Source organism: Serratia odorifera (assembly GCF_041448735.1).
Classification (GTDB): Bacteria; Pseudomonadota; Gammaproteobacteria; order Enterobacterales; family Enterobacteriaceae; genus Serratia_F; species Serratia_F odorifera.
Window position 1 is genome coordinate 113,373 of sequence record NZ_JBGMUT010000005.1, and the last position, 57,671, is coordinate 171,043.

54 protein-coding genes, 1 other RNA gene and 1 other annotated feature (2 of these 56 cut by a window edge) are annotated in these 57,671 nt (G+C 56.1%); of the genes, 40 read left to right on the top strand and 15 right to left on the bottom strand.

Translation table 11 applies throughout. The annotated features are described in order from the left end of the window. From bolA to ACCC84_RS14740, 9 genes are all read left to right on the top strand, one after another. On the top strand, positions 1-15 hold the final stretch of the coding sequence (bolA, locus tag ACCC84_RS14700; protein WP_004954613.1) for a transcriptional regulator BolA. The gene continues 300 nt to the left of window position 1, outside the view; 15 of the gene's 315 nt are visible here — the last part of the coding sequence; its start codon lies beyond the left edge, outside the window; its stop codon occupies positions 13-15. 363 nt (positions 16-378) lie between these two features. After that, positions 379-1,683 (top strand): trigger factor, encoded by a 1,305-nt coding sequence (tig, locus tag ACCC84_RS14705; protein ID WP_004954610.1) that lies wholly within the window; start codon positions 379-381, stop codon positions 1,681-1,683. Positions 1,684-2,084: 401 nt separating this feature from the next. Then, complete coding sequence (gene clpP, locus ACCC84_RS14710) at positions 2,085-2,708, top strand: ATP-dependent Clp endopeptidase proteolytic subunit ClpP (protein ID WP_004954607.1); 624 nt, start codon at positions 2,085-2,087, stop codon at positions 2,706-2,708. Between the two features lie 161 nt (positions 2,709-2,869). Continuing rightward, positions 2,870-4,141, top strand: coding sequence for an ATP-dependent protease ATP-binding subunit ClpX (gene clpX / locus ACCC84_RS14715; protein ID WP_039991048.1), 1,272 nt, complete (start codon positions 2,870-2,872; stop codon positions 4,139-4,141). A 193-nt stretch (positions 4,142-4,334) separates the two neighbouring features. Further along, a complete protein-coding gene (gene lon / locus ACCC84_RS14720) occupies positions 4,335-6,689 on the top strand; it encodes an endopeptidase La (protein ID WP_004954602.1) in 2,355 nt (784 codons plus the stop codon). Between the two features lie 214 nt (positions 6,690-6,903). Next, positions 6,904-7,176, top strand: coding sequence for a nucleoid-associated protein HU-beta (gene hupB / locus ACCC84_RS14725; RefSeq protein WP_004954599.1), 273 nt, complete (start codon positions 6,904-6,906; stop codon positions 7,174-7,176). Between the two features lie 296 nt (positions 7,177-7,472). Beyond that, a complete protein-coding gene (gene ppiD / locus ACCC84_RS14730; protein ID WP_004954596.1) occupies positions 7,473-9,356 on the top strand; it encodes a peptidylprolyl isomerase in 1,884 nt (627 codons plus the stop codon). Positions 9,357-9,495: 139 nt separating this feature from the next. Next, positions 9,496-9,873, top strand: coding sequence for a ComEA family DNA-binding protein (locus ACCC84_RS14735; RefSeq protein WP_004954594.1), 378 nt, complete (start codon positions 9,496-9,498; stop codon positions 9,871-9,873). 157 nt (positions 9,874-10,030) lie between these two features. Then, positions 10,031-10,462, top strand: a complete 432-nt coding sequence (locus tag ACCC84_RS14740) for a YbgC/FadM family acyl-CoA thioesterase (RefSeq protein WP_004954593.1) — start codon at positions 10,031-10,033, stop codon at positions 10,460-10,462. A gap of 18 nt (positions 10,463-10,480) precedes the next feature. Here the strand turns inward: ACCC84_RS14740 and queC are convergent, their stop codons facing one another. Further along, positions 10,481-11,179, bottom strand: coding sequence for a 7-cyano-7-deazaguanine synthase QueC (gene queC, locus ACCC84_RS14745; RefSeq protein WP_004954590.1), 699 nt, complete (start codon positions 11,177-11,179; stop codon positions 10,481-10,483). Between the two features lie 108 nt (positions 11,180-11,287). Next, a complete protein-coding gene (locus tag ACCC84_RS14750; RefSeq protein ID WP_371902025.1) occupies positions 11,288-12,988 on the bottom strand; it encodes an SgrR family transcriptional regulator in 1,701 nt (566 codons plus the stop codon). 160 nt (positions 12,989-13,148) lie between these two features. On the opposite strand from ACCC84_RS14750, the gene cof reads away from it, so the two are divergent. After that, positions 13,149-13,967, top strand: coding sequence for an HMP-PP phosphatase (gene cof, locus ACCC84_RS14755; protein ID WP_371902026.1), 819 nt, complete (start codon positions 13,149-13,151; stop codon positions 13,965-13,967). Positions 13,968-14,045: 78 nt separating this feature from the next. Here cof and ACCC84_RS14760 read toward each other — a convergent pair whose 3' ends face one another. Then, a complete protein-coding gene (locus ACCC84_RS14760) occupies positions 14,046-15,086 on the bottom strand; it encodes a PLP-dependent cysteine synthase family protein (RefSeq protein ID WP_273868931.1) in 1,041 nt (346 codons plus the stop codon). A 121-nt stretch (positions 15,087-15,207) separates the two neighbouring features. On the opposite strand from ACCC84_RS14760, the gene ACCC84_RS14765 reads away from it, so the two are divergent. From ACCC84_RS14765 to amtB, 5 genes are all read left to right on the top strand, one after another. Then, positions 15,208-15,669, top strand: coding sequence for an Lrp/AsnC family transcriptional regulator (locus tag ACCC84_RS14765; protein ID WP_004954581.1), 462 nt, complete (start codon positions 15,208-15,210; stop codon positions 15,667-15,669). A 90-nt stretch (positions 15,670-15,759) separates the two neighbouring features. Beyond that, on the top strand, positions 15,760-17,535 hold the full coding sequence (locus ACCC84_RS14770) for a SmdA family multidrug ABC transporter permease/ATP-binding protein (protein ID WP_371902027.1): 1,776 nt from the start codon (positions 15,760-15,762) through the stop codon (positions 17,533-17,535). Further along, positions 17,528-19,306: a SmdB family multidrug efflux ABC transporter permease/ATP-binding protein gene (locus ACCC84_RS14775; protein ID WP_004954574.1), complete on the top strand. Its 1,779-nt coding sequence runs from the start codon at positions 17,528-17,530 to the stop codon at positions 19,304-19,306. The genes ACCC84_RS14770 and ACCC84_RS14775 overlap by 8 nt, the downstream gene beginning before the upstream one ends. Positions 19,307-19,600: 294 nt before the next feature. Next, a complete protein-coding gene (gene glnK / locus ACCC84_RS14780; RefSeq protein ID WP_004949337.1) occupies positions 19,601-19,939 on the top strand; it encodes a P-II family nitrogen regulator in 339 nt (112 codons plus the stop codon). Between the two features lie 36 nt (positions 19,940-19,975). Then, on the top strand, positions 19,976-21,262 hold the full coding sequence (gene amtB, locus ACCC84_RS14785; RefSeq protein ID WP_004954573.1) for an ammonium transporter AmtB: 1,287 nt from the start codon (positions 19,976-19,978) through the stop codon (positions 21,260-21,262). Positions 21,263-21,363: 101 nt separating this feature from the next. On the opposite strand, the gene tesB is transcribed toward amtB, so the two are convergent. Then, on the bottom strand, positions 21,364-22,227 hold the full coding sequence (gene tesB / locus ACCC84_RS14790; RefSeq protein WP_004954570.1) for an acyl-CoA thioesterase II: 864 nt from the start codon (positions 22,225-22,227) through the stop codon (positions 21,364-21,366). Positions 22,228-22,456: 229 nt separating this feature from the next. Between tesB and ACCC84_RS14795 the strand changes: the two genes are divergently transcribed. Continuing rightward, the gene (locus ACCC84_RS14795; protein ID WP_004954567.1) at positions 22,457-22,951 is read left to right on the top strand and encodes a YbaY family lipoprotein; all 495 of its coding nucleotides are present in this window, start codon (positions 22,457-22,459) and stop codon (positions 22,949-22,951) included. 63 nt (positions 22,952-23,014) lie between these two features. Here the strand turns inward: ACCC84_RS14795 and ACCC84_RS14800 are convergent, their stop codons facing one another. After that, positions 23,015-23,332 (bottom strand): MGMT family protein, encoded by a 318-nt coding sequence (locus tag ACCC84_RS14800; protein ID WP_039991041.1) that lies wholly within the window; start codon positions 23,330-23,332, stop codon positions 23,015-23,017. Between the two features lie 155 nt (positions 23,333-23,487). On the opposite strand from ACCC84_RS14800, the gene ffs reads away from it, so the two are divergent. Beyond that, positions 23,488-23,584: signal recognition particle sRNA small type (gene ffs, locus ACCC84_RS14805), an RNA gene on the top strand. A gap of 489 nt (positions 23,585-24,073) precedes the next feature. Here ffs and ACCC84_RS14810 read toward each other — a convergent pair. The 3 genes from ACCC84_RS14810 to ACCC84_RS14820 form a co-directional block, all read right to left on the bottom strand. Beyond that, complete coding sequence (locus ACCC84_RS14810; protein WP_088499884.1) at positions 24,074-24,277, bottom strand: HHA domain-containing protein; 204 nt, start codon at positions 24,275-24,277, stop codon at positions 24,074-24,076. A gap of 51 nt (positions 24,278-24,328) precedes the next feature. Next, a complete protein-coding gene (gene tomB / locus ACCC84_RS14815; protein ID WP_004954559.1) occupies positions 24,329-24,697 on the bottom strand; it encodes an Hha toxicity modulator TomB in 369 nt (122 codons plus the stop codon). A gap of 158 nt (positions 24,698-24,855) precedes the next feature. Next, positions 24,856-25,209, bottom strand: a complete 354-nt coding sequence (locus ACCC84_RS14820) for a hypothetical protein (RefSeq protein WP_273868968.1) — start codon at positions 25,207-25,209, stop codon at positions 24,856-24,858. Between the two features lie 298 nt (positions 25,210-25,507). Between ACCC84_RS14820 and ACCC84_RS14825 the strand changes: the two genes are divergently transcribed. From ACCC84_RS14825 to ACCC84_RS14840, 4 genes are read left to right on the top strand one after another with little or no spacing between them, the layout of a single operon-like run. Continuing rightward, a complete protein-coding gene (locus ACCC84_RS14825) occupies positions 25,508-25,654 on the top strand; it encodes a hypothetical protein (protein WP_004954554.1) in 147 nt (48 codons plus the stop codon). After that, on the top strand, positions 25,651-26,364 hold the full coding sequence (locus tag ACCC84_RS14830) for a metal ABC transporter ATP-binding protein (protein WP_004954551.1): 714 nt from the start codon (positions 25,651-25,653) through the stop codon (positions 26,362-26,364). The genes ACCC84_RS14825 and ACCC84_RS14830 overlap by 4 nt, the downstream gene beginning before the upstream one ends. Continuing rightward, positions 26,361-27,218 (top strand): metal ABC transporter permease, encoded by an 858-nt coding sequence (locus ACCC84_RS14835; protein ID WP_198773344.1) that lies wholly within the window; start codon positions 26,361-26,363, stop codon positions 27,216-27,218. The genes ACCC84_RS14830 and ACCC84_RS14835 overlap by 4 nt, the downstream gene beginning before the upstream one ends. Positions 27,219-27,244: 26 nt before the next feature. Further along, on the top strand, positions 27,245-28,123 hold the full coding sequence (locus tag ACCC84_RS14840) for a metal ABC transporter substrate-binding protein (protein WP_039991040.1): 879 nt from the start codon (positions 27,245-27,247) through the stop codon (positions 28,121-28,123). A 118-nt stretch (positions 28,124-28,241) separates the two neighbouring features. Here ACCC84_RS14840 and ykgO read toward each other — a convergent pair whose 3' ends face one another. The 4 genes from ykgO to sdeX all read right to left on the bottom strand — a co-directional run bounded on the left by ykgO (position 28,242) and on the right by sdeX (position 33,163). Then, on the bottom strand, positions 28,242-28,382 hold the full coding sequence (gene ykgO, locus ACCC84_RS14845) for a type B 50S ribosomal protein L36 (protein WP_004954542.1): 141 nt from the start codon (positions 28,380-28,382) through the stop codon (positions 28,242-28,244). Positions 28,383-28,393: 11 nt separating this feature from the next. Further along, positions 28,394-28,648, bottom strand: coding sequence for a type B 50S ribosomal protein L31 (locus ACCC84_RS14850; protein WP_004954539.1), 255 nt, complete (start codon positions 28,646-28,648; stop codon positions 28,394-28,396). 163 nt (positions 28,649-28,811) lie between these two features. Then, positions 28,812-31,958 (bottom strand): multidrug efflux RND transporter permease subunit SdeY, encoded by a 3,147-nt coding sequence (gene sdeY, locus ACCC84_RS14855; protein WP_004954537.1) that lies wholly within the window; start codon positions 31,956-31,958, stop codon positions 28,812-28,814. A gap of 17 nt (positions 31,959-31,975) precedes the next feature. Beyond that, positions 31,976-33,163: a multidrug efflux RND transporter periplasmic adaptor subunit SdeX gene (sdeX, locus tag ACCC84_RS14860; protein ID WP_004954534.1), complete on the bottom strand. Its 1,188-nt coding sequence runs from the start codon at positions 33,161-33,163 to the stop codon at positions 31,976-31,978. A gap of 142 nt (positions 33,164-33,305) precedes the next feature. Between sdeX and acrR the strand changes: the two genes are divergently transcribed. From acrR to mscK, 3 genes are all read left to right on the top strand, one after another. Next, positions 33,306-33,986 (top strand): multidrug efflux transporter transcriptional repressor AcrR, encoded by a 681-nt coding sequence (gene acrR, locus ACCC84_RS14865; RefSeq protein ID WP_004954531.1) that lies wholly within the window; start codon positions 33,306-33,308, stop codon positions 33,984-33,986. Positions 33,987-34,005: 19 nt separating this feature from the next. Further along, entirely contained in the window at positions 34,006-34,359 is a 354-nt protein-coding gene (locus tag ACCC84_RS14870) for a DsrE/DsrF/TusD sulfur relay family protein (RefSeq protein ID WP_039992404.1), read from the top strand. A gap of 106 nt (positions 34,360-34,465) precedes the next feature. Beyond that, positions 34,466-37,849: a mechanosensitive channel MscK gene (gene mscK / locus ACCC84_RS14875; RefSeq protein ID WP_371902028.1), complete on the top strand. Its 3,384-nt coding sequence runs from the start codon at positions 34,466-34,468 to the stop codon at positions 37,847-37,849. 20 nt (positions 37,850-37,869) lie between these two features. On the opposite strand, the gene rsmS is transcribed toward mscK, so the two are convergent. Together rsmS and priC are read right to left on the bottom strand one after the other, a co-directional pair. Further along, positions 37,870-38,049 carry a pleiotropic regulatory protein RsmS gene (rsmS, locus tag ACCC84_RS14880; protein ID WP_004954523.1) on the bottom strand — a complete coding sequence of 60 codons (180 nt, stop codon included), beginning with the start codon at positions 38,047-38,049 and terminating at the stop codon, positions 37,870-37,872. Between the two features lie 109 nt (positions 38,050-38,158). Beyond that, complete coding sequence (gene priC / locus ACCC84_RS14885) at positions 38,159-38,695, bottom strand: primosomal replication protein PriC (protein WP_039992402.1); 537 nt, start codon at positions 38,693-38,695, stop codon at positions 38,159-38,161. A 354-nt stretch (positions 38,696-39,049) separates the two neighbouring features. On the opposite strand from priC, the gene ACCC84_RS14890 reads away from it, so the two are divergent. From ACCC84_RS14890 to ACCC84_RS14965, 16 genes are all read left to right on the top strand, one after another. Continuing rightward, the gene (locus tag ACCC84_RS14890; protein WP_371902029.1) at positions 39,050-40,381 is read left to right on the top strand and encodes an MFS transporter; all 1,332 of its coding nucleotides are present in this window, start codon (positions 39,050-39,052) and stop codon (positions 40,379-40,381) included. A gap of 1 nt (position 40,382) precedes the next feature. After that, positions 40,383-41,321 (top strand): PfkB family carbohydrate kinase, encoded by a 939-nt coding sequence (locus ACCC84_RS14895; RefSeq protein ID WP_004954513.1) that lies wholly within the window; start codon positions 40,383-40,385, stop codon positions 41,319-41,321. 17 nt (positions 41,322-41,338) lie between these two features. Then, positions 41,339-42,379 carry an ADP-ribosylglycohydrolase family protein gene (locus ACCC84_RS14900; RefSeq protein ID WP_273868983.1) on the top strand — a complete coding sequence of 347 codons (1,041 nt, stop codon included), beginning with the start codon at positions 41,339-41,341 and terminating at the stop codon, positions 42,377-42,379. Positions 42,380-42,440: 61 nt separating this feature from the next. Then, positions 42,441-43,175: a GntR family transcriptional regulator gene (locus tag ACCC84_RS14905; protein WP_039991036.1), complete on the top strand. Its 735-nt coding sequence runs from the start codon at positions 42,441-42,443 to the stop codon at positions 43,173-43,175. 47 nt (positions 43,176-43,222) lie between these two features. Further along, positions 43,223-43,603 (top strand): DUF454 family protein, encoded by a 381-nt coding sequence (locus ACCC84_RS14910; protein ID WP_004954505.1) that lies wholly within the window; start codon positions 43,223-43,225, stop codon positions 43,601-43,603. Positions 43,604-43,871: 268 nt separating this feature from the next. Continuing rightward, positions 43,872-44,423 (top strand): adenine phosphoribosyltransferase, encoded by a 552-nt coding sequence (apt, locus tag ACCC84_RS14915; RefSeq protein WP_039992400.1) that lies wholly within the window; start codon positions 43,872-43,874, stop codon positions 44,421-44,423. A gap of 148 nt (positions 44,424-44,571) precedes the next feature. Further along, positions 44,572-46,533 (top strand): DNA polymerase III subunit gamma/tau, encoded by a 1,962-nt coding sequence (gene dnaX / locus ACCC84_RS14920; protein WP_004954501.1) that lies wholly within the window; start codon positions 44,572-44,574, stop codon positions 46,531-46,533. Beyond that, positions 45,866-45,930 (top strand) — a sequence feature (DnaX frameshifting element). It overlaps the preceding gene by 65 nt. Before the next feature lie 42 nt (positions 46,534-46,575). Continuing rightward, the gene (locus ACCC84_RS14925) at positions 46,576-46,905 is read left to right on the top strand and encodes a YbaB/EbfC family nucleoid-associated protein (protein WP_004954498.1); all 330 of its coding nucleotides are present in this window, start codon (positions 46,576-46,578) and stop codon (positions 46,903-46,905) included. Continuing rightward, positions 46,905-47,510, top strand: coding sequence for a recombination mediator RecR (gene recR / locus ACCC84_RS14930; RefSeq protein ID WP_004954497.1), 606 nt, complete (start codon positions 46,905-46,907; stop codon positions 47,508-47,510). Before ACCC84_RS14925 ends, recR begins: the two co-directional genes overlap by 1 nt. A gap of 144 nt (positions 47,511-47,654) precedes the next feature. Continuing rightward, positions 47,655-49,526, top strand: coding sequence for a molecular chaperone HtpG (gene htpG, locus ACCC84_RS14935; RefSeq protein ID WP_039991035.1), 1,872 nt, complete (start codon positions 47,655-47,657; stop codon positions 49,524-49,526). A 196-nt stretch (positions 49,527-49,722) separates the two neighbouring features. Beyond that, complete coding sequence (gene adk / locus ACCC84_RS14940) at positions 49,723-50,367, top strand: adenylate kinase (RefSeq protein WP_004954490.1); 645 nt, start codon at positions 49,723-49,725, stop codon at positions 50,365-50,367. Positions 50,368-50,529: 162 nt separating this feature from the next. Then, positions 50,530-51,663 (top strand): sugar diacid recognition domain-containing protein, encoded by a 1,134-nt coding sequence (locus ACCC84_RS14945; protein ID WP_004954487.1) that lies wholly within the window; start codon positions 50,530-50,532, stop codon positions 51,661-51,663. A gap of 120 nt (positions 51,664-51,783) precedes the next feature. Continuing rightward, the gene (locus ACCC84_RS14950; RefSeq protein ID WP_198773339.1) at positions 51,784-53,049 is read left to right on the top strand and encodes a GntP family permease; all 1,266 of its coding nucleotides are present in this window, start codon (positions 51,784-51,786) and stop codon (positions 53,047-53,049) included. Positions 53,050-53,059: 10 nt separating this feature from the next. Continuing rightward, positions 53,060-54,208: a glycerate kinase gene (locus ACCC84_RS14955; RefSeq protein WP_039991033.1), complete on the top strand. Its 1,149-nt coding sequence runs from the start codon at positions 53,060-53,062 to the stop codon at positions 54,206-54,208. A gap of 108 nt (positions 54,209-54,316) precedes the next feature. Further along, positions 54,317-55,279 (top strand): ferrochelatase, encoded by a 963-nt coding sequence (hemH, locus tag ACCC84_RS14960; RefSeq protein ID WP_004954482.1) that lies wholly within the window; start codon positions 54,317-54,319, stop codon positions 55,277-55,279. A gap of 78 nt (positions 55,280-55,357) precedes the next feature. After that, on the top strand, positions 55,358-56,662 hold the full coding sequence (locus ACCC84_RS14965; RefSeq protein WP_004954479.1) for an inosine/guanosine kinase: 1,305 nt from the start codon (positions 55,358-55,360) through the stop codon (positions 56,660-56,662). Between the two features lie 65 nt (positions 56,663-56,727). Here the strand turns inward: ACCC84_RS14965 and ybaL are convergent, their stop codons facing one another. Further along, a protein-coding gene (gene ybaL / locus ACCC84_RS14970; protein ID WP_004954475.1) for a YbaL family putative K(+) efflux transporter crosses the window boundary here: on the bottom strand, positions 56,728-57,671 show its 3' portion. 751 nt of this gene lie beyond the right edge of the window; the window shows 944 of its 1,695 coding nt (coding positions 752-1,695); its start codon lies off the right edge, out of view; its stop codon occupies positions 56,728-56,730.

Genomic DNA, 57,671 nt, shown 5'->3' on the forward strand with positions numbered 1-57,671 from the left:
GGGACCTTGGCCTGAAGCGTAAAAACTCAGGTATCAGTGGAACTTTAGCCTCGATCTAGGGTATTACTACTGATGAATTTTGAAACGGCCTACGGGCCGTTTCTGTTTTTGACGACGACGCGGCCCATACGAGATGCAACGCAGAAAGGTCGGCAACGGCGATTTTTTAGCGGAAATCGGTAAAAGTGTGAGTTTTAACGCGCATGCACCGTCTTGCTTTCCTCGACTCGCTCCGCATGCGCCGCTATAATGTCGCGTCTTATTTTTCGGAATGGTTTCGGGACGCTCTCGGCATCAGGGAACTCGGTTCTGTAATGCAGCCGTCCTGGTTCTTGGAACGGGGTTGACCGAGCACTGTGATATTTTTGAGGTAACAAGATGCAAGTTTCAGTAGAAACCACTCAAGGCCTTGGGCGCCGTCTCTCTATTACTGTACCCGCCGATACTATCAAGCAGGCAGTAAAAAAAGAGCTGATCAATGCAGCGAAAAGCGTGCGTATTGACGGTTTCCGTAAAGGCAAAGTGCCAATGAACATCGTTGAGCAGCGTTATGGCGCCTCTGTTCGTCAAGACGTGCTGGGCGACCTGATGCAGCGCAACTTCGTTGACGCGATCATCAAGGAAAAAATCAACCCGGCCGGCGCACCAAACTACGTGCCGGGCGAGTATAAAGAAGGCGAAGACTTCAATTTCTCCGTCGAGTTCGAAGTGTATCCAGAAGTCGAGCTGAAAGGCCTGGAAAGCATCGAAGTTGAAAAACCGGTAGTAGAAGTTAACGATGCCGATGTCGACACCATGCTGGACACCCTGCGCAAGCAGCAGGCGAGCTGGAAAGACACCGACCGCGCGGTAGCAGCTGAAGACCGCGTGACCGTTGACTTCAGCGGCTCTATCGACGGTGAAGAATTTGAAGGCGGCAAAGCGTCCGACTTCGTGCTGGCCATGGGCCAGGGCCGCATGATCCCAGGCTTCGAAGAAGGTCTGGTAGGTCATAAAGCCGGTGAAGAATTCACCATCGACGTCAACTTCCCGGAAGATTACCACGCTGAAAACCTGAAAGGGAAAGCAGCCAAGTTCGCCATCGTGCTGAAGAAAGTCGAAGAGCGCGAACTGCCTGAACTGACCGAAGAATTCATCAAGCGTTTCGGCGTGGCTGATGGTTCTGTTGCAGGTCTGCGCGCCGAAGTGCGTAAAAACATGGAGCGCGAGCTGAAAGGCGCGGTGCGTAACCGCATCAAGACTCAGGCGATCGACGGTCTGGTGAGCGCCAATGAAATCGACGTGCCGGCTGCGCTGATCGACGGCGAAATCGACGTGCTGCGTCGTCAGGCTGCACAGCGTTTCGGCGGTAACGAGAAGCAGGCGCTGGAACTGCCACGTGAACTGTTCGAAGAGCAGGCGAAGCGTCGCGTTGTCGTTGGTCTGCTGCTGGGCGAAGTGATCAGCACGCACGAACTGAAGGCTGACGAAGATCGCGTGAAAGCGCTGATCGAAGAAATGGCTTCCGCGTACGAAGATCCAAGCGAAGTGGTTGAGTTCTACAGCAAAAACAAAGAGCTGATGAACAACATGCGCAACGTTGCCCTGGAAGAGCAGGCGGTTGAAACGCTGCTGGCCAAAGCGAAGGTGACCGAGAAAGCCACTACCTTCAGCGAGCTGATGAACCAGACTCAACAGGCGTAATGCCTGAACCTCGGGGGCGGCGTGCCGAACCCCGGGTGTAATCTGAAAAAGCCCGTAACTTCGGTTACGGGCTTTTCTTTTTGCCACGTGGCTGATTAATCTCAGGTTAAGCGAGGCAATTTGCACTATATTTACCCTGTTGCCGGCGCTGATTGCTGGCATGATGGTGCCTGTGCGCGCGAAAGCTGCAGCTGGCGATCGCGGAAAGTTGCGCACCGGGCTTGAAATTTCGCCCGCTGCCCCCCAACTGGTATAAACCAGGGCTGTTTGCCGAGCACGGGATGATAACGACCGTCAGGGTCATGTGGCGCGAGTCGGATGCTTGAACGTAGTCAGCGTGGCTGTTCTCAAGTAGAATCGACAAACAATGGCGCCAAGGCAATTTCTATTAGGAGACGGTAATGTCATACAGTGGCGAACAAGATCAATTTGCACCTCACATGGCACTGGTGCCGATGGTGGTTGAGCAGACCTCACGCGGGGAGCGTTCTTACGACATCTATTCCCGCCTGCTGAAAGAGCGCATCATTTTCCTGACCGGCCAGGTTGAAGACCACATGGCCAACCTGATCGTGGCACAGATGCTGTTCCTTGAAGCGGAAAGCCCGGAAAAAGACATTTTCCTGTACATTAACTCGCCGGGCGGGGTGATCACTGCCGGTATGTCAATTTACGACACCATGCAATTTATCAAGCCTGATGTCAGCACTATCTGTATGGGCCAGGCGTGCTCCATGGGGTCATTCCTGCTTACCGCCGGCACCAAGGGCAAACGTTTCTGCCTGCCAAATTCGCGGGTGATGATTCACCAGCCGCTGGGCGGCTATCAGGGGCAAGCGACGGATATCGAAATCCACGCGCGGGAAATTCTGAAGGTGAAAGCGCGCATGAACGAGCTGATGGCGCAGCACACCGGACAGTCGCTGGAGCAGATCGACCGCGATACCGAGCGCGATCGCTTTATGACTGCGGAAGAATCGGTAGAATACGGTCTGGTCGACGGCATTCTGACGCACCGCAGCTAGTAGCACGCGGCCGGCGAGCGTTAAGTGCGAGCCGATAGACTATAGTAAACAGAGCGGGGATAGCCCGTTCTGTACAGCATTATCGGCGTTCCCGGTATCAGTTTGGGCGCACTGCCGCCATGATTTTCCTGCGGGACAAAGACAAAAGAAGAGGTTTACTGATGACAGATAAGCGCAAAGACGGTTCAGGAAAGCTGCTGTACTGCTCTTTCTGCGGCAAAAGCCAGCATGAAGTGCGTAAGCTGATTGCCGGTCCGTCAGTGTATATCTGCGATGAATGTGTTGACCTGTGTAACGACATTATTCGCGAAGAGATTAAAGAAGTTGCCCCGCATCGTGAGCGCAGTGCGCTGCCGACGCCGCACGAAATCCGCCACCACCTGGATGATTATGTTATCGGCCAGGAGCAGGCGAAGAAAGTGCTGGCGGTTGCGGTGTACAACCACTACAAACGTCTGCGCAACGGCGATACCAGCAACGGCATCGAGTTGGGCAAGAGCAACATCCTGCTGATTGGCCCGACCGGTAGCGGTAAAACGCTGCTGGCTGAAACGCTGGCGCGTTTCCTGGATGTGCCATTTACCATGGCCGATGCCACCACGTTGACCGAAGCCGGTTACGTAGGTGAGGACGTGGAAAATATTATCCAGAAACTGTTGCAGAAATGTGATTATGACGTGCAGAAAGCGCAGCGCGGCATCGTTTACATTGATGAAATCGATAAGATTTCGCGCAAGTCCGATAATCCGTCGATTACCCGCGACGTGTCGGGTGAAGGCGTACAGCAGGCGTTGCTGAAGCTGATCGAAGGTACCATTGCCGCGGTTCCGCCGCAGGGTGGCCGCAAGCATCCGCAACAGGAATTCCTGCAGGTTGATACCTCCAAGATTCTGTTTATCTGCGGCGGTGCATTCGCCGGGTTGGACAAGGTGATTGGCCAGCGCGTGAATACCGGTTCCGGCATTGGCTTTGGCGCGACCGTGAAGGGCGAGGCAGAAAAAGCCACCGAAGGCGAACTGCTGTTGCAGGCAGAGCCGGAAGATCTGATCAAGTTTGGTTTGATCCCGGAATTCATCGGCCGTTTGCCGGTGGTAGCCACCCTGAGCGAACTGAGCGAAGACGCGCTGATTCAGATCCTGAAAGAGCCGAAGAACGCCCTGACCAAGCAGTATCAGGCGCTGTTCAATCTGGAAGGTGTCGAACTGGAGTTCCGTGACGAAGCGTTGAACGCCATTGCCAAGAAAGCCATGGCGCGTAAAACCGGCGCCCGTGGTCTGCGTTCGATTGTTGAAGGCGCGCTGCTGGACACCATGTACGATCTGCCGTCGATGGACAGCGTAGATAAAGTGGTGATCGACGAATCGGTGATTGCCGGCCAATCCAAACCGCTGTTGATTTACGGCAAGCCGGAAGCTCAGGCATCCGGTGAATAATTCGCCAGTCAAACCAGAAAGTTAATACAAAATGGGGGATTTTATCCCCCATTTCTTTTTCCTGCATTCTTGCCGTTGAATGTAAGAGATTCATCCCCATATACTCAATAACCAGATTTTATGAAACGTTTGATGCTTGCGTCTCATGAGAATCCCCTAAATCCTGGCGGAAATTAAACTAAGAGAGAGCTCTATGAACCCTGAGCGTTCCGAACGCATTGAAATCCCCGTCTTGCCGTTGCGCGACGTGGTGGTTTATCCGCATATGGTGATCCCGTTATTTGTTGGCCGGGAAAAATCGATTCGGTGCCTCGAAGCCGCAATGGATCACGATAAGAAGATCATGCTGGTGGCACAGAAAGAGGCCTCAACGGATGAACCTGGCATTAACGATCTGTTCTCGGTCGGCACCGTAGCGTCGATCCTGCAAATGCTGAAACTGCCCGACGGCACGGTAAAAGTGCTGGTGGAAGGCTTGCAGCGCGCGCGTATCACCACCCTGTCCGACAGCGGCGAGCATTTTGCCGCTCAGGCCGAATACCTTGAGTCGCCGGCGATCGACGAGCGTGAACAGGAAGTGCTGGTACGCACGGCAATCAATCAGTTTGAAGGCTACATCAAACTGAACAAGAAAATTCCCCCGGAGGTGCTGACGTCACTGAACAGCATCGACGACGCTGCGCGCCTGGCGGACACCATTGCCGCGCATATGCCGCTGAAGCTCAGCGACAAGCAATCGGTGCTGGAAATGTTTGACATCACCGAGCGCCTCGAATACCTGATGGCGATGATGGAGTCGGAAATCGATCTGTTGCAGGTCGAAAAACGCATCCGTAATCGCGTCAAGAAGCAAATGGAAAAGAGCCAGCGCGAGTACTATCTGAATGAGCAGATGAAGGCCATTCAGAAAGAACTGGGTGAGATGGACGACGCGCCGGACGAGCACGAAGCGCTGAAGCGCAAGATCGACGCGGCAAAAATGCCGAAAGAAGCGCGTGAGAAAACCGAAGCCGAACTGCAAAAGCTGAAAATGATGTCGCCGATGTCGGCGGAAGCGACCGTGGTACGCGGTTATATCGACTGGATGTTGCAGGTACCGTGGAACGCGCGCAGCAAGGTGAAGAAAGATCTGGTCAAGGCGCAAGAAGTGCTGGATACCGATCACTACGGCCTGGAGCGGGTCAAGGATCGCATCCTTGAGTATCTTGCAGTGCAAAGTCGCGTCAGCAAAATCAAGGGGCCGATCCTGTGCCTGGTGGGGCCACCAGGGGTGGGTAAAACCTCGTTGGGGCAATCCATCGCTCGCGCTACCGGTCGTCAGTACGTGCGTATGGCGCTGGGTGGCGTGCGTGACGAAGCGGAAATCCGCGGTCACCGTCGTACCTACATCGGTTCGATGCCGGGCAAGCTGATCCAGAAGATGGCCAAGGTCGGGGTGAGAAACCCGTTGTTCCTGCTGGACGAGATCGACAAGATGTCTTCCGACATGCGCGGCGATCCGGCTTCGGCGCTGCTTGAGGTGCTGGATCCGGAACAGAACGTGGCGTTCAACGACCACTATCTGGAAGTCGATTACGATCTGTCCGACGTGATGTTTGTCGCCACCTCGAACTCGATGAATATCCCGGCGCCATTGCTGGACCGTATGGAAGTGATCCGTCTGTCCGGTTATACCGAAGACGAGAAGCTGAACATCGCCAAACAGCACCTGCTGCCGAAGCAGATCGAACGTAACGCGTTGAAGAAAAACGAGCTGACGGTTGATGACAGCGCCATTATCGGCATTATCCGCTATTACACCCGCGAAGCCGGGGTGCGTAGCCTGGAGCGTGAAATCTCCAAGCTGTGCCGTAAAGCGGTGAAGACGCTGTTGATGGACAAGAAGATCAAGCACATCGAGATCAACGGTGACAACCTGAAAGACTATCTGGGCGTTCAGCGTGTGGATTATGGCCGTGCGGATACCGAAAACCGCATCGGTCAGGTCACCGGTCTGGCGTGGACGGAAGTCGGCGGCGATTTGCTGACGATTGAAACCGCCTGCGTACCGGGCAAGGGCAAGCTGACCTATACCGGCTCGCTGGGTGAAGTCATGCAAGAGTCGATTCAGGCTGCGTTGACGGTGGTGCGCGCGCGCGCCGACAAGCTGGGCATCAATGCGGATTTCTATGAAAAACGCGATATCCACGTGCATGTGCCGGAAGGTGCGACGCCGAAGGATGGTCCAAGCGCCGGTATTGCGATGTGTACCGCGCTGGTCTCTTGCCTGACCGGTAACCCGGTGCGTGCCGATGTGGCAATGACCGGCGAGATCACCTTGCGTGGTCAGGTGCTGCCAATCGGTGGCCTAAAGGAAAAACTGCTGGCAGCCCACCGCGGCGGTATCAAGACCGTATTGATTCCGTATGAGAACAAACGCGATCTTGAAGAGATCCCTGACAATGTTATTGCCGATCTTGAGATTCATCCGGTACAGAAAATCGATGAAGTTTTGAACATTGCGTTGCAGAACCCGGCCTTCGGTGCACAGCCGATCGCGGTAAAATAGTGACGTATAGCAAAATCCATTGATAAAACTTATGCTGGCAAGCCATTTCTGACTTGCCAGTATTTTTTTGTGCCGCTAAGTTAGACTACTGTTGGCCTGCGTTCTGTCCTATTGTGGGCACTTGCACAGGTTCGACGGGCTTGATATAACAGCTGCGCTGTCGCGCCGTAGGGATTTTTCGGCGCGACGATAGAATTCTAGAGGGGATGATAGAGTGAATAAGTCACAACTGATCGACAAAATTGCCGCAGGTGCTGATATTTCCAAAGCGGCAGCTGGACGTGCTTTAGATGCAATCATTGCATCCGTAACTGACTCCCTGAAGGAAGGGGATGATGTAGCTCTGGTTGGTTTCGGTTCTTTCACCGTGCGTGAGCGTTCTGCCCGCACCGGCCGTAATCCGCAGACCGGTAAAGAAATCAAAATCGCTGCTGCCAAAGTACCGGCTTTCCGTGCAGGTAAAGCGCTGAAAGACGCGGTAAACTGATTGCAGCGTCTAACCGGTTAGCGTCAATGGGTTTTGTGTCAAACAATCACCTGACGCAACGGAGTTGGTAAGGTAAGATACAAGGCGCATCGTTTGATGCGCTTTTTTTATTTTTGTCGCAGGGAACGCGCCTGCACAAGGGTTTTTAATCTATGCCCGGCAGCATCGGGTTGCAGCAAGACGGCAACGCTCCTTCGGCAGGTACGCGCAGTACCCGGTCGGGATAGGTGCAGGAGTCGGCGCGCCAGCAGTCTGACGCATAAAGGGAATACATCACAGCGGAGCGTTGTCACACTATGATGGACAATTTACGCGCGGCAGCTAACAACGTCGTGCTCAAAATAATCCTGGCCCTGATCATCTTGTCATTTGTATTGACCGGGGTGGGTAACTACCTGATCGGCGGTTCCGGCGATTATGCAGCGAAAGTAAATGGCCAGGTGATCGAACGCGCTCAGCTGGAGCAGGCCTTCCAGAGCGAACGTAGCCGTATGCAGCAGCAGTTGGGCGAACAGTTCTCTGCGCTGGCCGGTAATGAAGGTTACATGCAGCAGCTGCGCCAACAGGCGCTGTCACAGCTGATCGACAACATGCTGCTTGATCAGTACGCCAAGAAACTGGGTCTGAGCATCAGCGACGATCAGGTCAAGGATGCGATTCGCAAAGCGCCTTATTTCCAGACTAACGGCCAGTTCGATAACGCCAAGTATCTCGATCTGATCACCCGCATGGGGTACAGCGCCGACAACTATGCGCAGTCAATGCGCCAGCAACTGCTTAACCAGCAGGTGATCCAGGCGTTCGGCAACTCCGGCTTCGTCCTGCCGAGCGAGTCTGACGCGATGGCCGCGCTGGTATTGCAAGAGCGTGATGTGCGCCTGGCAACCATCGATCTGAATGCGTTGCAAGCCAAGCAGAACGTCAGCGATGACGAGCTCAAAGAGTATTACAACCAGAACAAGAACAGCTTCATTGCGCCAGAGCAGGTGGAAGTCAGCTATATCCCGATGGATGCCGCCGCGATGCAAAGCAAGATCACGGTAAACGATGCGGACATCAGCGCGTATTACGACCAGCACAAAAGCAGCTACGGCCAGCCGGAACGCAAGAACTACAGCGTCATCCAGCTGAAAACCGAAGCCGAAGCCAAGGCGGTGCTGGATGAGCTGAACAAAGGCGCCGACTTCGCCACGCTGGCAAAAGAGAAGTCCACCGACATCATCTCCAAACGCAACGGCGGCGAGCTGGGTTGGTTGGAGCCTGATACCACCGCAGACGAGCTGAAAGAAGCCAAACTGAGCGAAAAAGGCCAGCTTTCCGGCGTAGTGAAATCCTCGGTAGGCTACCTGATCGTACGCCTCAATGACGTTGAGCCGGAAAAGCTCAAGCCGTTGAGCGAAGTACGTGACAGCATCGCCGACAAGGTCAAGCAAGAGAAAGCGGTCGACGCCTATTATGCGTTGCAGCAAAAAGTCAGCGAAGCCGCTACCAATGACAACGAGTCGCTGGCGTCGGCAGAAGAAGCCGCAGGCGTAAAAGCTGCGAAAACCGCCTGGTTCACACGGGATAACGTGCCGGCTGAACTGAACTTCAAACCGGTGGTGCAGGCGATCTTCGACGGCTCGCTGATCGGCGAAAACGGTAGTCCGGGTAGCAACTCGGATGTGATCAACGTTGAGGGCGATCGCGCCTTTGTTATTCGCGTCTCGGGTCACAAGCCGGAAGGCGTTGAACCATTTGACAAGGTAAAGGATCACGTTGCCGAGCTGGTTAAGCGCAACAAGGCGGTGCAGCAGGCCAAACTGCAGGGCGAGAAGCTGCTGGTCGAACTGAAGCAGGGTAAGGGCGATGAGGCGTTGAAAGCGGCCGGCCTGAGCTTTGGTGCCGTGCAGAAGATGGCGCGTGCGCCGGAAGATAGCCAACTGACCGAAAGCGTATTTGCCCTGCCGCACCCGCAGCAAGGCAAGCCGGTATACGGTATGTCACAGGATCGCCAGGACAACGTAGTGCTGATTGCCCTGGAGGCGGTGAAGCCAGGAACGCTGCCGGCTGATGAAATGAAAACCTTTGCCGGCAAAATGCAGGAAAGCGCGATCGGCGTAACCTTCGATTCGCTGCTGGCCAATCTGCGCAAAGAAGCCAAGATCAAAATGGGCGCGGCCGAACAACAGCCGCAATAACCCGCGCATTTTTCTGCAACCCGATGTAATCACCAAAGGCCGCTTTCGCGGCCTTTTCCATATTTAACATCCGTCGATTGCTGTCGCCGAGTATCTGCCGCAAGGTGACCGTGCTGTCAAATACAAGGAGGATACAGCAATGACATCAAACGAAATCAGTCAGGTTCAAGGTTATCGGCACAGCATCAAAACCCTGTTGGCAACCACGTTGTTGCTGCTGACGCTGGCGCCGGCGATGGCGGCGGAGAAACCGGCTGCGGGCCAAAAAGCCGCCACGACGGCCTCTGCGGCAAAAGCGCCGACGGCAGCCGCCGAGGTTGAAGCGACGGTAAGCATCAATCAGGCGGATGCGGAACAGTTGGCCAGCGTGCTCAATGGCGTTGGGTTGAAAAAGGCCGAGGCGATCGTGCGCTACCGCGAGCAGCATGGGCCGTTTACCGAAATTGACCAGTTACAGGAGGTGCCAGGCATAGGCTTGTCGTTGTTTGAACGTAATCGTGGCCGGCTGAAAATGTGATCCGGATCGCGGCCGCGTGGCAAAATATGCTGGCCGCCGCATTCCTCTGCTACATTTTTACAGGTCATACCAGTGTGTGACACATTCTCACATTGGCGGGGCGCAATCTATCGCCTCGCCTTATTTTGTTACCACCGGGCAGGAGCGAACGTGCATTATGCAAACCTTGATTAAAGTCCGCGGTTATCACCTTGATGTTTATCAACATGTTAATAACGCTCGCTATCTGGAGTTCCTGGAGGAGGCTCGCTGGGAATGGCTGGATAATCTGGATGCCTTCCGCTGGATGACGGAAAACAACATCGCCTTCATCGTGGTGAATATCAACATCAATTACCGCAAGCCGGCGGTGCTGGGTGACAGGTTGCGCATCGACAGCCGGATGGAACAGTTGAACGGCAAAAGCGGCGTGCTGAGCCAGAAGGTGACCCTGGAACCACAAGGTTCAGCGGTGGCGGATGCGCTGCTGACTTTTGTTTGCGTTGACTTGAAAACTCAGCGGGCGTTACCGATTGAAGGGGAGCTGCGTGAGCACCTGATGAGCCTGCAGCAGCCGGTAATCAACGCCACGGGCGATGGGCGGCTATGAGTGCCGCCCTTGCAGAGCTTAGATCAGCCCGGTTTTTTGCTTCAGGCTTGCCATGATGTCGGCTTGTCGGCTTTGATACTGCGTCAGGCCATTGGCGCGCAGGTGGCAGGCAGCGCATTCGCCACAGCCGTCGCCCTTGATGCCGTTATAGCAGGTCAGGGTATCCTGGCGTATGCGGTCAAGCTGATGGTAATAATCCGCCAGCGCCCAGGTTTCCGCCTTGTTAAGCCACATCAGCGGCGTTTCAAAACGAATATCGCGGGCGATGCCCAGCACGATGGCCTGATTGAGCGCCTTGACGAATTCGTCGCGACAGTCCGGATAACCGGAAAAGTCGGTTTCGCACACCCCGGTAATTACCGCTTCCGCTTCCACCTGATAGGCATAGATGGCTGCCAGTGTCAGGAACAGGATATTGCGGCCCGGTACGAAGGTGCTCGGCAGGCCGCCCTCGGTTTCGCTACCAAACGCCGGAACCGGAATGTTGTCGCGGGTCAGGCTGCTGATTGCCAGTTCGTTGAGCAAGCCGACGTCCAGGATCTTGTGGGCCTTGGCGCCGAGCGAGTGTGACAGTTCCTGAGCCACGTCAATCTCAGCGCGATGGCGCTGGCCGTAATCGAAGGTGATGCAGTGAACCTCGTCATACTGCTGCAAAGCCTGGATCAAGCAGGTCGTGGAGTCTTGTCCACCGCTGAATACCACTACGGCACGTCTCATAGAATTATTCCTTTGCTGCGGCCATTCCCGATACACATTCGGGCGGCCTGATAAAAGACATTGGTCAGCATTATGGTAGCAGAACGGACGGGCTGGGCGTAGCGGCGGTTACGCCACCGGCGGGGGCAACCAGGCCTGGCAAAAATCAAACCAGCCGTGAGCGGTGAGCGTGACGCCATGAATGCGTGGCGGCGCACTGACCTGATATTGATAATTGAACAGCGGAGTGATGATCGCCGTCTCCATCAATTGTTGATAATAAGACTGCATTGCGGCAAAGCGCCGCGACTCGTCCGGGTATTGCTGAATTTGCCGCAGCCTGTGCGTCTGCTGGCGGGCCGCGGACGGCGGCAAAATGGCCTGCCACAGCGCGTCCTGCCGCAGCCAGCTTTCCAAGGTTGCCTCCGGTGCTTCACCGATCAGATTATCGGCCAGCAGCAAATCGGCCTCGGCGATTTGTTCCGCGCTCTGCCAACGCTTACCGGAAAAATAACGGATCTCCAACTCACAGCCGTGTTCGGCCAATAGCGCTTTCAGCGCCTGGGTTACCGTCATCAGTTCCACCGGCGGGCGATACAGCAGCGTGAGTTTTGGTGGCAACGCCAGGTTTTTAGCGGCCGAGTGCTGCGGAATGGCCCAGCCAGGCAGCATTTCCTGGCTGGGGGTGATGACGCCATTGGGGATCGGCAGGTTGGCCAGCAGGCCAGACTGCTGGATCAGCATCAGCAGCTTCTTGCCCTGGGCCTGGCTGAGTGTGCCGCGTCGCAGGTTGAGCGCCAGATAACACCAGCCGAGGCTCATGCTGCGTTGTACCGGTCGGGCAAAGGGCAGTTCCTCCTGCTGGCCGATGGTGATGCGTACCGGATGCTGACAACTGGCGTCGCCGCCGGCCGCCAGCGCCGGTGTGATCCAGTATTCGATACTCTCCAGGTACGGGTGTTGCAAATGATAATACGGGTGCTGTTCCAACCGTACCAGGTGCGGTTCGTTCAGCGTCAGCTTGAACGCGCCGGCGCCGAGCGTAGCATTTTCCGGGTGGGTCATCAGGCAGGGCAAGTCGGCCAATCGATGCGCCAGCCAATAATCCGGCGTATGCAGATCGAACTGGATGCATAACGCATGTGGCAGAGCGATCGCGGCGACGCTTGCCAGACTCGGCATGCTGCGCGGGTGCGAGCGCAGTTTTTCCAGGGTCTGCAATAGTTGCTGGCCGCTGAGCGGTTCGCCGTTATGCCAACGCAATTGACTACGCAGAAAAAACTGCCAACGCAGGCCGTCGGGGCTGATTTGCCAGTGGTGCGCCAGATCCGGCTGTGGAAGCCGGTTGCCGGTCGTAAAGCGAGTCAAGCCGGCGTGCAGAGTGGAAACCAGATGCTGTTCCGCGCGACCGGTGAGCGACAACGGATCCAGCGATTCCAATCGCCGATAATAAGGGATACGCAACGTTGGGCTATCCGCCTGCCATTGCCCGCCGAGGTGCGGGCTCAGCACCTCCTGCAGATGTTGCGGATCCAATCGAACCAGCGCCAGCGCGCCTTGATGATCGCCTTGCTGTAATAGGCGTTGTAACAGTGCGCTGCGCAGCTCGTCCGGCATTTTCAGACACTGCAGGCTGGCGCGTTTGCCGCGACCGGCCTGTGAATGCCAACTCAGCCAGCCCTGGTGCTGCATTTGTTGCACCAGGGTGCGTGCGTGTCGTTCACTGCAATAAAACAACGCCGCCAGCTGCGCCATGGTCATCAATACCGGTTCGCTACCGAGTTGTTGATACAGGCGTTGATACTGGCCAAGACGGTGAATCAGGCGCATGGCATCCCCTCGTTATTCCATGCTGCCGCGCCGTTGGCTGCGGTATGGAATTTATCGTTGATAAATCAGGAACGGTTTTTTCAAATTGTTCACTATTACTTCCGTAAATACCACCCCATACTTTCAGCACGGTAACTGATTCGACATTTATGAGGTCTTTATGTATCGCCTGGCAGCGTTCGATATGGATGGCACATTGCTGACTCCCGACCATCGCATTGGGCCGGAAACGCTGGCTGCGCTGAATCAATTGGTTGAACGCGAGATGATCGTTACCTTCGCCACTGGCCGTCATTACCTTGATGCGCAACCGATCATGGCGCAGTTGGGCCTGCAGGGCTACCTGATTACCGGTAACGGCACCCGGGTCTACGATAATCGCGGGCAGCAACTGCATGCCAGCGATTTGCCGGCGCAGATTGCCGAACAGCTGCTGCATCATCAGTGGGATACCTCGGCCAGCATGCACGTTTTTCGTGATGAGGGATGGCTGACCGAATTTGCTGCGCCGGAACTGTTGCGGGCGCACCATCTGAGCGGTTTTCATTTTCAGCTGACCGATCCGCGCAACCTGCCGACCAGCGGTAACAGCAAGGTATGTTTCGTAGGAGCGCATCAGGAACTGATGCGGTTGCAGACGCAGTTGCAGGCGCATTTTGCCGGGCGGGTGGATCTGTGTTTTTCGGCTTACGATTGCCTGGAAGTGCTGCCGCTGGGCTGCAATAAGGGGGCGGCGCTGACCGTACTCGGCGCTCACCTGGGCGTCTCCATGGCGGAGTGCATGGCGTTTGGCGATGCGATGAATGATAAGGAAATGCTCGCCGCCGTCGGCCACGGCGTGGTGATGGGCAATGCATTACCGCAGTTGAAAGCGCAACTGCCGCAACTTACGGTTATCGGCCACTGCCAAACGCAGGCGGTGGCTCACTATTTGAACCATTGGCTGTGTTCACCTGGCTCCCCATATACCCCCGTATAGCGGAGCCCCCCTTGCAGCCGGCCGGGTATGATTACCCGGCTTTTTTTATCGCTGTCGCCTGCGGGATGCGCGGGTGACTTACAGGTTGCGCAGCTGTTCCAGGTACGGCGTCAGATCGCCGATATGGCTGCTGACCCATTGCGGGTTGTAGTAGGTATCCAGATAGCGTTCGCCGCTATCGCACAGCAAGGTGACGATAGCGCCTTGTTCTCCACGCTCACGCATTTGCCTGGCCAGTTGCAGCGCTCCCCACAGATTGGTGCCGGTGGATGCGCCCACCTTGCGCCCCAGAATGCCTTCCAGCCAGTGGATGGTGGCAACGCTGGCGGCATCCGGTACGCGCAGCATATTGTCGATCACCGAAGGAATAAACGACGGTTCCGCGCGTGGGCGTCCGATACCTTCTATCCGGCTGCCACAGCTGCCGATCAGCGTGCGATCGTGGTGCTGGAAACAGTCATAGAACACCGAGTTTTCCGGATCGACTACCGTCAGTTGCGTATCATGCCCTTGATAGCGGATATAGCGGCCCAGCGTTGCCGAGGTACCGCCGGTGCCGGCGCTCATCACGATGTGTTTCGGCACCGGGAACGGTTCGCGCGCCATCTGGCGAAAAATACTGTCGGCAATATTGTTGTTACCGCGCCAGTCGGTCGCACGTTCGGCGTAGGTGAACTGATCCATATAGTGGCCATTCAGCTCTTGGGCCAGTTGTTCAGAAGCGGCATAGATCTGTGCGGCATGATCGACAAAGTGGCAGCGGCCGCCATAGAAGGTAATTTGCTCCACTTTGCGCCGCGCGGTGCAAGATGGCATCACCGCAATGAACGGCAGGCCAATCATGCGCGCGAAGTAGGCTTCCGATACCGCAGTGCTGCCGGAAGAAGCTTCGATAATCGGCGTATTCTGGTTGATCCAGCCATTGCACAATCCGTACAAAAACAGCGAACGGGCCAGGCGATGCTTGAGGCTGCCGGTCGGGTGGGTGCTTTCATCCTTCAGATAAAGGTGAATGCCGGGAAACTCAGCCAGGTTGAGGCGGATCAGGTGGGTGTCGGCGGAGCGCTGGAAATCCGCTTCTATTTCACCGATAGCATATTTTACCCAAGTGTTTGTCATCGTCTGGCCTTAAACTAGTAAGTTGTTTTGCGCGTAGCATAGCGCGTTGCCAGGAAAAAAAGATTGCCATTTTTCCTGTTTAATCGCCAAATAAGAGAAAATATTTCTCCATGGTGGCCTTATGCTAGATAAAACAGATCGTAAGCTGTTGCGCCTGTTACAACAGGACTGTACCCAGTCGCTGCAGGCGATGGCCGAGGCGGTCAACCTGACCTCGACGCCGTGCTGGAAGCGACTGAAGCGCCTGGAGGATGAAGGTTACATTCGCGGTCGCGTGGCATTGCTGGATAACGAAAAGCTCGGATTGGGGCTGACGGCGTTTGTGCTGATCAAAACCCAGCAGCACAGCAGCGAGTGGTATCAGGCTTTTGTCGACCTCACGGCGCAGATGCCGGAAGTGCTGGCGTTTTATCGCATGGCGGGCGAGTACGACTATCTGCTGCAAGTGCAGGTTGCGGACATGAAAAGCTACGATAACTTTTACAAACGGCTGGTAAATGGCGTACCGGGATTGATTGACGTCACGTCGAGCTTCGCGATGGAAAAAATCAAATATACTACTGCGCTGCCGGTTCCGGAGTGAAAAGTTCACCGAATTGGCCGCTCAACGGTGGTATTCTACGCTGCTAAAGCACAACAAGAGTAAAAACCAACCTATTTTGGATAAGACTGCGTGAGATTATTTGCTCAAATCGGCTGGTATTTTCGCCGTGAATGGCGCCGCTACCTCGGTGCGGTGGCACTGCTGATTATCATCGCTATTTTGCAACTGCTGCCGCCCAAGCTGGTGGGCGTGATTGTCGACGGCGTAACGGTAAATCATATGACCAGCGGCGTGTTGATGGCCTGGCTGGGATTGATGGTTGCCACCGCCATTGTCGTTTACCTGCTGCGTTACGTGTGGCGGGTGCTGTTGTTCGGTGCCTCCTATCAATTGGCGGTTGAACTGCGCGAGAATTTTTACCGCCAGCTCAGCCGACAAAACCCGGCGTTCTATTTGCGTCATCGTACTGGCGACCTGATGGCGCGCGCCACCAATGACGTTGACCGCGTGGTGTTTGCCGCGGGCGAGGGAGTATTGACGTTGGTGGATTCGTTGGTGATGGGCCTGGTGGTGCTGATCGTGATGAGTACCCAGATCAGTTGGCAACTGACGCTGTTGTCGCTGATCCCGATGCCGATCATGGCTATCGTGATCAAATATTACGGCGATCAGCTGCACCAGCGTTTCAAATCAGCGCAGGCGGCGTTTTCCAACCTGAACGATCAGGCTCAGGAAAGCATGACCAGTATCCGTATGATCAAGGCGTTCGGGCTGGAAGATCATCAATCCAATCAGTTTGCCGACGTGGCGGCGCAGACCGGCGCCAAGAATATGCACGTGGCGCGGGTCGACGCGCGTTTCGACCCGACGATTTATATCGCCATTGGCGCGGCCAATCTGTTGGCGATCGGCGGCGGCAGCTGGATGGTAGTCAACCAGATGCTGACGCTTGGCCAACTGACCAGTTTTGTCATGTATCTCGGCCTGATGATTTGGCCGATGCTGGCGCTGGCCTGGATGTTCAACATCGTTGAACGCGGCAGTGCGGCCTACAGCCGTATTCGCAGCCTGTTGGCCGAAGCGCCGGCGGTGCGTGACGGCGACAGCGAACTGCCGCCGGGGCGTGGGCAACTGGCGGTCGACATTCGCCGTTTCCATTACCCGGAAAACGCGCATAGCGCGTTACATGATGTGGCGCTGCATCTGGCACCCGGCCAGATGCTTGGTCTGTGTGGTCCGACCGGCGCAGGCAAGAGCACGCTGCTGGCGTTGATCCAGCGGCAGTTTGATATTGATGAAGGCGATATCAGTTACCACGGCCTGCCGCTGACCGAATTGAAACTGGATGCGTGGCGTGCGCGCCTGTCGGTCGTTAGCCAAACGCCTTTCCTGTTTTCCGACAGCGTGGCGAATAACATCGCCTTGGGCAAGCCGGGGGCTACGCAGGAACAAATCGAGCAGGCGGCGCGCCTGGCCAGCGTTCACGACGATATTCTGCGCTTGCCGCAGGGCTATGAAACCGAAGTCGGCGAGCGGGGCGTGATGCTGTCCGGTGGGCAAAAGCAGCGAATTTCAATCGCGCGAGCGCTGCTGCTGGAGGCGGAAATCCTGATCCTCGACGACGCCTTGTCGGCGGTGGACGGCCGTACCGAGCACCAGATCCTGCACAATCTGCGTAGCTGGGGGCAAAACCGCACGGTGATCATCAGTGCGCATCGCTTGTCGGCGCTGACCGAAGCCAGTGAAATTCTGGTGATGCAGCACGGCACCGTGGCACAGCGCGGCGAGCACGCAACGTTGTCGGCGCAGCCCGGTTGGTATCGCGATATGTATCGTTATCAACAGTTGGAGGCCGCGTTGGACGAGGCGCCGGAAATCGGCGTGGAGATGTTAACCAATGAGTAAAGTACAAACGCTGTGGCCGACGCTAAAACGGCTATTGGCCTATGGCTCACCATACCGCAAACCGCTGGGGATAGCGGTGCTGATGCTGTGGGTTGCAGCGGCGGCGGAAGTGGCCGGGCCGATCCTGGTCAGCTATTTCATCGATAACTACGTTGCCAAAGGGCAACTGCCGCTGACGATCGTTACCGGACTGGCGGCGGCGTATATTCTGCTGGAGCTGCTGGCGGCGGCACTGCACTATTTTCAGGCGATTTTGTTTAATCAGGCGGCGGTCGGCGTGGTGCAGCGTCTGCGCACCGACGTGATGGACGCCGCGCTGCGTCAGCCGCTGAGCGCGTTTGATACCCAGCCGGTCGGGCAGTTGATTTCCCGCGTCACCAACGATACCGAAGTGATTAAGGATCTGTACGTGATGGTGGTCTCCACCGTGCTGAAAAGCGCGGCGCTGATCGGCGCGATGCTGGTGGCGATGTTCAGTCTCGATTGGCGCATGGCGCTGGTAGCGATCTGCATCTTCCCGGCGGTTTTGATCGTAATGGGTATTTACCAATATTACAGCACGCCAATTGTGCGGCGGGTGCGCAGCTATCTGGCGGATATCAACGACGGTTTTAACGAAGTGATCAACGGCATGGGGGTGATCCAGCAGTTCCGTCAGCAGCTTCGCTTTGGCGAGCGCATGAGCAATGCCAGTTGGTCGCATTATACTGCGCGCATGCAGACGCTGCGGCTGGACGGCTTTCTGCTGCGGCCACTACTCAGTCTGTTCTCGGCGCTGGTGCTGTGTGGCTTACTGATGCTGTTTGGCTTCAGCGGCGAAGGGAGCATCGGCGTTGGGGTTCTGTACGCTTTTATCAATTATCTCGGTCGGCTGAATGAGCCGCTGATCGAGCTGACGTCGCAGCAATCGATTCTGCAGCAGGCGGTGGTGGCCGGCGAGCGTATCTTTGAGCTGATGGATCGTCGTCAGCAGAGTTACGGTACCGACGAACATCCATTGGCAAGCGGCCGCATCGAAATCGACAACCTGACCTTCGCTTATCGTGAAGACAAAAAGGTGCTGCAACATATCTCGTTGCAGGTGCCGTCACGCGGTTTCGTGGCGCTGGTCGGCCATACCGGCAGTGGCAAAAGTACTCTGGCCAACCTGTTGATGGGCTATTATCCGGTCAATGAAGGGGAAATACGGCTGGATGGCCGACCGCTGTCGAGTCTGTCGCACCGTACCTTGCGCCAAGGGGTGGCGATGGTGCAGCAGGATCCGGTGGTAGTGGCCGAATCGGTGCTGGCCAACGTGACGCTTGGCCGCAATATCAGCGAACAGGCCGTATGGCAGGCGCTGGAAACCGTACAGTTGGCGGAACTGGTGCGGGGGTTCCCACAGGGGATCCACACGCGGCTTGGCGAACAGGGCAATAATCTGTCGGTCGGGCAAAAGCAACTGCTGGCGATGGCGCGGGTGCTGGTGCTGGCACCGCAGATCCTGATCCTTGACGAAGCCACCGCCAATATCGACTCCGGTACCGAACAAGCGATCCAGCGCGCGCTGCGGCTGATTCGCGAGCACACCACGCTGGTGGTGATCGCTCACCGTTTGTCGACCATTGTCGATGCGGACTCGATACTGGTGTTGCACCGCGGGCATGCGGTGGAGCAGGGCCATCATCAGCAACTGCTGGCGCAAAAAGGCCGTTATTACCAGATGTATCAGTTACAGCTGGTGGGTGAAGAGCTGGCCGCCAGCAGCCGTGAAGATATCCAAACGGCATGATCTGTTCTCGGGAGCCATTGCGGCTCCCGCATTAATCCTCTCGCACCACAATCAGGCAGCGTGCCAGGTAAAATGCCCTGCCATGCACCCTCACGGCGCACGCTGCACAATTGCAGTGCACACTAATTGACCACCGTTGCATATCGATCCTTGCTGGGCGCGGCTTTCGTCGTCGGCGATTGCCCTTATGCTGGGTAATTGGCTGAAACTGCATATAAAACCATTTATGGCACAACCTTTGCTTTATTAGCCTGGTACCCAGGGTGAGTTTGGGCTTAATCGTGGAGAGGCAATATGAAGCTGGTTACCGTGGTGATCAAACCGTTCAAATTGGAGGACGTGCGTGAAGCCCTATCCTCTGTAGGTATTCAAGGGCTGACCGTAACCGAAGTGAAAGGGTTCGGACGCCAGAAAGGGCATGCCGAGCTTTATCGCGGTGCCGAATACAGCGTCAACTTTTTACCAAAGGTCAAAATCGATATCGCCATCGCTGACGATCAATTAGATGAAGTGGTTGATGTCATTAGTAAAGCTGCCTACACCGGCAAAATCGGTGACGGCAAGATTTTCGTTGCCGAATTGCAACGTGTTATTCGCATACGCACCGGCGAAACAGATGAAGCAGCACTGTAAACACTGGCTCAGTTAAGTAGATGGGATGGATTGATAATGAAAAAACTTTTATCCATGTTGGGCCTGAGTACGGTGACCCTGGTTCCCTCTTTGGCTCTGGCCGCTCCGGCGGTAGCAGACAAGGCAGACAACGCGTTTATGATGATTTGCACCGCGTTGGTGCTGTTTATGACCTTACCTGGCGTGGCGCTGTTTTACGGCGGTTTACTGCGCTCGAAAAACGTCCTGTCGATGCTGACGCAGGTTACCGTTACCTTTGCATTGGTGTGCGTACTGTGGGTGCTGTACGGTTATAGCCTGGCCTTCAGCGAAGGCAACGCCTTTTTTGGCGGGTTTGAAACGGCGATGCTGAAAGGCATCGGTATTGACAGCGTTACAGGCACCTTCAGCCAAATGATCCACGTAGCGTTCCAATGCTCCTTCGCCTGCATTACCGTGGCGCTGATAGTCGGTGGCTTCGCCGAACGCATTCGTTTTTCTGCGGTGGTGATTTTTGCCGCCATCTGGTTCACCATTTCCTATCTGCCGGTGGCGCATATGGTGTGGGGCGGCGGTTTCCTGGCGGCGGACGGTGCGCTGGACTTCGCTGGCGGCACCGTGGTGCATATCAACGCCGCAAGCGCCGGCCTGGTGGGGGCTTACCTGTTGGGCAAGCGCGCCGGCTTTGGCAAAGAAGCGTTCAAACCGCATAACTTGCCAATGGTGTTTACCGGGGCTTCGATTCTGTATATCGGCTGGTTTGGCTTCAACGCCGGCTCGGCCAGCGCGGCCAACGGCATTGCGGCATTGGCGTTCCTTAATACCGTGGTTGCTACCGCAGGCGCGATCCTTTCCTGGACCTTTGCCGAATGGATTGTGCGTGGCAAGCCGTCGCTGCTGGGGGCATGCTCCGGCTGCATCGCCGGACTGGTTGCCGTAACGCCGGCCGCAGGCACCGTTGGTGTGGGGGGCGCGTTAATCATTGGTCTGGTGGGCGGCGTTGCCGGCCTGTGGGGCGTGGTCACGCTGAAGAAATGGCTGAAAGTGGACGACACCTGTGATGTCTTCGGCGTGCATGGCGTATGTGGCATTGTCGGCTGCCTGTTGACCGGCGTGTTCACGGCATCGTCGCTGGGCGGCACCGGTTACGCCGAGGGCGTCACCATGGGTCACCAGGTGTGGGTACAGCTGTTAAGCGTGATCATCACGCTGGTGTGGTCTGGCGTAGCGGCGTTCATTGCCTTTAAAGTGGCCGGCGCCATCGTCGGGCTGCGGGTACCGGAAGAACAGGAGCGCGAAGGCCTGGACGTCAACAGTCACGGCGAGAGTGCCTATAACCAGTAAGATAAGCAGTAAGTCGTAAAGAAGAGCAGTGCGCTAAACATAAAAAATAATGATGATGCAAAAAGGGCGATGATCACATCGCCCTTTTCCTTGCTGACGTATCAGGCCTGACGCTGGCGAATAACCCCTTCCTGTACCGTGCTGGCAACCAGTACGCCCTCGCGCGTGTAAAACTGACCGCGTACAAAGCCGCGGGCGCCGGACGCCGAGGTGCTTTCAACCGCGTACAGTAGCCAGTCGTCCAGGCGGAATGGGCGGTGGAACCACATCGAATGGTCAATCGTGGCAACCTGCATGCCGGGTTCGAGGAAGCCGACGCCGTGTGGCTGTAGCGCCGTTGGCAGGAAGTTGAAGTCCGAGGCGTACCCCAACAGATATTGGTGGATGCGCTGGTCGTCCGGCATGTTGCCATTGGCGCGCAGCCAGACGTAGCGATGTGGTTCTTCTACGCTACCCTGCAGCGGATTATGGAATTTCACCGGGCGTATTTCGAGTGGCTTCTGGCCGATAAATTTGTCTCGTACCTTTTCCGGCAGCATATGCGCCAGCTTCTGTGCGATTGCCGATTCCGACATCAATCCTTCCGGCGGCGGCACTTCCGGCATGGTGTTTTGATGTTCAAAACCCTCTTCCGGGCTTTGGAACGATGCGGTCATGTAAAAGATCGGCTTGCCGTTCTGGATGGCGCTGACCCGGCGAGCGCTGAAGCTGTTGCCGTCCCGCAGCGTTTCGACGTCATAGACGATGGGTTTGCTGCTGTCGCCCGGACGCAGAAAATAGCTGTGGAACGAGTGCACGCTGCGTTCGGCGGGGATGGTCTGTTTGGCGGCGTAGAGCGCCTGGCCGACGACCTGGCCGCCAAATACCTGGCGCAAACCGAGATCTTCGCTTTGGCCGCGGAACAACCCTTCTTCGATTTTTTCCAAATCGAGCAGTTCAAGGAGATTTTGCAGTGCCTGGCTCATAAAAAGTTACCCTTTTAATAATCATTTTATGCAGTGTGCGGAATATCACGGCGGGACGTCAATATCTTGCGTTATGGCACAGACGAAATTGCCTTAATAGCGAGCGTTATTAGAACGCTAAGTGATTAATAGGTAGGCCAATAGGAATTTTTCAGGATTTTGTGCTAGGTTTAATGGGTCAGGTGGTGAAAGCCACCAGCATGTTGAGAATAAAAAAGGAGACCGATCCATGAAACTCTGGCAAATCCTTGGTGGAGCTACTGCATTAACCGTCACATTGGCCGGCTGCGCCCAGAAGAGTGCAGAGGTGCCAACACCGGCAGCAGGCAGCCCGGCGACTGCGCAGCAAATGCAGGTTCAGGGCCCGGCGGTGACAGGTTCGGTTAATATGCGTCAACGTATCGCGCTGCCGCCGAATGCGGTGCTGACGGTGACCCTTTCGGATGCTTCGCTGGCCGATGCGCCTTCCAAAGTGATTGCCCAGCGGGTGATTCGCACCGAAGGTCAGCAGGCACCGTTTAACTTCGCCATACCCTTCAACCCGGCGGACATTCAGCCGAACGCACGTATCATTCTGAGCGCGGCAATCACCGTGGATGGCCAATTGACCTTTATCACCGACACCATTCAGGAAGTGGTTAATCGCAACGGTACCCGTGCCGATTTGCAATTGGTTCCGGTACAAAACATCCCGGTGCAGGCGACGCCAACCGCCATGCCATAATGCGATAAATTTTTATCTCGGCGCGTTGTTCTACAGCCTTTGGCCAGCAGGTCAAAGGCTGTTTTATTCTAGGCGCCAGCCAAAACGGCGCAGATCGACCACGCCGTCGATGCCAAATTGGATACCTTCAGCCAATAACGCCTGGCGCTGACGCTGAAAATCCTCTCCGCGCAATGAGATTTTGCCATGACGATTGATCACCCGGTGCCATGGCAAACTGCTGCCTGGCGGTAACTTCTTCAATACGCCACCGACCTGGCGCGCAGCGCGCGGAGATCCCGCCAGTTGCGCCACCTCGCCATAGGTGGTGACTTTACCCGCAGGAATTGCCGCGACGACATGAAATACCCGTTGGCGGAAGGTGGCATCTGTCGATTCCATCTGCTGTTTACCTACCCTGTAAAACCCAGGTTGGCAGTGTGCCACAGCAAGGGTGGGTAAGAAAACAGCGGTCAGGCCCGGTTGGCTTGCTATTTGGGGTGCCATCAACGATAATGCCCACCGCTTCGAAGTACAGAAGTCGTCAATGGGGGCCCTGTTGGTTCTCCCGCAACACTAACTTGTGAACTCGGTCAGGTCCGGAAGGAAGCAGCCGCAGCAGGTGACGTGTGTGCCGGGATGTAGCTGGCAGGGCCTCCACCAATTTCAGCTCTGGCTGCCTGTCGTTATCGTCTTCAATTCCTGAATATCATGATTACCGTCTGTGCCTAACCCGTTTTGTCACTGCCGGGATCTGTCCACCTCACGCATCCTGTTGACTCGGTGGCAAACAGGTAGATGAAAGGCGGGAGTCTTAGATTGGTAGGGGGCATTTAACGGTTGCCAACGGTAGCTTGTTCAGACGAACCCTGTTGGCGTGAACTGCACTGCACAGGGTGCGGTATCCTTGCACGGTGGCAAGGCGAGTGGGGGATTCATTGCCTGGATATTAACGGAACAAGAACCGGCCTTTAACTGATGGCATAAGCACATCCAGGTTGGGATACAATGAGTCGCAAAAAGTAAATTGATTGTTCATGATGCCAGATATTGACGTAATATCTTTCAGGAATAAAAAGGGTATTAAATAACGTTATCATTGAGGCCGATCGCGGCATCGGCTCAACGCAGACAAATCTTGGATTATCTTACGTATTTCCAAACGGCAGTCGGCACTTTGTCATACAATTTATTCATCGTCAGCTCGGCCAGCCGATGATCTGCCGCAGAGTAAAAAAGTTCCAGCTCGTCGTCAGAAAGTTCATACTTGTTTTTTTCTATAACGCGTTCAAGCGTGTCAATCGTGGTGCATTTACGTAAACGCATCAGATAGTCAATTTTAGTCATGATAACCTTTAGTCTTATTAACCGTAGATATAGTTTGGGGATAATTATCCCCTAAGTTTTCATCGTAGTACAGATGCCCTCTCCTGAGAACATTCTGAATAGTCGCGCTTTGGTTTTTTGCCAACGACGCAGATCGGAATCATTAATACCGTAACTACTAAACAGCGTGTAGGTATCGTCGAGATATTCTTCGACCAGTTCCGAAAAATCGCTTTCGTCCATGTATTTTATTTTATAGCTCATGATAAACGAAGCAATATGCTCAATCAGTTCATTAAGCTGTAGGTTGACCGCAGACGTTGGATCGTTTACCCAGCCGTGGTGGCTGTCACCAAGAGTCGCGATGCCTTCGTCGTACAAAGTTTCGCACAAGAATTTGAGCTGAGCAATATCGTGCCGCTTCGGCGAATACTCATCCATATCATCCCCTCCGTAAGTCTTAATTTCGGTGTGATAACACTCTGTGAGTAAGCTGATGGACTTCTTTCTCGGAGGTAGCTTAAGTGATGCTATATAAACTTTCCGTATTATTAATATAAATCATTTTTCCGCAGCTGACCTGTAATTATTACGTAATCTTACAATTCGTCTGCCGTTGACGGGCGAGAGTTGTCGATTATATCAAAAACCAACTCTTGTCGACCCAGGCTAAAACGCACACTGTCACTAAGGTATTCCTGAGCATAGATATCAATGCAGGCATTGAAAATGTACCACTGATAACGGTAACTCATTGAATACTCAAGCGTGGATAGCTGCCGTAACTCAAATATTTCTAATGAACCCTCAGTGTAGTGAGCATTTTCTGAATAAAAGTTCAGGCCGCTGGTTAACGCGGGAACTAACTCTGACAGCCGATCGTTAATCACTTTCATTAATTGATCGCTAGAAAGTGCGCTAACGTTCTGCTGACAAGCCAAGGTTACGTGCATTTATCTCTGCCTGCTCTCGACAACGTTAGCCTTATCTTACTCTTTTTTCGCCCGGTCGTCGGCAGACTTTTCACTTACTATAGTTTTTTTACAGTTCCCAGACGTTTACCACATCGGAAATATCCTTGCTTATTTAAGAACAATCTTAGCAATAACCTTCAATGTTCTACGTAGAGAAAAAATGCAGGGTGTATTGTCGGTTGTTACGTTAAGTTGCAATAAAATCGTCTCCGTCGCTTGAGCCTGCGGTACTATTGTGATGTTATATTATAACATTTACTGAAAGGCGTTTAGCGACATGAAGCATTCTTCTGTCTACGGCAAATCGGAGCCAAAGCCGGTTTACAGCTGGTTCACCGCCTCCGCCGGGGCGCGTTGCGCCGCTGTGCTGCTGTTGTTGGTGGCATTATGGCTGGCTATTGACTGGGCGGTGGTATTGCCATGATTGCGTTACGACATGCGATTTTTGGTTACGGCACCGGCGCCCTGTTCCCACCATTAAACGGCCGTTTCGCCCGTGGATCGCTGACGGCAGTGATCGGTGTCAACGGTGCTGGCAAATCCACTTTATTGAAAACCATCGCCGGGCTGTTGCCGTTGCAGGGTGGCAGTATCGATTATGGCAGCAAAAAATTTCCCTCCATTGCCTATTTGCCGCAGCAGGCGGAACTGGATCGGCAGTTTCCGATCGTGGTCAACGATGTGGTTGCCATGGGCTGTTGGCGGCAACTGGGCATGCTGGGCGGGTTAACTGCCTGCGCGCGCCAGCGGATAGCCGATGCCTTGGCCACGGTGGGTATGAGCCAGATGGCGCATTCGCCAGTGAGTGAGTTGTCTGGCGGCCAGTTGCAGAGGGTGTTATTTGCCCGGTTGTTAGCCCAGCAAGCGCCGCTGATCCTGCTGGATGAGCCTTTTACCGGCATCGACAGTGCGACGATCGGCTTATTGCTGCAGGTGATTGCACGTTTGCATCAGCAGGGGCAAACGGTGATCGCAGTTTTACACGATATGGCGATGGTGGCCGGGCATTTCCCTCAGGCATTGCTGTTGACGCCACAGGACTGCCATTGGGGCGATGCTGACTGCGTTCTCGCGCAACTGCCGTTGCTGCATGCCGCCAGTTCCCCGGTTAGCCGGATCAAGGTTGCGCCATGATGTTGCTTCATCTGCTGATCGATCCCTTCGTATCCTTCGGTTTTATGCGCCGGGCGCTGGTGGCCTGTCTGGCACTGTCGCTCAGCACTGCGCCGCTCGGAGTGTTCCTGCTATTGCGCCGCATGAGCCTGGTGGGTGATGCGCTGTCGCATGCGGTACTGCCCGGCGCGGCGATCGGCTATTTGATTTCCGGCATGTCATTGGTGGCGATGGGGATTGGCGGGTTTATCGCCGGTCTGGCGGTGGCGATGCTTTCCGGCCTGGTTAGCCGCCATACGCCGCTCAAGGAGGATGCCAGCTTCGCCGGTTTCTACCTCGGTTCGCTGGCGCTAGGAGTGACGCTGGTATCGCTGCGCGGCTCCAGCGTTGACTTGCTGCACGTATTGTTTGGCTCGATTCTGGCGGTGGACAGCCATGCCATGGTGATGGTGGGCGGTATCGCCAGCGTGTCGTTGCTGGCGCTGGCCGCGTTGTACCGGGCGCTGGTGATCGAATCGTTTGACGCGACCTTTTTACGCGTTGGCGCACCGCGCTGGCTGGCATGGGGGCATGGTCTTTTTTTGGCGTTGGTGGTGGTCAATCTGGTGGCCGGGTTTCAAATTCTAGGCACTCTGATGTCGGTTGGGCTGATGATGTTACCGGCCGCCAGTGCGCGCTTCTGGGCAGGTAATCTGCCGCAGACTCTGGCGGCGTCGATGGCGATCGCCGCACTCGCCAGTATCGTCGGACTGCTGTGGTCTTATTATGCATCGCTGCCCGCCGGCCCGGCGATCGTGCTCAGTGCCAGTCTGATATTTTTCATTTCGATTCTATTTGGGAGGCGTGGTGGGATTTATGCCCGCGCGCGTCGTTGAGAAGTGCCATGTACAAGGAGATACCAATGAAAGGCTTATCAATAACGCTGGTGGCGGCGGCTCTGCTTTCCAGCCCGCTGGTAATGGCCAATACCGTCAACGCGGTGGCCAGTTTTTCGGTGTTGAGCGACATCGTCAAACAGATCGGCGGCGAGCACGTCAAGGTGGCGTCGCTGGTGGGGCCGAACGGCGATCCGCACAGTTTTGAACCGTCGCCCCAGGACAGCAAACTGCTCTCGCAGGCAGATCTGGTGTTTGTCAGCGGTTTGGGGTTGGAAGGCTGGATCGACAGGCTGGTGAGCGCTTCTGGTTACCATGGTCCGTTGATTACCGCCTCACAGGGAATTTCAACTCGCCAGATGGCAGAGGATGGCAAACAGATTACCGATCCGCATGCCTGGAACAGCATGAAAAACGGCGTCCAGTATGCGACGAACGTGATGAATGCGCTGATCGCCGCCGATCCACAGGATGCCAACTATTTCCGTCAGCGCGGCGCCGAATACATACAGCAGCTGCAACGGCTCGATCGCTGGGCGCTGGCGGAGTTTGCCGCCGTGCCGGCAGAAAAGCGCAAGGTGCTGACCAGTCACGATGCGTTTGGTTATTTTGGTCAGCAATATGGCGTGACCTTCCTGGCGCCGGTAGGTTTTTCTACCGAGGCGGAGGCCAGCGCCAGTGACGTTGCCCAGTTGATTAGCCAGATCAAACGGGAAAAGGTGCATACCTATTTCATCGAAAACCAGACCGATCCACGCCTGGTGAAGCAAATCGCTGCGGCAACCGACGCCAAGGCCGGTGGGGAATTGTATCCTGAAGCCCTGTCAACCGCCCAGGGACCGGCAGCAACCTATGTTCAGGCGTTCAAACACAACGTCGAAACCCTTGTCGCCAGCATGAAGTAACCGTGGTTTAGCCCCGCCAGGACGGCGGGGCTTGTCAGAACTGGCCGCTAATGGAAAATAAAAAAGCCCCGTTGAACAGTCACGGGGCTTTGACGATAAACCAGGTTGTCTACGGCAGTTAACGCTTTTTCTTACGTCCCTGTACCGCTTTAAAACGCGGATTGGACTTGCAGATCACGTAGATGCGGCCTTTGCGACGCACCACGCGGCAATCTGGATGGCGATTTTTCGCCGAACGCAATGAACTCAAAACCTGCATGCTGATTCCCTTTACTTACTGCCAATAAATCGACCGAAACGCTGCTGGAAGCGCGCGGTGCTGCCTTCTTTGGAAAACTCTTTCTGCTTGCCGGTGTAGTACGGATGCGAAGCGGAAGAGACGTCGATGGTGACATACGGCAGAGTTTCCCCGTCATGATCGATAGTGCGATCGGTCTTGATGGTCGACCCTACTTTGAAATAGGCATTGGCGCTCAGATCGTGAAACACCACGGTACGGTATTCTGGATGGATATCGGCTTTCATGATGACCTCTCATGTAATGTTATACTATAACAATTAGTATGCGCCGAACGGCGTATTCGATCAAGTATAAATTGTCGACGCACAGCGGCCATTGCGCGTGGCGGGAGAGGGAAGCATAAAAAAAGGCCGCATAAGCGGCCTTGGTATTCAGGGAAGAAGGGGATCAGCGATGCTCAACCGGGTGAGAATGTTCGATGTCTTCGTTCTTCTTGGAGAAGCGGCGGCGTACCACCACGAAGAACACCGGAACAAAGAAGATCGCCAGCACGGTTGCGGTGATCATCCCGCCCATAACGCCGGTACCTACCGCGTTCTGCGCACCGGAGCCAGCGCCGCTGCTGATAACCAGCGGCAGTACCCCGAGGATGAAGGCCAGCGAGGTCATCAGAATCGGACGCAAACGCATACGAACCGCTTCCAGCGTTGACTCGATCAGTCCCTTGCCCTCTTTTTCCATCAGATCCTTGGCGAATTCCACGATCAATATCGCGTTCTTCGCCGATAGCCCAATGGTTGTCAGCAGGCCCACCTGGAAGTAAACGTCGTTGTTCATACCGCGCATGGTTGCCGCCAGCAGCGCACCGATAACCCCCAGTGGCAGAACCAGCATCACCGAGAACGGAATCGACCAGCTTTCATACAGCGCCGCCAGACACAGGAACACCACCAGAATCGAGATGGCATACAGTGAAGGGGCCTGGTTACCGGACAGACGTTCCTGGTAGGACATACCGGTCCAGTCATAGCCAACGCCGCTTGGCAGTTTCGACGCCAGTTCTTCCATCAGGTTCATGGCTTCACCGGTACTCTTGCCGGGTGCAGCCTGGCCGAGGATTTCCATCGATGGCAGACCGTTGTAACGCTCCAGACGCGGTGAGCCGTATTCCCACTTCGCGGTAGCGAAGGAGGAGAACGGAACCATCTGGCCGCTATCGCCACGCACATACCAGTTGTTGATGTCGTTCGGCAACATACGGAACGGCGCATCAGCCTGTACGTAAACCTTCTTCACACGACCACGGTCGATGAAGTCGTTGACGTACGAACCACCCAGCGCGGTGGTCAGCGTACTGTTGATGGTGGTAATGCTGACGCCCAACGCCTTGGCTTTTTCCTGATCGACGGTCAGTTTGAACTGTGGCGTATCTTCCAGACCGTTAGGACGCATACCGACCAGCATATCCGGATGCTGTGCAGCCATCCCCAACAACTGGTTACGCGCTTCGGTCAGTTTTTCGTGTCCCAGACCGCCCTGGTCGATCAATTCAAAGTCGAAGCCGGTCGCGGTGCCCAACTCGATAATCGCGGGCAGGTTGAACGGAATGACCATACCGTCCTTGATTTGCGAGAAGGCAGCCATGGCTCGGCCGGCAATCGCTTCAACCTTGTTCTCGGTGCCCGGACGTTCGTCCCAGTTCTTCAGGCTGACGAAGGACAGACCGTTGTTCTGGCCATTACCGTTAAAGCCGAAGCCGGCAACGGTAAACACCGACACTACGTTGTCTTTCTCTTTCGTCAGGAAGTAGTCGGTGACTTCTTCCAGCACTTTCGAGGTACGCGCTTCGGTGGCACCGGCAGGCAACTGCACCATGGTCAGCAGGATGCCCTGATCTTCATCCGGCAGGAACGAGGACGGCAGGCGCAGGAACAGGAACGCCATGCCGACGACGATCAGCAGGTAGATCAGCAGGTAACGACCGGTGCTGCGCAGAATGTTGGCTACGCTGTCGGTGTAGTGGTGCGTGCTCTTTTCGAACATGCGGTTGAACCAGCCGAAGAAGCCGGTCTTCACGCCGTGGTCGCCTTTCGCTACCGGTTTGAGCAGGGTGGCACACAGCGCCGGCGTCAGAATCAACGCAACCAGCACCGACAGGGCCATTGCCGAAACGATGGTAATCGAGAACTGACGGTAAATTGCCCCGGTAGAACCGCCGAAGAACGCCATAGGTACGAATACCGCTGACAGCACCAGCGCAATGCCGACCAGCGCACCCTGGATTTGGTCCATCGATTTTCTGGTAGCTTCTTTCGGCGGTAGCCCCTCTTCGGACATTACACGCTCGACGTTTTCCACCACCACGATGGCATCATCCACCAATAGGCCTATCGCCAACACCATGCCGAACATCGTCAGGGTGTTTATCGAGAAGCCGAACGCCGCAAGTATGGCAAATGTCCCCAGCAACACGACCGGCACTGCGATGGTTGGAATCAAGGTCGCACGGAAGTTCTGCAAGAACAGATACATGACCAGGAACACCAGCACGATCGCTTCGAACAGCGTTTTCACCACTTCATTAATCGAAATCTTGACGAATGGGGTGGTGTCGTACGGATAAACCACTTTCATCCCTTGCGGGAAGAACGGAGCCAGCTTGCCGAGCTCTTCTTTTACGCCAGCTGCGGTGTTCAGGGCGTTGGCGCCGGTAGCCAGTTTGATACCCAGACCTGCCGCCGGCTTGCCGTTGAAGCGTGCCGTTACCGAATAGTTTTCGGCACCGCGTTCGATGCGCGCCACGTCTTTCAGACGCACCTGCGAACCGTCGCTGTTAACCTTCAGCAGGATCTTGCCAAACTCTTCCGGTGACTTCAGACGGGTCTGCGCAATGATCGAAGCGTTCAACTGCTGGCCCGGTACCGGAGGCATACCGCCCAGCTGCCCTGCGGCAATCTGGTTGTTCTGCTCGGTGATTGCGCTGGTGACATCGGTGGTCGTCAGCTGGAAGTTATTCATCTTGTTCGGATCGAGCCAGACGCGCATCGCGTATTGCGCACCGAACAGCTGAACTTCACCCACGCCGGAAGAACGGCTGATCGGGTCTTTGATGTTGGAAGCCACGTAGTCCGCAATATCATCCTGGGTCATGTTCGGATCGTCGGAAACGAAGCCGGCCACCATCAGGAAGCTGCTGCTGGATTTTTCTACTTTCAGGCCTTGCTGTTGCACCTCTTGCGGCAACAGTGGCGTTGCCAGTGACAGTTTGTTCTGGACCTGAACCTGCGCGATGTCAGGGTCGGTGCCAGATTCAAACGTCAGGGTAATTTGTACGCTACCAGAGGAGTCACTGGATGAGGACATGTACATCAGATTATCGATACCGTTCATGTTCTGTTCGATAATCTGTGTCACGGTGTCCTGCACCGTCGTGGCATCAGCGCCAGGATAGGTGGCGGAGATCGTCACCGCCGGTGGTGCGATAGTCGGATACTGCGCAATCGGCAGTTTCATTATCGCAAGCACCCCCGCCAACATCACGATGATGGCGATTACCCAGGCGAAAATAGGGCGATCTATAAAGAACTTAGCCATGTATTACCGGCTCCTTTTTATGACTTCTGCGCGTCAGCCTGCGGCTGTTTTTGCGCCTGAGTGTCAACTTCTTGTGCTTTTACCTGCGCGCCAGGTTTGACTTTCATCAACCCGGTGACAATAACGCGATCGCCGGCTTTCAACCCTTCGCTGACCAGCCATTTGTCGCCAATTGCCTGATCCGCTTTCAGTGAACGCAGTTCCACCTTGTTGTCTGCACCGACTACCAGCGCAGTCGCATCGCCACGCGGGTTACGCGTTACGCCCTGCTGTGGTACCAGCAGCGCGTCGTTGCGAACGCCTTCATCCAGACGGGCGCGCACGAACATGCCAGGCAACAGTTCATCTTTCGGGTTAGGGAACACGGCGCGAATGGTGATGGAACCGGTGGTTTCATCAACGGTCACGTCAGAGAATTCCAGCGTGCCTTCCTGGGCGTAGGTCTGGCCGTTCTCCAGCAGCAGCTTGACCTTGGCCTTGCCGTTTTCCTGCTTCAGCGAGCCGCTGGCCAGTTCCTGTTTCAGACGCAGGAAATCGTTGCTGGACTGGGTAACGTCAACGTACATCGGATCCAACTGTTGTACGGTAGACAACGCGTTGGTTTGACCGCTGGTCACCAGCGCACCTTCGGTAACGGCGGATTTGCCGATACGCCCGGAAATCGGTGACGTCACCTTGGTGTAGGCCAGATTGATGCGCGCCGTTTCTACCGCAGCCTTGGCCGCGACCACTGCCGCATTGTTCTGCTGCAAGGTGGAGATGGCGGTATCGTAATCCTGCTTACTGATGTAATTGGTACCCAGCAATGGTTTGTAACGGTTGACCGTCAGACGGGCGATGTCGGCTGCGGCCTGTGCCTTGGCCAGATCGCCTTTGGCGCTGTCGTAGGTGGCTTGATAAGTCGCGGGATCGATCTGGTACAGCGATTCACCGGCTTTGATATCACTGCCTTCAACAAAGTTGCGTTTCAGAATAATACCACTGACCTGCGGACGAACTTCGGCGATGCGATACGCAGCGGTGCGACCAGGGAGATCGGTAGTAATGTTGAGAGGTTCGGTTTTCAGGGTCACCACACCCACTTCAGGGGCCGGTTGTTGAGCGCCTTGCTGTTGGGCTTCTTTATCATTACATCCTGTAAGCACTAAGCTGCCGGAAAGCATCAGAACTGCCGCCAGAGGCGTTAACCCTCTGTTTTTGTTCATAGAAAAACCTCAAGTGTCCGATTTCAAAATGATCAATGGATCACAAGCATTAAAACCCATTGCTGCGTTAATTATATGTGCGTGCTATGGTACATACATTCGCGAATGTATGTAAATCACAGTCCCCCTAAAAAACAACGCCATGGCACGAAAAACCAAACAGCAGGCGCAAGAAACCCGACAGCACATTCTTGATGCTGCGGTTAGAGAATTCTCTGAACGTGGCGTTTCTGCAACGTCACTGACAGATATTGCCACCGCAGCCGGGGTTACGCGTGGTGCAATTTATTGGCACTTCAAAAATAAGGTAGACCTGTTTAACGAAGTTTGGGAATTATCAGAATCGAAAATAGGCGACCTCGAAGTAGAGTATCAGGCAAAGTTTCCAGAGAATCCACTGAGGATTTTAAGGGAAATCCTGATTTACATCTTGACCGCTACGGTAGAGGACGTCCGCCGACGCGCATTGATGGAGATTATATTTCATAAATGCGAGTTTGTGGGCGAAATGATGCCGTTACATGATGTGCGCAAGGTGTTGTACCTGGAAAGCTACGAACGCATTGAATCGGTGCTGCAGAACTGCATCCGTCATAACCAGCTTCCGGTGGATCTGCATATTCGCCGTGCGGCTATTATTTTACGTGCCTATGTTACCGGCCTGATGGAAAACTGGCTTTTTATGCCGGAAAGCTTTGATTTGAAGCGCGAGGCAGCAACGTTGGTTGATGCGTTTATCGAAATGGCGCAATACTGCCCAACGTTGCGTATCAAACCGGGTGAGCGGGCGGCGTTGTCGCAACGTGCTGACTGCCCCCTTTAACTGCAAGCAGGGAGGAATGATGTCTTCAATGGTACTGATTGCCAGCGGTGCGGCCTACGGGCAGGAATCGCTGTTCAATGCACTGCGTCTGGCGATTGCCTTGAAAGAGCAGCAACAGGCGCTGGATTTGAAACTGTTTTTGATGTCTGACGCGGTGATTGCCGGTATCGCCGGGCAGCAGCCGCACGAAGGCTACCATCTGCAGCAGATGCTGGAAATTCTCAGCGCCCAACAGGTGCCGATCAGACTGTGTAAAACCTGCGCCGATGCGCGTGGCGTCAGCAGATTGACGCTGGTCGACGGGGTGGAAATCGGGACACTGATTGAACTGGCGCAGTGGACGCTGGCAGCGGACAAAGTTCTGACGTTCTGAGCAGGCGGCCTGTCGCGCCATTCATCATCGGCAATATTTTTCTCGTTTTTTGCCAGGTGGCGAACATGCTAATCTTGAGACTTGTTGGTTGAAACGAAGTCAAATCATGAGTCGCAGGTTCGTCACATCCTTTTCCTCGGCCTTACTGTTACCGTCGCGCATGGCCTTACGCTGTGCGGTGGCGCTATTGCTCCTGATTGTCTGCACGTTATGGCAGCCGGCGCTGGCACAGATTTCCTATAATAGCGACCTGCCGACGCGCAGCGATATCCAGAATCAGCTTGAGGCGTTGGCCAGGCAAAAAAATCTGACGCCGGTCGAAAAACTGTCACAACAGGATCTCAACCGCACCACCGAACTGCTGGACGCTCTCGAGCATGTCCGGCAGGAAGGGGCGCAGTTGAAACAGCAGCTACAGCAGGCTCCGGTGAAACTGAGGCAGGTGACGGCGCAGCTTGAGGCGATGAAATCGCCGCCGGATGATGCCGCGGTACGTGCCGAACTGCTGTCGCTGTCGCTGCGTCAATTGGAAGGTCGCCTGTACCAAACGCTGGATGAACTGCAAAGCGCGCAGGAAAACCTGTCGACCTACAATAGCCAACTGGTGTCGCTGCAAACCCAGCCGGAACGGGTGCAAACCAGCATGTACACCGCATCGCAGCGCCTGCAGGAGATCCGTAATCAACTGAATGATCAATCGCCGGGGCAGGCGGTGTTGCGCACCAGCCAACAGGAGATGCTGGCTACCGAGCAGGTTTTGCTGAATGGGCAGATCGAACTGCAACGTAAAAGCCTTGAAGCCAATACCACGCTCCAGGATTTGCTGCAGAAACAGCGTGACTATACCAACGGTCATATCGAGCAACTGAACCATCAGGTGCAGATGCTGCAGAACGTGGTCAACAGCAAGCGCCTGACGCTGTCGGAAAAAACCGCCAAAGCGGCGCAGAACCCGGAAGATGCCACCGACATCCAGCACGATGCGCTAGTGCGTAATGAACTGGACCTCAATCGCCAGCTCAGCCAGCGGCTGATTGCCGCAACGCGTGAAAGCAACACCTTGTTCCAACAAAATATCCAGGTAAAAAGCTGGCTCGATCGCGGCCTGCAATCCGAACGCAATCTGAAAGAACAGATCCAGATGCTGAAAGGCAGCCTGGTGCTGTCGCGCATTCTGTACCAACAGCAGCAGAGCCTGCCGCAGGGGGCGCTGGTGGCAGATATGCAAACCCACATTGCCGACCTGCGTCTGGAGCAATTTGACATTAACCAGCAGCGGGACGAGCTGTTCAAGGGCAATGATTACATCGATAAGCTGTTGGCCAATGCCCAGGAAAAAGCCAGCGATGACGTGATTGATGCATTGAATGAAATCATTGATATGCGCCGCGAATTGCTGGATCAGCTTAACCGCCAATTGAGCAATCAACTGACGCTGGCGATTAATCTGCAAATCAATCAGCAGCAGCTCACCAGCGTATACGATTCGGTGCAGGACACGCTGACCCAGCAGATTTTTTGGGTGAACAGCAATAAACCCATCGACCTGGCTTGGCTGAAGGCCTTGCCCGGCGCCATCAAACAACAGTTGGCGTCGCTGGATTTCAAATTCAAAGCCGCCAAACTGCTGGACGGCGGACTGCGTGTGCTGGTGTTCCTGCTGCCGATGCTGTTGATTATCGGCCTGCTGCGCTGGCGCTATAGTCTGATTGACAGCCATATACAAAAGCTCAGCAATGACGTGGGGCAATTGAAGCGTGACAGCCAGCTGCATACGCCAAAAGCGCTGTTGCTGATTTTGCTGAAAGTGGTGCCGGGTGCCGCGTTGCTGCTTGGCGTCGGCTTTTGGTGCTACCGCTCGGAAATCAGCATCAGCGATTTTTTATGGTCGCTGTCACAGCAGCTGTCGCTGTTTTACCTGGTGTTCGGCTTCACCTTCCGCCTGATGGCGCCAGGGGGGATTGCCGAGCGGCACTTCGCCCTCGCGGCGAGCCTGTGCGCGCACTACCGCCGCCAGACAATTCGTCTGGGACTGGCGCTATTGCCGCTGATCTTCTGGTCGGTCCTGGGTGAAAAGGCGCCTTTGCGACTGGTGGAGGACGTGATCGGTCAGGTGGTGGTGATGTTGACGCTGCTGCTGCTGGCGGTGCTGGTATTCCCGCTCTGCCGCGACAGCTGGCGCGAAAAGGGCGCGCATGCGGTACGGCTGGTGATTGTTACCGCCATTGCCGCGACGCCGCTAATGCTGCTTGGGCTGATGTTCGCCGGTTATTTCTATACCACGCTGCGGCTGGCAGGGCGCTGGATCGACAGTCTGTATCTGTTTTTCCTGTGGAATATCGTTTATCTGACCGCCATCCGTGGCTTAAGCGTTGCCGCGCGGCGTTTGGCTTACCGCCGGGCGCTGGCGCGACGCCAAAGCCTGGCGAAAGAGGGCGCAGAAGGCAACGAACCGGTGGAAGAGCCGCCGTTGGCGCTGGATCAGATCAATCAGCAGTCATTGCGTTTGACCACCATGGCACTGTTTCTGCTGTTCGCGACCGCGTTCTATGCGATTTGGTCGGATCTGATCACGGTGTTCGGCTACCTGGACAGCATCTCGCTGTGGCATTACACCAGCGTGGTGGCCGGCAGCAGCCTGCCGCAGGCGGTGACGCTCGGCAATCTGATGGTGGCGTTGCTGGCGGTGATAGTCGCCTATGTCATGACGCGCAACCTGCCGGGGCTGCTGGAGGTGCTGGTGCTGTCACGCTTGCAACTGCGGCAGGGGGCGTCGTACGCCATCACCACCATTCTGACCTATCTGATCACCGCGGTAGGCACCGTAACCGCGCTGGGATCGCTGGGCGTCTCGTGGGACAAGCTGCAGTGGCTGGTAGCGGCGCTGTCGGTCGGGCTGGGCTTTGGCTTGCAGGAGATCTTCGCCAACTTTGTTTCCGGCTTGATCATCCTGTTTGAACGCCCGGTGCGCATCGGCGATACCATTACCATCGGTACTTTTTCCGGTTCGGTCAGTAAAATTCGCATTCGCGCCACCACCATTACCGATTTCGATCGCAAGGAAGTGATCATCCCGAACAAGGCGTTCGTCACCGAAAGGCTGATTAACTGGTCGCTGTCCGACACCATTACTCGGGTCTTGATCAAGGTAGGCGTGGCCTACGGTTCCGATCTGGACAAGGTCAAACAGGTGTTGCTGAAGGCCGCGCACGATAATCCGCGGGTAATGACCGATCCGGAACCGCAGGTGTTTTTCCTGAATTTCGGTGCCAGCACGCTCGATCATGAATTGCGCCTGTACGTACGCGAGCTGCGCGATCGCAGTTATACCGTCGATGAGCTTAATCGCTCAATCGATCGCTTGTGCCGCGAGAACGACATCAATATCGCCTTCAACCAGTTGGAAGTGTATTTGCATAACCAGCAGGGCAATGAGGTGCAGGAAGTGAAGCGTGACTTCAATCCCGGGCCGGAACAACCGGCCGGCTGATGGGCAACCGCTGCGCGGTGTTACGGGGTGCCGGGCAGATACGGCGTGCTGGCACCGCTGCGCTGCATTTTTTCCTGATAGTCCCGTTTGACGATATCCAGCGCCGCCAGCGCGGTGGCTGGATCGATCTCGTTACATTCCAGCAGGTAAATCAGATCGACTGCCAGCTGTAATTCTGGTGAAGCATTTTCTAGGGACATAAATCCAACATTATTTGGTTTGCGATAGGTGAATGAACTCTGACACTGGCTGAGTATAGTGAACCCTGGCCGGGGAGGGGAATATTCCTTCAAATAATGTGATAAAACTTCAAAAACCGTTTTCTTTTCTTTCAATACTGCGTTCTATGCGTGCCAACGCTTGACGGCATCGCATCAACCGGCCTTCGAGTGCCGCCAGCTCCTGCTGTATTTTTTGCTGCCCAGCCAAAGTGGTCTGTCGGCCTAACAGGCTTTCGCGATCCTGGATCATCGCCAGCAAACGACGCTCATAATCCTGATGCTCCGCCAGTTTATGGTACAGATCGACCTGCGCCGGTGCTTTGGGTTGATTCTGACGTCGCAGCGTCTGGGTGGCCAGTTCACGTTGCAGAGCGCCGATCTGCGCGACCAGCTTTTCCGCCAGGAACGCCACTTGCGCGTTGCGATTGTCATGGACGGCGGATTGCAATTGGCTGAAGTTCTTCTGCACCTGCGCCAGGTAATCTCGCAGCCGCGTCCCGTGGTTGGCAAACAACGCGCTATCGAAACGCGCCTGCGAAACCGGTGTATCGCCGCGCGGCGTTACTTCGCTGGCAAGCGCCGCGATTTGCTGCTGCAAAGCCTGTAATAAATGCTGCGTATTCACGCCGATCCCCAAGTTGTACTCACAGAAGCCTAGCTTGCCCGCGATAGTCGTTTGATACAAGCGCCATCGCCATTATCGGCTATTTCGCCAGCAGCTTGAATGCAAAAGAATTTTTGTCTGGTTGTTGCCATCAACAATCCCGATGGCAGCTTTTTTTTGTGATCTCAATTAAAAAGTATAATGGTATACCTTTATATTTTTATCATATTCACTACACTGGGTTGGTGCCAACGTTCCAGGGGGGCGAAGCAAGCAAACGGCTTGAGTCGTCAACAACCGGCCAAACGGGTCAGGTTGTGAATAATAAAAATGACCCGCAGTTGATGCCGGCGTCATACGTTAAAAGGTGCTCAGATGAAACTGTCAGTAATAGAGAAAGTAGGCTTTGGCGCCGGGGATATGGCAATCAATATCATCATGATTGCGATGCAATTGCTGCTGGCCTATTTTTATACCGACGTATATGGCTTGCATGCGGTCGACGTCGGCGTGTTATTTATGGTGGTGCGTTTTATCGACGCCATTATCGATCCGTTGATGGGTATGTATACCGATAAGGTCAATACACGCTGGGGACGTTACCGCCCTTATCTATTATGGTTTGCCCTGCCATTTGGTTTTGCGGTCTATCTGATGTTTATTACGCCAGATGTTGCCTATACAGCAAAACTGGCCTGGGCCTATTTTACCTACATACTGATGACCGTGGTCTATACCGCGATAACCATTCCTTATATCTCAATGATTGGCGTTATTACCGACGATCCGCTAGAGCGATTGAGCGCGAATGGATATCGCTTTGTGATGACCAAGATTGCCGCGTTTCTGGTAACCATCATTGTGCCGATAATGGCGGTGTGGCTCGGCCAGGGTAACAAGGCGCTGGGCTATCAATTGTCTATGGGGCTGATGGGGGCGGTCGGGGCGGCGCTGTTCATCTTCTGCTTCCTGACCACGCGCGAACGTAGCCGACCGGAAATCCCTACCATGCGCAGCGGCGAACAGTTCAGGCTGCTATTGCGTAACGATCAATGGCTACTGCTGGGTGTGGTGATCATGCTGCTGATGTGCGGATATGTGATTCGTGGTTCGGTAGCGGCGTATTACGCCAAATATTATCTGAATGGCGGTGACGCGTTAATTTCACCTTTTTTAACCATCGGCGTGGTGGCTTCGATATTGGCAATGATATCTACCACCTATATAACTCGGACCTATGACAAGATAAAACTGTTCCGTCATACCCAGTTGATGACCTTTATTCTCAGCCTGGCGATGTATTTTCTGGTGGGGCAGGGCGATCTGTGGTTGGCCTTTATCGCCTATTTCCTGATTAATTATTTCTGCGATATGCAAATGCCAATTTTCTGGTCGTCGATTGCCGAAGCGGTAGATTACGGTGAACACAAAAATGGCAAACGGGTTTCCGGTCTGGCTTTTGGCGGCATCCTGTTTTTCCAGAAGTTCGGCATGGGCATCGCCGGGGGAATATTGGGTTTTCTGCTGAGTTATTTCGGTTACCAGCCGGATGCGCAACAATCGCCAACGGCATTGGCCGGCATCGCGCTAATGATGACGATAATTCCCGCTCTGTTTCATTTTGCCATTAGCCTGATCATGAAGCGTTACATCATTAATAATCACTATTATGCCGAGCTGAAGCTAGCGCTTGGCAAGCGAGGCTGATATGCAGACTAAAAATACCGTCTGGGTGATTGGCGATGCCTCGGTCGATCTGGTGCCCGATGACCAACAACGCTATTTGAAATGCCCCGGCGGCGCGTCGGCCAACGTGGCGGTGTGCGTCGCCCGACTGGCCGGCAGTTGCGGCTTTATTGGCCGCCTGGGGCTGGATCCGGTCGGGCACTTTCTGGCACAAACCCTGCGGCGTGAAGGGGTCGACATTCGCCATCTGACCCTCGACCCGGCGTTGAAAACTGCGGTACTGATTGTCGATCTGGCGGCCGACGGCGAACGTTCGTTCAGCTATCTGGTGGCCCCCAGCGCCGACAGTTTTGTCTGCGCCGCCGATCTGCCGCCGTTCGCTGCCAATCAATGGTTTTACTTCAACTCCATCGGCCTGATTCGCCAGCCAGCGCGCGATGCCTGTCTGCAAGGCGCCCAGCGCATGCGTTTGGCGCACGGGTCGGTGCTGTTTGACGTCAACCTACGCGAAGCCATGTGGGACTGTCCGGCTGACATTGCGCCACAAATCGAAAATGCCATTGCCCAGGCGGATATCTGCAAGATTTCGGCCGATGAGCTGTGTCGATTGACTCAACGGCAGGACTGGCGCGCCGCCCGCTACTACGCCCGAGAACTGGGTTGCCCGACCACCGTCATTTCGCTCGGTGACGCGGGGGCGTATCTGATACATCAACGGCAAGAACGGCATTATCCCGCGCTGCCGGTGCAGGTTGTCGATACCACCGGCGCGGGCGACGCCTTCGTCGGCGGATTACTGCTCGAGCTGGCGAAGCAACCGGACTGGCGGCAGCAATCGCTCACCTCGGCGATGCACGTTGCCAATTTTTGCGGCGCGGCGGCAGTAACACAAAAAGGCGCCATGACGGCGCTGCCGGATGCCGAACAACTGGCGGCATTCATGACCCACCAGACCCGATAAACCCCAAGGAGATTTTGATGAACGCAAATTACGACCACGTTTTAGGCTGCCTGATTGGCGCCGCCGCCGCCGATGCGATGGGCGCCGCTACGGAAGTGCGAACACAACAACAGATAAAAGACACCTTTGGCGGCTGGGTGACCACCTTTGTCAAGCCGCCGGCGGATACCTTTGGGCGTTGCAACGAAGCCGGCATGTGCACTGACGATTTTATTCAAGCTAAATATATTATGGATGCACTGCTGGCTCATGGGCGTAAAGTCACGGACTCGGCAATGAAAGAAGCCTTCCAGCGCTGGCTGGATTATCCGTTTTATGCCAATTTTACCGGCCCGACAACGCGCGCGGCGATGAAGGCGATTTTCAACGATCGGCGAGCGTCGCTGCAGGGGGAACTGGAAGGGGAAAAACAGTCGGTACAGATCATCAACGGCGGCAATGCGGCGGCTACCAACGGATCGGCGATGAAGATCTGGCCCGCAGCGGTGCTGCACCCCGGCGATCTGGACGGCGCTATTCAGTGTGCGCTCGACATTGCGCGCTTTACCCACAATAACGTTTTGGCGATGTCAGGCGCGGCCGCGATGGCGGCGGCGATCGCCGAAGCACTCTCGTCCAGTGCCAGCAGCGCGTCGATCGTCGCCGCGTCGATCTACGGAGCGGATAAAGGGCTAGTCCTGGCCGCAGAGCAGGGAGCGATGGCGATCGCCGGGCCGTCGGTCGGTCGGCGTATCGAACTGGCCGTTGCCATTGGCAAGCGTCACCGCCACTGGGAAACCGCGATCGTCGAACTGAACGATATCATCGGCACCGGGCTGCACGTCAGTGAGGCGGTTCCCGCGGCGTTGGGATTATTTGCCTGCTGTGCCGCTACGCCGGTTGATGCTATTATTTCCGCCGTTAATATCGGTAATGACACGGATACCGTCGCAACCATGGTCGGTGCGATTTCAGGGGCATACCATGGTGCTGCGGCCTGGCCTGAACATTACCTGCCTCTGCTGGATAAAATGAACCATTTCTCGCTGGAGGCGCTGGCGCGTTCAATAACCGAATAATGCATAACCAAGGGAAAGCGCTGCAACTTTCCCTTCCAACCTGACCAGGCGAGGTTTTACGTTGGTGGTAGATAAGGCGAGCTATACGCCATTATACAAGCAGTTATATTCCATTATCTGCCATCGGATCCTTGACGGCACCTATCGGCTGGGCGATCGCCTGCCGACGCAAAAAGACATCGCCCGCCAGTTTGATGTATCGCTGATTGTGGTAAAGCAGGCGTGGAACGCGCTGGTGGAAAGCGGCATCATTGCGTCGCAGCGTGGTACCGGCTCGGTGGTCAATGCGTTGCCGGAGGGCGCCAGTTACGGTCATACCTTCCGCGGTATCACCGCCGATCTCAGTTTTTCCCAGATCCGCATCGACAGCCAGATCCTCGACATTGCGCTACGCAGCGCCAAAGATGCCCTGCTGGACGGGTTGAACCTGCCACCCGGCAATAAATACCTGTTTATTTCGCGCGTGCGTTCCGCCAAGGGCAAGCCGTTCAACCATGAGAAAATCTATATCAACCTGGCGTTTTTCCCCGGGTTGCAACTGCAGCCGCAGGATCTGGCCAATCAATCGCTCTATCAGTTGCTGATGGCGCGTTATCAGATCGCCATCGGGTCGGCGGTAGAAAAAATCGACGCCATCTTGCCATCTCGTGAACTGTGTGAACTGCTGCAGATAGCGGCGAATACGCCATTGCTGTCGGTCGCTCGGCAAACTTTTCTCAGCGGTGCCGATCAGCCGTTTGAATATTGCCGTTATGCGGTGCTTTCGGAATATTTTGGCGAGATTCATTATCAGTAGTTCCGGTGTTACAGTCATTGGCATAATGACTCGCTAAAAGGATCGGCATGACGCGTTGGCTGTTGATCGCTGTAGGTTGGGTAGCGGTGGCGTTGGCCACGCTGGGCGTAGTGTTACCGTTGTTGCCGACCACCCCTTTTCTGCTGCTGGCGGCCTGGTGTTTCGCCCGCTCGTCGCCGCGGTTCCATCAATGGCTGCTGTACCGTTCATGGTTCGGCGGTTATCTGCGTCACTGGCAACGGCACCGCGCATTGCCGCCGGGCGCCAAATGGAAGGCGATGCTGTTTATCGTGCTGACTTTCGCCGTGTCGTTATGGCTGGTGAAAATCTGGTGGGTGCGCGGTCTGCTGCTGCTGATGCTGGCGACGCTGTTGATCGTCATGCTGCGTCTGCCGGTGGTTGATCCACAGCAGCACAAACGGCGCTGATGGCGGGGTGAAATTCTTGTTAGCCTGACGTCGTCAACTGACGGCAAGCGTATGAATCTGCAGGCCCCGACGGCGTTCGCCTACCCCTGCGCGGCAGGAAAGATGCAGGGCAGAGTTGCAATTGTCAGCCAGTTTGCATAGATTTGGGCGTTTTCGTGCGCGGGAACCCTCCCTGAACGTCCTTGATTAATGGTTTCGCCCCTTGGGGTGAAGCGGGATGTCAGGCGGCCTGCGTTCCAGTTTCAAGCAGTTTTATCAGGCAATAATTATGACCGCTACTGCGCAGCAGCTTCAGTTTATCAAAGACAGTATCAAAACCATCCCGGATTACCCTAAACCGGGCATCCTGTTCCGTGACGTCACCAGCCTGCTGGAGAATCCGCTGGCTTACGCTGCCAGCATCGAGCTGCTGGTTGAGCGTTATCGCGAAGCAGGCGTCACCAAAGTGGTCGGTACCGAAGCGCGTGGTTTCCTGTTTGGTGCGCCGGTGGCGCTGGCGTTGGGCGTGGGTTTTGTGCCGGTGCGCAAGCCGGGCAAATTACCACGTGCCACGCTGATTGAAAGCTATGAGCTGGAATACGGCACCGACCAGCTTGAAATCCACAGCGATGCCATCAGCGCTGACGACGTGGTATTGGTGGTGGACGATCTGTTGGCGACCGGCGGTACCATCGAAGCTACCGCCAAACTGATCCGCCGTTTGGGTGGCCAGGTGAAAGACGCCGCCTTTATCATCAACCTGCCGGATCTCGGTGGCGAAGCGCGTCTGAACAAGCTTGGCATCGATTGCTACAGCCTGGTCAACTTCGCGGGTCATTGATTTAACGTTCTATCCCGACGAATATCGAGCGACTGGGGCACAGGCCATTGGTCAACGGCGCTGTCGCTCGAAACAGAATGGGCTATCGCGGATCGCCGCACTGCTGTGTTAGCATGACCCTCCAGATTATTCGACTTCTCCGGTATTAATGAGCTATCAGGTTCTCGCCCGTAAGTGGCGCCCGCAAACCTTTGCAGATGTGGTTGGGCAAGAACACGTCCTGACCGCACTGGCCAACGGCCTAACGCTTGGGCGGATTCATCATGCCTATCTATTCTCGGGCACGCGCGGCGTGGGTAAGACCACCATCGCCCGCCTGTTGGCCAAAGGCCTTAACTGTGAAACCGGCATTACCGCTACCCCATGTGGCCAATGCGACAACTGCCGCGAGATTGAGCAGGGGCGTTTTGTCGATCTTATCGAGATCGATGCGGCCTCCAGAACCAAGGTGGAAGATACCCGCGATCTGCTGGACAACGTGCAGTACGCGCCAGCACGCGGCCGTTTCAAGGTCTATCTGATCGATGAAGTGCACATGCTGTCGCGCCATAGCTTCAATGCGTTGCTGAAAACGCTGGAAGAGCCGCCGGCGCATGTGAAATTTTTATTGGCGACCACCGATCCGCAAAAACTGCCGGTGACCATTCTGTCACGCTGCCTGCAATTCCATTTGAAGGCGCTGGACGTGGAGCAAATCCGCAATCAGCTGGAAACGGTACTGCAGGCAGAACAGATCGCGAGCGACGCTCGTGCACTGCAACTGTTGGCGCGCGCCGCCGACGGCAGCATGCGCGACGCCCTTAGCCTGACCGATCAGGCGATCGCCATGGGCGAGGGCCAGGTCACCAGTGCCACCGTCAGCCATATGCTCGGCACGCTGGACGACGAACAGCCGTTGGCGATCCTTGAAGCGCTGGTGAGCGCCGACGGCGAAAAAGTCATGGCCCAGGTGGCGCAAGCGGCAGCTCGCGGCGTCGACTGGGAAAACCTGCTGGTGGAAACCCTGGCGCTGTTGCACCGCATTGCGATGGTGCAATTGCTGCCTTCGGTGCTGGACCATCATTACGCGGCTATCGAACAGCGACTGCGCGAGCTGGCGCGCAGCTTGCCGCCCACCGACGTGCAACTGTATTACCAGACGTTACTGGTGGGCCGTAAAGAACTGGCCTATGCCCCCGATCGCCGTATGGGCGTAGAAATGACCCTGTTGCGAGCGTTGGCGTTTCACCCCAAGGCGCAGATCCCCGAACCGGTAGCGATTACCCCAACGTCCTCGACGCAGGGCGTGACGCCGGCCGTCCCGGCAGCGCAGGCGAGGTCGGCAGCGCCGTCACCGTCAGAGACGCCGCCGCCGTTAGGGCAGGCCGCACCCTCGTCACCGGCGGTAAATTTACCGGATGCCACCGCGCAATTATTGAAGGCGCGCACCCAGTTGCAGCGGCAACAGGGGGCATCTACACCAAAAAAGAGTGAGCCGGCGGCGCCTGGAAGAGCGCGGCCGGCAAACTCGGCACTGGAGCGATTGGCTTCCGTGACTGAGCGCAGCCAGCAGCGTCAGGCGGAAAAAATCGTCAAGGAAAAACCGGCCAAGCCGGAGGCGTATCGCTGGCGGGCGCAAACCGCGCCAGAAGCAGCGCCAGAACCACTGGCGACGCCAAAGGCACTGCGTACCGCGCTGGAACATGAAAAAACCCCCGAGCTGTCGGCTAAACTGGTGGTAGAGTCAATCGCGCGCGACCCGTGGGCGGCGGAAATAGACCGGCTGACTATCCCGAAACTGGTGCAGCAACTGGCGTTGAACGCCTTTAAACAGCAGTCGGAACCCGGCAAGATTTGTCTCCATCTGCGGCCTGCGCAGCGCCATCTGAACACCCCCTCGGCGCAAAAGGCGTTATGCGACGCGCTCAGCGAGCTGCACGGCGGCCCGATTGAGCTGACCGTAGTGGAAGACGAAAACCCGGCGGAGCGTACGCCGCTGGAGTGGCGGCAAGCCATTTATGAAGAAAAACTGGCGCAGGCGCGTCAGTCCATCGTTGCGGATACCAATATCCAGACGCTGCGTCGCTTCTTTGATGCAGATCTGGATGAAGACAGTATCCGCCCCATTTAACCGCTGCGCACCGTGCGCGGCCCATTGCTACGAGAGACGACTATGTTTGGTAAAGGCGGTCTGGGCAACCTGATGAAGCAAGCCCAGCAAATGCAGGAAAAAATGCAGCAGATGCAGGAAGAAGTCGCCAAATTGGAAGTAACTGGCGAATCCGGCGCTGGCCTGGTGAAAGTAACCATCAACGGGGCGCATAACTGCCGCCGTGTGGAAATCGATCCGAGCCTGATGGAAGACGATAAAGACATGCTGGAAGATCTGATCGCGGCTGCGTTCAATGATGCAGCACGTCGCGTTGAAGAAACCCAGAAAGAAAAAATGGCGTCGGTCTCCAGCGGTATGCAGTTGCCGCCTGGCTTTAAGATGCCGTTCTGATGCAAACCAGTCCGCTGCTTGAAACCTTGATGGAGGCGCTGCGCTGCCTGCCGGGCGTTGGCCCGAAATCGGCGCAGCGTATGGCGTTTCAACTGCTGCAGCGCGATCGCAGCGGTGGCATGCGTCTGGCACAGGCGCTGACCCGTGCGATGTCGGAAATCGGCCATTGCGCCGATTGCCGCACCTTCACCGAGCAGGACATTTGCACCATATGCGCCAATCCGCGTCGTCAGCAAAACGGCCAGATTTGCGTGGTGGAAAGTCCGGCGGATATCCATGCCATCGAGCAGACCGGCCAGTTCGCCGGCCGCTATTTTGTGCTGATGGGCCATCTGTCGCCGCTTGACGGCATCGGGCCCGGCGATATCGGTCTCGATCGGCTGGAGCAACGGCTGGAACAGGAAAGCATCAGCGAAGTGATCCTGGCCACCAACCCGACGGTGGAAGGCGAAGCAACCGCCAATTACATCGCGGAAATGTGCGGCCAGTACGGCGTACTGGCCAGCCGCATTGCGCACGGTGTGCCGGTAGGCGGTGAATTGGAAATGGTCGACGGCACCACGCTGTCGCACTCATTGGCCGGTCGCCACGCCATCAAATACTGACGCACTTCCCTGACGGGGCGGCTTCGCCCCGTCAGCTTCGGTTAAAAAATTCCCCGTCACCCGCTTGAAAAATAAGGCTCTCATCCCCACCTGATCCTCATTGTCTGTGTTTGGTTGCAATTGTCTTTGAGGTAAGCAATGAGTATGAAAGGTCAAGAAACTCGCGGATTTCAGTCTGAAGTAAAACAACTGCTTCATTTGATGATTCATTCGCTGTACTCCAATAAAGAAATTTTCCTGCGCGAACTGATTTCCAACGCATCCGATGCGGCGGACAAACTTCGTTTCCGCGCGCTGTCTGCGCCGGAACTGTACGAAGGGGACGGCGAGCTGCGCGTACGTCTGTCCTTTGACAAAGAAAAACGTACTCTGACCATCGCTGACAACGGCATCGGCATGCGTCGCGATGAAGTGATCGAGAACCTCGGCACCATCGCCAAATCGGGCACCAAGGCTTTCCTCGAATCGATCGGTTCCGATCAGGCTAAAGACAGCCAGCTGATCGGTCAGTTCGGCGTCGGTTTCTACTCGGCGTTCATCGTCGCGGACAAGGTGACGGTACGCACCCGAGCCGCAGGCGCCGCTGCCGATGAGGGCGTGTTCTGGGAATCCGCCGGCGAGGGCGATTACACTATCGCCGACATCAGCAAAGCCGAACGTGGCACCGAAATTACGCTGCACCTGCGTGAAGGTGAAGACGAGTATCTCGACGCCTGGCGCCTGCGTTCGGTGATCGGCAAATATTCCGATCACATTGCGTTGCCGGTCGAGATCGAAAGCAACAACCCGGAAGAGGCCGACGGCGCGACCCACTGGGAGAAAATCAACAAGGCCCAGGCACTGTGGACACGCAGCAAGTCCGATATTACCGATGAAGAATATAAAGAATTCTACAAGCACATTGCCCACGACTTCACCGACCCGCTGAGCTGGAGCCACAACCGCGTTGAAGGCAAGCAGGAATACACCAGCCTGCTGTACATCCCGGCGCAGGCACCGTGGGACATGTGGAATCGCGATCACAAACACGGCCTGAAACTGTACGTACAGCGCGTATTCATCATGGACGACGCAGAGCAGTTCATGCCGAACTACCTGCGCTTTGTGCGCGGGCTGATCGACTCCAACGATTTGCCGCTCAACGTATCGCGTGAAATTCTGCAAGACAGTCGCGTGACCCAGAACCTGCGCAGCGCGCTGACCAAACGTGTACTGCAGATGCTGGAAAAACTGGCCAGGGACGACGCTGAAGCCTATCAGAAGTTCTGGCAGCAATTCGGCCTGGTGCTGAAGGAAGGTCCGGCGGAAGATGCGGCAAACAAGGACGCAATTGCCAAGCTGTTGCGCTTTGCCTCTACTCACGGCGACAGCTCGGCGCAAACCGTGTCGCTGGAAGAGTACGTCAGCCGCATGAGCGAAGGGCAGGATAAGATCTACTATATCACCGCCGACAGCTACGCCGCGGCCAACAGCAGCCCGCACCTGGAGCTGTTCCGCAAGAAGGGCATCGAAGTACTGCTGTTGTCTGAGCGCATCGACGAATGGATGATGAGCTACCTGACCGAATTCGACGGTAAATCATTCCAGTCGGTCAGCAAGGCCGATGAAGCGCTGGAAAAACTGGCGGAAGAAACCGAAGAACAGAAAGACGCTGAAAAACAGCTGGAGCCATTCATCGAACGGGTTAAAACCCTGCTGGGCGAGCGGGTGAAGGACGTGCGCCTGACGCACCGTCTGACCGATACGCCGGCGATCGTGACCACCGATGCCGATGAAATGAGCACCCAGATGGCGAAACTGTTCGCAGCCGCCGGCCAGCAGGCGCCGGAAGTGAAGTACATTTTCGAGCTGAATCCGGAACATGCGTTGGTCAAACGCGCATCCGATGTGGGTGATAACGAACAATTTGCCGAATGGATCGACCTGTTGCTGGATCAGGCGTTGCTGGCCGAACGCGGCACGTTGGAAGATCCGAACCAGTTCATCCGCCGCATGAACAAGTTGCTTTCCGCATAATTCCGATTTGCCACGCCCAAAATCGTCTGGTTTTGGGCGTTTTCCCCGCTATAACCCGTGCAGTCGTGTCTTTTCGCCACTTTTCTCCCTGTCGATACGCAATCGATTTCCTTTCTCGTGCCTTGAGCCACCCCCCGCTAAAATGGTATGGTTGAGCGTTTTCGCAATTTTATAAAAATATAAGAGGATTTACGCAATGCGTATCATTCTGCTGGGCGCTCCGGGCGCTGGTAAAGGTACTCAGGCTCAATTCATCATGGAGAAATACGGTATTCCGCAAATCTCCACCGGTGATATGTTGCGCGCAGCCGTGAAGGCCGGCACTGAACTGGGCAAGCAGGCGAAAGAAATCATGGATGCCGGCAAGCTGGTCACCGATGAGCTGGTGATTGCCCTGGTAAAAGAGCGGATCGCCCAGGAAGATTGCCGTAACGGTTTCCTGCTGGACGGTTTCCCACGCACTATTCCACAGGCCGATGCGATGAAAGAAGCCGGTATCAAGGTGGATTACGTGCTGGAATTCGACGTGCCGGACGAACTGATCGTCGATCGTATCGTTGGCCGCCGTGTGCATGCGCCATCGGGCCGCGTGTATCACGTTAAATTCAATCCGCCTAAGGTCGAAGGCAAGGATGACGTGACCGGTGAAGAGCTGACCACGCGTAAAGACGACCAGGAAGAAACCGTGCGTAAACGTCTGGTGGAATACCATCAGTTGACGGCGCCATTGGTTGCCTACTATCGCCAGGAAGCCGACGCCGGCAACACCGAATATCACAAAATCAACGGCACCCGCAAAGTTGATGAAGTGAGCGCCGAACTGGCCACTATTCTCGGCTAAGTCGAGAGGTCAGCGTCAGCCAACGTCGGGCATGCGCCCGGCGTTTTTTTTTGCTTTTTTCCCACGAAATGTGATCCCCTTAGCTTGTTGCAGCGCCGTTGTTTAAATCCCTAACGGGAATGGCGTATAACAGCCTCCATTTCAGCCGTCAGGAAGAAGCGCATGCTCAGACAGACTACTTTTCTGGAAGAATCCACCGCTCGGCAGATCGTTCAACGCGCCATGGGGATCATCAACCATTCGGTAAACGTGATGGATCACAATGGTGTCATTATCGCCTCTGGGGATGCGACGCGGCTGTTCCAGCGTCATGAAGGCGCGGTATTGGCATTGACCGAAAACCGCGTGGTGGAGATCGATATGGCCACCGCCGCACACCTGAAAGGCGTACAGCCGGGCATTAATCTGCCGTTCTGTTTCCGCAATCAGCGGGTGGGGGTGATTGGTATCTCCGGCGATCCGGCGCAGGTGCGCAACTATGCCGAGCTGGTGAAGATGGCGGCCGAACTGATGGTGGAACAGGCGGCGCTGCTTGGCCAGCATCAGTGGGAAAAGCGCTACCGCGAAGAACTGGCAAACCAGCTGTTGCAGGGAACCGGGGAGCCGGCGGCGCTGGAATCCATGGCGGCGTATCTGGGGCTGGATCTGCAACAGCCGCGAATTGTGTGGATCATCGAGTTGCACGATCGGCAACCGCACCTGCTGCGCGAGTTGCTGAGCGAACTGGAAAACACCCAGCGTGAGGCGCTGATCGCCATGACCGGCTTCAATGAGCTGGTGTTGCTGCGGCCTGCCAGCCTGGCGCAGGGAGTGTGGAACCTGAAGCAGGAGCGCAAGCAGGCGCAGCAGTTGCAGGCGCAGTTTCAGCAGCGCTTCAATCTGCGGCTGATCGTCGGCGGGTTGTTTGGCGGCGGCGACGGGGTTTTCCGTTCCGGACTGACCGCGCGAGCCACCCAGGCGATGGCAAAGCGGCTCAAGCTACGGCATAAATCGTTGTTTTACCCGGACTATCCGTTGCCATCTCTGCTGTGCGACATGAGCGACGATTGGCGAGCCCAGGAGCTGAGCCGTCCGTGGCAGCAACTGTGTGAACACGATGAGAAAGGGGTACTGCGCCAAACCCTGCGGCAATATTTTTACCGGAACTGTGATCAAACGCAGACCGCGGTTCAGCTTCATATCCATGTCAATACCCTGCGCTATCGCCTGCAACGAATCGAGGCGATTACAGGATTAAAAATCAATGAATTAACCGGAACCTTGCAGTTGTATATCGGCATGCTGATGAACGAGTGAATTGTGTTAACCCACAACTTTGTTGCCACTCATCGGCGCGTTTTTTGTTGCTTCCTCTCAAGTTAATCCCGTTGTGCGGGGATATGTTGGCCTAACACCAACAACAAGAGAATAACAACAATGACAACGGTATCCACACTGGGTGCACTGGTGGCGTTGATTGTCGCCATCGTGCTGATTTTACGCAAGGTTCCGCCCGCTTACGGCATGATAGCCGGCGCGTTGGCGGGAGGATTGGTCGGCGGTGCCGATCTGGTACAAACCGTTACGCTGATGATTACCGGCGCTCAGGGCATTACCAATGCGGTGATGCGCATTCTGGCGGCGGGCGTGCTGGCCGGGGTGCTGATTGAGTCCGGCGCGGCGCATACCATTGCCGAAACCATCGTGCGCAAAGTGGGTGAAACCCGCGCGCTGCTGGCGCTGGCAGTGGCTACACTGATCCTGACGGCGGTCGGGGTATTTATCGACGTGGCGGTGATTACGGTTGCACCGATCGCCCTGTCGATCGCACAGAAGGCGGGGATCTCACGCGTGGCGATCCTGCTGGCGATGATCGGCGGCGGTAAGGCGGGCAACGTGATGTCGCCTAACCCCAACACCATCGCGGCGGCAGATAATTTCCACGTGCCGCTAACCTCGGTGATGATGGCGGGCATTGTGCCCGGCCTGTGCGGACTGGTGGTGGCCTACCTGCTGGCCAAGCGGCTCAGCAATCGGGGCAGCATGGTCAGTGCCGATGAGCTGACGGTGCAGGCCGAGGGCGTTCGCCCCGGTTTTATGGCGGCGATCAGCGCACCGTTGGTGGCCATCCTGCTGTTGTCGCTACGGCCGATCGCCGGTATAGCCATCGATCCCTTGATCGCCTTGCCGGTTGGCGGCCTGGTCGGCGCATTGCTGATGGGGCGAATTCGCCAATGTAATCAGTTTATGGTGTCGGGGCTGTCTCGCATGGCGCCGGTGGCGATCATGTTGCTTGGCACTGGCACGCTGGCGGGCATCATCGCCAATTCACAGTTAAAGGACGTGTTGATTAACGGCCTGACGCATACCGGCCTGCCGGCCTGGCTGCTGGCACCACTGTCCGGCGCGCTGATGTCCATGGCGACCGCGTCGACCACCGCCGGCACCGCCGTGGCATCAGGGGTGTTTAGCAGCACGCTGCTGGAACTGGGCGTCAGCGGCCTGGCGGGTGCAGCGATGATCCACGCCGGCGCTACGGTGCTTGACCATTTGCCGCACGGCAGTTTCTTCCACGCCACTGGCGGCAGCGTCAATATGGCGGTGCACGAGCGGTTAAAACTGTTGCCGTACGAAACGCTGGTGGGCTTTACCATTGCGGCAGTCTCTGCGCTGATGTTTGGCGTATTCAATCTGGCAGGCTAAGGAAACTATGATGAAAGCGCTGAGGAAAGTGGTAATCGCTCCGGACTCCTTTAAGGAAAGCCTGAGTGCGCTGGACGTTGCAGCGGCGATTGAACGCGGGTTTCGCCAGATTTATCCCGACGTTGAATACGTCAAGTTGCCGATGGCCGACGGCGGTGAAGGCACGGTGGATTCGATGGTGGCAGCGACCGAGGGCGAAATCGTTCAGTTGTCGGTACGTGGGCCGCTAGGCATGCCGGTTGAGGCATTTTATGGCCTGCTGGGCGACGGCGAAACGGCGGTGATTGAAATGGCGGCGGCCTCCGGCTTGCACCTGGCACCGAGCGATCAGCGCGATCCGTTGATCGCCACCAGCTATGGTACTGGCGAACTGATACTGGCGGCGCTCGATCGCGGCGTTAGCGCGATTATCCTCGGCATCGGCGGCAGCGCAACCAACGACGGCGGTGCCGGCATGATGCAGGCGCTGGGCGCCAGGCTGCTGGATGGGCAACAACGTCCCTTGCCGCCGGGCGGCGCGGCGCTGGCCAGCCTGGCCGAGCTTGACCTTTCCGGCGTGGATGCGCGTTTGCAACAGGTGAAGGTTACCGTGGCCTGCGACGTGGATAATCCGCTGTGCGGTAAAAACGGCGCTTCGGCCATTTTTGGTCCGCAAAAAGGTGCGACGCCGGCGATGGTTGAGCAGTTGGATAACGCGTTGCGTCATTACGGCACCCTGTTGGAACAGACCACCGGGCGCAAAGTGCTCAATGCACCGGGTGCCGGGGCGGCTGGCGGTATGGGCGCGGCATTGCTCGGCATGCTCGATGCGCAGCTGCGGCCAGGCATCGAAATCGTGATCGAAACCCTGCGGCTGGAAGAGGCGATCCTGGGAGCCGATCTGGTGATCACCGGCGAAGGGCGACTCGACAGTCAGTCTGTCCATGGCAAGACGCCGATTGGCGTGGCGCGCGTCGCCAAGCGGCATCGGCTGCCGGTGATTGGCATTGCCGGTAGCCTGGCGGCGGATTATCAGGTGGTGCACCAGCACGGCATCGACGCGGCGTTTTCGGTGATCGATCGCATCGTGACGCTGGAGGAGGCGCTGGGCAGCGCGGCGCATAACCTGGAAGTCACCGCGCGCAACGTGGCGGCGGTGTGGCAACTGGCACAACGGTAAAGCCTGTCGCTGTTATCGGTTCCGATAAACCTCATTTCCGTTACAATAGCCTCAGTCAATGGTTATAACCAGGATGCGCTGGGCGTAAGGGAAACGAGGGGAACAAAGATGAAGCAAGAGAAACACGGGGTGCTGCTGGTGAACTTGGGTACGCCGGATGCCCCGACTTCGCCTGCGGTAAAACGCTACCTGAAGGAATTCCTCAGTGACGATCGCGTGGTAGACACCGCGCCGCTGATCTGGTGGCCGATTCTCAATGGCGTCATTTTGCCGATCCGCTCGCCGCGCGTTGCCAAGCTGTATCAGTCGGTGTGGATGGACGAAGGTTCACCGCTGCTGGTGTTCAGTCGCCGGCAGCAACAGGCGCTGGCGGAAAGAATGCCGAACACGCCGGTGGAGCTGGGCATGAGCTATGGGTCGCCGAGTCTGGCACAGGCCATCGACAAACTGCTGTCGCAGGGCGTAACCCATCTGGTGGTGCTACCGCTGTACCCACAGTATTCATGTTCGACCAGCGCTGCGGTGTGGGACGGCGTGGCGCGCGTGCTCAAAGGCTATCGTCGCCTGCCATCGGTCAGCTTTATTCGCGATTACGCTGAGCACCCGGCGTATATCGCCGCATTGCGTCACAGCGTCGAACGGGCATTCGATCAGCATGGCCAGCCCGATCGGCTGTTGCTGTCGTTCCACGGCATTCCGAAACGCTATGCGCGGCTGGGGGATGACTACCCGCAACGCTGCGAAGATACCCTGCGCGCGCTGTCGGCATCGCTGCCGCTGGCGCCGGATCGCATCATGCTGACCTATCAGTCACGCTTTGGCCGTGAGCCATGGCTGACGCCGTATACCGACGAAACGCTGAAGGCGTTACCGGCGCAAGGCGTCAAGCATATTCAGGTTATTTGCCCGGGCTTCTCGGCCGACTGTCTGGAAACGCTGGAGGAAATCAAAGAGCAGAACCGCGAAATCTTTCTGCATGCCGGTGGTGAAAAATTTGAATATATTTCAGCGCTCAATGACGATTCGGCGCATATCGACATGATGCAGGAGCTGGTGGCGCAGCGTTTCTGATTGCCAACGGCGTATCATTTATCCGGCGGGAATGTGTTAACATTCCCCGCCTGTTAACTGCTACTACCGCCAAATTACATGAAATTTCCTGGTAAACGTAAGTCCAAACACTATTTTCCGGTGAACGCCCGCGATCCGTTATTGCAACAGGTTCAGCCCGAAAACGAAATCAGCACCTCTTATATCGTCGGCATCGATCAAACGCTGGTTGATATTGAAGCCAAAGTGGATGACGCGTTTGTTGAGCGCTATGGCCTGAGCCTGGGCCACTCGTTGGTGATTGAAGACCAGGTCGCCGAAGCGCTGTATCAGGAATTGAGCGAAAAAAACCTGATAACCCATCAGTTTGCCGGTGGCACCATCGGCAATACGCTACATAACTATTCGGTGCTGGCGGACGATCGCTCGATCTTGCTGGGCGTCATGTGCAGCAATATCAAAATCGGCAGTTACGCCTATCGTTACCTGTGCAATACCTCCAGCCGCACCGATCTCAACTATTTGCAGGCGGTAGACGGCGCGATTGGCCGTTGTTTCACGCTGATTAGCGAAAGCGGCGAACGCACCTTTGCCATCAGTCCCGGCCAGATGAACCAACTGCGCCCGGAAAGCATTCCGGAAGAGGTGATCGCCGGCGCGTCGGCGCTGGTGCTGACGTCGTATCTGGTGCGTTGCAAGCCCGGCGAACCGATGCCGGCGGCAACCATGCAGGCGATTGCCTTTGCCAAAAAGCATGATGTGCCAGTAGTGCTGACGCTGGGCACCAAATATGTGATCGCCGACAACCCGCAGTGGTGGCGCGACTTCCTGCGCGACAACGTCTCGATCCTGGCGATGAACGAAGACGAGGCGCTGGAACTGACCGGTCTAAGCGATCCGCTGACCGCGTCGGATATGGCGCTGGACTGGGTCGATCTGGTGCTGTGCACCGCCGGGCCGAACGGACTGTACATGGCCGGCTATACCGAAGAGGCGACCAAGCGCCAGACGCAGCACCCGTTGCTGCCGGGCCACATTGCCGAATTCAACCTTTACGAGTTCAGCCGTGCGATGCGTCGTGAGCATTGCGCAAGTCCGTTCCGCGTCTATTCGCATATTGCGCCGTATATGGGCGGGCCGGAAAAAATCATGAATACCAACGGGGCCGGTGATGGGGCGCTGTCGGCGCTGCTGCATGATATTGCCGCCAACGGTTATCACCGTAACAACGTGCCGAACTCCAGCAAGCATGCGCGCAGCTACCTGACCTACTCCTCGCTGGCACAGGTGTGCAAATATGCCAACCGCGTCAGCTACCAGGTGTTGAATCAGCATTCACCGCGTCTGACGCGCGGCCTGCCGGAACGGGAAGACAGCCTGGAAGAGTCTTACTGGGAACGGTAACCAGGGTTTGCTGCCATGCCGCTCAGGTTGAGCTGTCCGGCATGGCGATCCGCCAGGCAGGCCAATCAGATTGGGCAGGCTCCGGCTTTTTCTTCTTCGCTGATCTCGTCGAGTTGCAGAATATTCAGCATGCTGTTGGCGATTTCGCGTTCGCCCATCACCACCTGGTCGGCGCCGCGTTCGCTAATGTAGGTCACTTCATCGTCGTAATGGGCACGGGCGATAATGTCGATGTTTGGCCGCTTGCTGCGCGCCGAGGCGACGATTTCCCCCGCCTCGTAGCCGTTCGGAATGGTTAGCAGCAGCCATCGCGCGCAGTCGAGCCGCGCCAGCTCCATCACCTCTACGTTGGCGGCGTTGCCCAATACCGCTTTGATGCCCTGTTCGCGTAGCGCTTCCACCCGCGGGCGCGAGGTTTCAATCACCACCATCGGAATGCCGGCTTCGCGCAGCTTTTCGCCCAACAGGCTGCCAACGCGACCGTAGCCGACCACCAGCGCGTGGTTGCACATATCTACCGGGATCTGTTTTTCTTCTTCCACCGCTTCTTCCAGACTCTGCTCTTCCAGGGTTTCGGTTTTTGCCAGATAACGTTCGAGCAGGGTAAACAGCAGCGGGTTGAGCATAATGGACAAGATGGCGCCGGCCAGCACCAGATTGCGCCCGTGTTCCGACATCATGCCAAGCGAAATCCCCAGGCCGGCCAGAATAAAGGCGAATTCACCGATTTGCGCCAGGCTGGCGGAAATGGTCAGCGCGGTACGCTTGGAGTGTCCAAACATTCTCACCAACAGGAAGGCGGCGGCGGATTTGCCGAACACGATGATCGCCAGCGTCGCCAGCACCGCCAGCGGTTCGTTGATTAAAATCATTGGGTCGAACAGCATGCCGACCGAAACAAAGAACAGCACCGCAAAGGCATCGCGCAGCGGCAGGGTATCATGTGCCGCACGCTGGCTCAGTTCCGATTCGTTCAGCACCATGCCGGCAAAGAAGGCGCCGAGCGCAA

Bases quoted from the DNA above. Each gene is read 5' to 3' on its own strand.
- ppiD (WP_004954596.1), top strand. From the start codon at position 7,473: ATGATGGACAATTTACGCGCGGCAGCTAACAACGTCGTGCTCAAAATA.
- ACCC84_RS14945 (WP_004954487.1), top strand. From the start codon at position 50,530: ATGCTCAGACAGACTACTTTTCTGGAAGAATCCACCGCTCGGCAGATC.
- ACCC84_RS14950 (WP_198773339.1), top strand. From the start codon at position 51,784: ATGACAACGGTATCCACACTGGGTGCACTGGTGGCGTTGATTGTCGCC.
- ACCC84_RS14830 (WP_004954551.1), top strand. From the start codon at position 25,651: ATGATTGCGTTACGACATGCGATTTTTGGTTACGGCACCGGCGCCCTG.
- sdeX (WP_004954534.1), bottom strand. From the start codon at position 33,163: ATGAACAAAAACAGAGGGTTAACGCCTCTGGCGGCAGTTCTGATGCTT.
- ACCC84_RS14835 (WP_198773344.1), top strand. From the start codon at position 26,361: ATGATGTTGCTTCATCTGCTGATCGATCCCTTCGTATCCTTCGGTTTT.
- cof (WP_371902026.1), top strand. From the start codon at position 13,149: ATGTATCGCCTGGCAGCGTTCGATATGGATGGCACATTGCTGACTCCC.
- mscK (WP_371902028.1), top strand. From the start codon at position 34,466: ATGAGTCGCAGGTTCGTCACATCCTTTTCCTCGGCCTTACTGTTACCG.
- ACCC84_RS14910 (WP_004954505.1), top strand. From the start codon at position 43,223: ATGACGCGTTGGCTGTTGATCGCTGTAGGTTGGGTAGCGGTGGCGTTG.
- ACCC84_RS14955 (WP_039991033.1), top strand. From the start codon at position 53,060: ATGAAAGCGCTGAGGAAAGTGGTAATCGCTCCGGACTCCTTTAAGGAA.
- ACCC84_RS14925 (WP_004954498.1), top strand. From the start codon at position 46,576: ATGTTTGGTAAAGGCGGTCTGGGCAACCTGATGAAGCAAGCCCAGCAA.
- ACCC84_RS14890 (WP_371902029.1), top strand. From the start codon at position 39,050: ATGAAACTGTCAGTAATAGAGAAAGTAGGCTTTGGCGCCGGGGATATG.
- clpP (WP_004954607.1), top strand. From the start codon at position 2,085: ATGTCATACAGTGGCGAACAAGATCAATTTGCACCTCACATGGCACTG.
- ACCC84_RS14820 (WP_273868968.1), bottom strand. From the start codon at position 25,209: ATGCACGTAACCTTGGCTTGTCAGCAGAACGTTAGCGCACTTTCTAGC.
- rsmS (WP_004954523.1), bottom strand. From the start codon at position 38,049: ATGTCCCTAGAAAATGCTTCACCAGAATTACAGCTGGCAGTCGATCTG.
- tesB (WP_004954570.1), bottom strand. From the start codon at position 22,227: ATGAGCCAGGCACTGCAAAATCTCCTTGAACTGCTCGATTTGGAAAAA.
- ACCC84_RS14900 (WP_273868983.1), top strand. From the start codon at position 41,339: ATGAACGCAAATTACGACCACGTTTTAGGCTGCCTGATTGGCGCCGCC.
- dnaX (WP_004954501.1), top strand. From the start codon at position 44,572: ATGAGCTATCAGGTTCTCGCCCGTAAGTGGCGCCCGCAAACCTTTGCA.
- ACCC84_RS14735 (WP_004954594.1), top strand. From the start codon at position 9,496: ATGACATCAAACGAAATCAGTCAGGTTCAAGGTTATCGGCACAGCATC.
- ACCC84_RS14760 (WP_273868931.1), bottom strand. From the start codon at position 15,086: ATGACAAACACTTGGGTAAAATATGCTATCGGTGAAATAGAAGCGGAT.
- ACCC84_RS14740 (WP_004954593.1), top strand. From the start codon at position 10,031: ATGCAAACCTTGATTAAAGTCCGCGGTTATCACCTTGATGTTTATCAA.
- ACCC84_RS14825 (WP_004954554.1), top strand. From the start codon at position 25,508: ATGAAGCATTCTTCTGTCTACGGCAAATCGGAGCCAAAGCCGGTTTAC.
- ACCC84_RS14775 (WP_004954574.1), top strand. From the start codon at position 17,528: ATGAGTAAAGTACAAACGCTGTGGCCGACGCTAAAACGGCTATTGGCC.
- ACCC84_RS14840 (WP_039991040.1), top strand. From the start codon at position 27,245: ATGAAAGGCTTATCAATAACGCTGGTGGCGGCGGCTCTGCTTTCCAGC.
- clpX (WP_039991048.1), top strand. From the start codon at position 2,870: ATGACAGATAAGCGCAAAGACGGTTCAGGAAAGCTGCTGTACTGCTCT.
- glnK (WP_004949337.1), top strand. From the start codon at position 19,601: ATGAAGCTGGTTACCGTGGTGATCAAACCGTTCAAATTGGAGGACGTG.
- sdeY (WP_004954537.1), bottom strand. From the start codon at position 31,958: ATGGCTAAGTTCTTTATAGATCGCCCTATTTTCGCCTGGGTAATCGCC.
- adk (WP_004954490.1), top strand. From the start codon at position 49,723: ATGCGTATCATTCTGCTGGGCGCTCCGGGCGCTGGTAAAGGTACTCAG.
- tomB (WP_004954559.1), bottom strand. From the start codon at position 24,697: ATGGATGAGTATTCGCCGAAGCGGCACGATATTGCTCAGCTCAAATTC.
- recR (WP_004954497.1), top strand. From the start codon at position 46,905: ATGCAAACCAGTCCGCTGCTTGAAACCTTGATGGAGGCGCTGCGCTGC.
- htpG (WP_039991035.1), top strand. From the start codon at position 47,655: ATGAAAGGTCAAGAAACTCGCGGATTTCAGTCTGAAGTAAAACAACTG.
- hemH (WP_004954482.1), top strand. From the start codon at position 54,317: ATGAAGCAAGAGAAACACGGGGTGCTGCTGGTGAACTTGGGTACGCCG.
- ACCC84_RS14895 (WP_004954513.1), top strand. From the start codon at position 40,383: ATGCAGACTAAAAATACCGTCTGGGTGATTGGCGATGCCTCGGTCGAT.
- amtB (WP_004954573.1), top strand. From the start codon at position 19,976: ATGAAAAAACTTTTATCCATGTTGGGCCTGAGTACGGTGACCCTGGTT.
- ACCC84_RS14810 (WP_088499884.1), bottom strand. From the start codon at position 24,277: ATGACTAAAATTGACTATCTGATGCGTTTACGTAAATGCACCACGATT.
- ykgO (WP_004954542.1), bottom strand. From the start codon at position 28,382: ATGCAGGTTTTGAGTTCATTGCGTTCGGCGAAAAATCGCCATCCAGAT.
- queC (WP_004954590.1), bottom strand. From the start codon at position 11,179: ATGAGACGTGCCGTAGTGGTATTCAGCGGTGGACAAGACTCCACGACC.
- ACCC84_RS14765 (WP_004954581.1), top strand. From the start codon at position 15,208: ATGCTAGATAAAACAGATCGTAAGCTGTTGCGCCTGTTACAACAGGAC.
- ACCC84_RS14795 (WP_004954567.1), top strand. From the start codon at position 22,457: ATGAAACTCTGGCAAATCCTTGGTGGAGCTACTGCATTAACCGTCACA.
- acrR (WP_004954531.1), top strand. From the start codon at position 33,306: ATGGCACGAAAAACCAAACAGCAGGCGCAAGAAACCCGACAGCACATT.
- ACCC84_RS14965 (WP_004954479.1), top strand. From the start codon at position 55,358: ATGAAATTTCCTGGTAAACGTAAGTCCAAACACTATTTTCCGGTGAAC.
- ACCC84_RS14750 (WP_371902025.1), bottom strand. From the start codon at position 12,988: ATGCGCCTGATTCACCGTCTTGGCCAGTATCAACGCCTGTATCAACAA.
- apt (WP_039992400.1), top strand. From the start codon at position 43,872: ATGACCGCTACTGCGCAGCAGCTTCAGTTTATCAAAGACAGTATCAAA.
- tig (WP_004954610.1), top strand. From the start codon at position 379: ATGCAAGTTTCAGTAGAAACCACTCAAGGCCTTGGGCGCCGTCTCTCT.
- ACCC84_RS14800 (WP_039991041.1), bottom strand. From the start codon at position 23,332: ATGGAATCGACAGATGCCACCTTCCGCCAACGGGTATTTCATGTCGTC.
- ACCC84_RS14870 (WP_039992404.1), top strand. From the start codon at position 34,006: ATGTCTTCAATGGTACTGATTGCCAGCGGTGCGGCCTACGGGCAGGAA.
- lon (WP_004954602.1), top strand. From the start codon at position 4,335: ATGAACCCTGAGCGTTCCGAACGCATTGAAATCCCCGTCTTGCCGTTG.
- ACCC84_RS14850 (WP_004954539.1), bottom strand. From the start codon at position 28,648: ATGAAAGCCGATATCCATCCAGAATACCGTACCGTGGTGTTTCACGAT.